Raw genomic sequence first — 57,671 nt, forward strand, 5'->3', positions numbered from 1 at the left:
AGCGACGTTGTGACTCGAAGGCCCGGTCGAGACGGTCCAGCATCTCGTCGAAGGTGTCCGCGAGCTCCTTGAGCTCGTCGTCCGGGCCGCCCAGCTCGATCCGCCGGTGCAGATCCGAGCCGGCCACTCGCTGCGCGGTCCGGGTGATCCGCCCCAGCGGCGACAGCACCCGCCCCGCCATCGCGTACCCGAAGGCGAACGCCACGATCGTCAGACCCATCAACGCCATCAGGGAACGGTTGAAAAGGGTGTGCAGGGACGCGGCGCGCTGCTGCTCGAAGCAGCCGTTCAAGGCGATGTTGATCTCGCGGAGGGAAGCAGCCGAGGACAGTGGGGGGCACCTGTCACTGCTGACCCTGATGTCCCCACCGGAGACTCCGATCGACGGGACACCGTCTTCGAAAGCGTCCGCAGCCAGCATGTAGATGATCGTGAGCAGCACGATGCCCGCCATCAGGAACATCCCGCCATACAGCAGCGTGAGCCGTATACGGATAGTCGGACGCAGCCAGAGAGCCGGCCGGCCCGACGGTTTGGGATCCCACGTAGGTTTCGCAGGCACAGTCAGCGGCGCGGAAGATTCGGAGCATGCAGCCATCGCCGGTCAGCCTCGGCAACCCGGAACGGGCCCAATATCCAAAACCGGGGAGACGCGTGAACGCACTACTGATCCTCTCTCATACGCCTTACAGCAGAACGGATTTGTTTGCCTCCATCCTGCTCAGACCAGCCATAAACCGACGGTAAGAAGTGTCGTCATCAAGACACCGGCTACCAATTCACGGTCACGGACGCTCCACAGGCACGCGCAGGGCCGAGCTGCCAGTTGCGCGCTGACGGCCGCGGCTCGGCAACGGGCACGGCGGAGAATTACGGCGCGGGCGCGAACTACACCGTCGCATCCGTACATCCGGCAGTGATCGCGCGCAGCGCCTTGTGTTCGGCACGGATGGCGGTCAGCCTCCACCGGAGTTTGGCTGTCCATTTAGCGGCGCCGGAATCCCAGGCTCGGCCAGCGGGACGATGCGGGATGCGGCGAATCTGGACCTCAGCGCGTCCACACAGCCGCCCTTGTCTTCGTCGATGCAGTTGGCCGGCTGACGGTGGCGCGCGACGATGGTGCCGCCCGGAGTCACGCCACCTCCGGTAGCTCTCGGAGCGCCCTGGAGACTTTGGCCGCAGTGCGGATGTACCACCGGGGGTCCCGTCAGCGCCGTTCCAAGGCCGATGCATGATGACGCTGCCGAGCAGGACCCTGACCGGCGTCAGAACCGAGGGTGGCTCGTGCCGACCACGCAGGAATGGCCCGAAAGACCGGCCGGGGCATGGGCTTTCGGCCCGTCCGAGCGACCGGGGAAGCGGCGCGTCGTCCGCGGCTGCGCCTGGGCGCTCGGCTGCGGATCGATACTCCTTCTCATTCCTGTGGCGCTGATCGCGTGGATCGCCCTGACGCGCCTCTGGGTTCCCGGCGCTCCGGGCGATCCCCTGGTGCTGACGAATGCGGAGTTGGCGGGAACGTGGAAGGACGACCAGGGCGGCAGTCGGAGGTCCGCCTCAAATTCGGCTCCTGACGAGGGAAGCCCTGCATCCCGCGGCTGGCCTACTTCTCGGCGGCGGGGATGAGGCCCGGGGCGAGCCGGTTGGAGATGGACTCCATCAGCGGCTTGCGCTTGGTGTTGTGGAAGGCGGCGATGCGCCACTTCCCGTCGGCCTGGCGGACCAGGGTGTAGGTCTGGATCTTGGTGAGCTTGTGCGGTCGCTTGCCCTTGTAGGTGTCGCCACGCCCGGTGGCGATGGCGGTGTCCGGCCCGTAGAAGCGGATGTCGAGGACCTCGTCCGCGAGCCTGGTGCCCTTGAGGAAGGACGTGAACAGAGTGCGGTGGCTGTCCACGATGTCCCGGCGCCCCTGGTAGAGGGTGCCGACATAGGTGATGTAGGTGGCGTCCTCCGTGAACAACTCCCCGTAGGCGTCGGCGTCGTGTCGCTCCCAAGCGGCGACGAGTTCGTTCAGTACGGACGTGACCGCGTCGGTGTCGTGGGCGATGGGCATGGCGGAGGACCCCCTCGGTGGTTAGACTGAGGCAGATTCTGAGTGTGAACAGTATCTGCATGTGTGCAGATAGATTAGGAGAGGGTTCCCGCGATGGCAATCCCCTTGGGTGACGCGGATGAGCATGTGATCTTCCGTCAGTACCTGGACGCGGTAGGGCTCCAGGGCCTGGCCAGTGCGGAGGCCGCAGGACTGCACACGTCGGAGTGGTACGCACTCAGCCTCATCGCGCAGGAGGGCAGTCTCACCTCAGGTGAGCTCGCCACCCGGACCGGGCTCACCACCGGTGCCACCACCCGCCTGATCGACCGACTTGAACGCGCTGGTTACGCGCGTCGCACCGCGGACCCCAACGACCGCAGACGTGTGATCGTCGAACCGATCCCGGATGCGCTCACCCGAATCGAGGAGGTCGTGGGCCCCGCCCGCCGCCACATCGCCGACGTCCTGGCGCGCTACACCCCAGAGCAGCGAGCCCTGCTCTTCGACTACTTCGCACACGCCGCGCCCGCGTATCGCGCGGCCACCGAGGAGATCCGCAAGGCAACGGCTCCTAGGCGCAGCAGGGCCGGCCGGTCCAAGAGCGGCGGCTGACCGCAGCCATGGTGGGGGGCACTGGTCGACCCCCACCGGCTACTACCTCGTGACCGCTTAGCAGTCAGGCCCCAACGGCCGGTGGCCCGACCCCAGTTCAGCGAATTCCAGGGGTCGGGCCACCGGCATGTCCGGTCGGTCGGTCGTCAGGCGCGGCAGCGCAGCATCACCAGCGGGGGGTTGGCGAGGAGGTCCGCCCAGTAGTCCGCACCGAACTCGCGCACGCCGGCCTCGGACACCTCCAGCGGGACCCAGGTCACCTCGCTGAAGCCGGCCGCCCGCAGACACTTCTCGTAGACCTCGCGGCGCGGGAAGATGCCGAAGATGGTGACCGGCGGTTCGAGCAGCGCCGTGGTCCGCACTCGCAGTCCGGCCTCGGTCTCCTCGCCGGTCAGCTCGGTGCGGAAGCCGTGCTTCTCCGGGGTCGGCCCGTCGAAGTCGTAGTCGGGCGACTGGTTGAGCAGGAAGAGCTCGGCGCCGGGCTTCAGGCTCCGGTGCACGTTGCGGCACATCCGCTCGATGGTGGCGATGTCCTCCGCGTAGTTGAGCAGCTGCACCGCCAGGCCGATGTCGAACCGCTGCTCGTCGAGCGGCCGGAGTTCGGCCGCGTCGCCCACCTCGTAGCGCACACCCAGCGGGTCGCGCTCCTCCAACGCCTGTGCCACGGCGACCATTTCACCGGAGATGTCGATGCCGAGCACGTCCGCGGCGCCGCGCCGCTTGAACTCCCTGCTGTAGAAGCCGGTGCCGGAGGCCAGGTCGAGGATCGACTTGCCGCGCACGTCCCCGACCAGGCCCAGGAAGCTGGGCACCACCACGTACTGCTCCAACGGCAGTGCCTTGAAGCCCTCGTAGGCCTCACCGATCTCGTCATACTGCTGCACGCTCACCGCGCTGTCCTCCCCGTGTCTGGTCATGTCCTCGGCCTCGGCCCCGCCCCGCGGGACACGCCTCGGCCGCTGACGGGCAGTCTTCCCGCACCCCGGCTGACGGTCGTACTGACAGAAGCCACAAAGATCCGGACGGCGTCCCGGCCTTTGTACGTGCGGACGTACGTGCGGACGTACGGGGCCGGACGTGCGGGGCCCGACGTGCGGGCCGGACGTACGGGGCGGAGGTAGGGGTTCGAGAGCGCAGCGGTGGGACCGGGGGCGCCATCAGCTGGGTTGCGCGGGGATTGCCCCGGTGTTGCCCCTGGAACAGAGGCGGATCACAGTATGAGTAGGGGGCATTGTCGCGGGATCGGCGAGTGTGCTCATCTCGGGAATCTCCTCGGCTCCAGCGGCGGCTCTACGCGATAGTTCCCCCAGGCAACCTGCGGTGACGGGCCCGCGGCGGCGACTGTCGTCGGGGCAGCCGGGGAAAACCGCCGCGGGTCCGCGCGATGTGCGAAGCGTTGCCACCACTTTCGAGGAGGTGGTCATGTGACCGCTCCCGTCAAACCGGGCAGCCCCCGCGCCCGTCAAGCAAGTGGTCGCGCCATGGCGCTCCGCCTCCCGGGACACGTCCAGGGGAGGCGCCTGAATATCGTCCGCCGACCGGGGGCCCCGGGGTCGCGGGCATGGGCGACCGTCGCGACACCGACCTCGGGCCCGAGCCGGGTGGCGGCAGCCAGGGCGGCACGTCGCGGCCTGGGTGACCGGGTGACCCGGTGGCTGGGCGACTGGGTGGCTCCTGAGCGGGCGTGGTTCTTGCCAGTGGTGACGTGCCACCCGGCCGCCGCTGCGCCAGGGGGTTCCACCGAGGCCGACCTTGAGACCCCTGGCGGCGACCGGACCCTCAGATGAGCTGCTATCGGATCGGGCGGGAGGAGAGGAATACCGTGACCAGAGTCCTTGGCGATGCCGAGATCGAAGACCGGATGTCCGGTGCAGAGATGAGGGGATGGCAACGCGAAGGCAGTACGTTGCGACGCACTGTCGAGGCGCACGACTTCCCCACGGTTGTCCGGATTCTCGAAAAGATCGTGGTCGATACCCAGAAGTTGAATCGCTGCCCTGATATCGATATCCGTGGCGGGCATGTTCTGCACCTCACGCTCCACGGCGATGTCGGGCTCACCGACGTCGAGGTTGAACTGGCGCAGCGGATCGAGTTGGCGGCCGGGTCGTTTGTGCGGGGGCATGCCTGACGTTCTGCGTCCGCACGCTCGGTGCCGGCAGCCGGCAGCCGGCAGCCGGCAGCCGGCAGGCTGTCCGCCCATCCGCCCATCCGCCCATCCGCCCATCCGCCCATCCGCCCATCCGTCCATCCGTCCATCCGCCCCCAGCACCTCATGCCCCGCCGCGTCGTGAGGCCCGCGACCTGTGACCTGCGCCCTTCTGCATGCACGATCTGATCGCGCTGCATGCATGATCTGCTCGCGGACCTCACGGATATGACTGACGCGCTGGACCGGATTTCGGTCAGAGGCGGCGCACCCGCGCAGCGATCCCATGGCCCAGCAGAAGGTAAATCACTGCGGGCAGGCCGTAATTGAGGAAAACCCGCAGACTCTCGACATCCATGGTGAAGACGTCCTGGGACCATCCGGCGAGCCAGCCGGCCACCCCGTGCACAAATCCGACGAAGACATTTCCCTGGTTGGCCTCCAGCAGGTACAGCAGGATCCACAGGACCAGAAAGCCTGCAGCGATGTCGGCGATCGTATGGATGACCAAGGCTGTCCGGTTTACTCCGGAGCCGTCCCGGCTACGCCTGTGAGCGTCCTGATTATGGCCATAGGGACTGTAGTTGTCGTTTACGGGCATGGGTTCATGGGGGCTGTTCATGCCCCCCTACTTGCCTCGCGCGAGTGCACGAAACTTCTTTCAAACCTGCGATTTGATATCGGTTTCCAGGCCTGGTCCGAACTCGTATATTGGATCTTTGTTGCGAACGCCGATGTCCAGGTTCCGGACGGAATTCCACACGGCTTTCACATGAGTTCCACACGGATTCCATGCGGGTTCCATGCGCATTCCATACGGGTTCCATGCGGTTCCATACGGATTACGGATTCCCTGTGGGTCGGCGTTCCGATCTCAGGGGCGGCTCGGCTCAGTGGCGGGTGGGGAGGCAGCGGGAAAGCCGGCGCAGCAGCTGTTCCGTCCGCGCATCACCGGCCCATCGGCCCTGTGACCGGGCTTCGGTGAGCCGCCGGCTCAGCTCGTGCACTCTGTCGGCGGCAATGCTCGCCTTGCCTTCACCGAGTTTGCCGGTGAGTTGGGCCGTGCGGTGTTGAACCTCGCGAGCCAGCTTCGGGTCCATGGTGGACACCTGGGTGCGGATCCTGCGCGTCAGGGCGGCCACCAGCGCGGACGGGCTGACCCGACGGGATGGGGGAGGAGGGGTGGGGGCGGCGGCTGGAGTTGTGCTTGCTGCCACCACCGCGGGCGTCGACGACGGGGAGGGAGCCCGAGACGACGGCGAAGGCGCGGCCGGCTTCGCGGAGGTGGAGGTGTCCGGTGCCGGTGATGAGGCACGGCTCGCCTGGCCGGTCGGCTCGATGGAGGAATCAGCCCAGGCGACTGCGAACGTAACGGCGAAGACAGCGGCGGCCAGGACTCCGAGAGCGGTCTGCAGCTGCCAGCGCTGTGGTGTTGGACCGGGAGGGGGGCTCGTCCCGGTCGCCGCCGGGGTCGGCCAGGTGCTGGTGATGTCGTCATCGGGGGGTGCGGACAGCAGAGCGGCCGTGCTGGTGGCGTCGGCGGGGCGCTCCGCCGGTGCCTTGGCCAGCAGGGCGTGTACGACTCTCTCCAGGGAGGGCGGAACGTCCGGGCGTATTCGGCGCAGCGACTCCGGTTGCCGGTAGACGTGCTGGAACAGCAGCTCCACGGCGTTGTCGGCCCGGAAGGGCGGCCGCCCGGCGCTTGCTTCGTACAACACGCAGCCGAGTGCGTAGAGATCGCAGGATGCTGTGCCCCTTTGGCCCATCGCTCGTTCCGGCGCGGTGTACGAGGCGGTCCCGACGACGTCTCCGGTCGTGGTCAGCGCGGTGGAGTTCCCGCCGGCCAGGACGGCGATGCCGAAGTCGGCGACCTTGACGGTGCCGTCGTGGCCGATGAGCAGGTTGGCGGGTTTGATGTCGCGATGGATCACGCCGCAGGCATGGGCGGCGGCCAGCGCGTGAGCCGCCTGGGCACCGACTGCCGCGACCCGCTCCGGTGACAACGGTCCGGCCTCGCGCAGTATCTGTGCGAGGCTGCGGCCTTCAACCAGCTCCATGACCAGGAAGAGTCGTCCGTCGGTGGTCTCGTCGACGTCGAATACCGCGACGATGCCCGGATGGGAGAGCCGCGCTGCCGCACGGGCTTCACACACGAGGCGCTCGCGCGTCGTCTCGTCCGCGGGCCGGGACACCACCTTGACGGCCACCGCGCGCCCAAGGACCTCATCGCGCGCCCGCCACACCTGCCCCATGCCTCCGCTGCCCAGCGGCGTCGCGAGCCGGTATCGGTCAGCCAGCAGTTCGCCGCGCACCTTTATTCACACCTTTCGCGGTCCTCGGACAGGCGAACGCCAATGCCGTTAGGGGCGTCGTGGAACGCGCCAGGGCGTCCAGAGGCCGAGTGGAATGGTAGTCGGCTTGCCCGGAAAGCAATTCTGATGAGCAAAGGGGGGAGTGGTCGAAGGAGACTAGCACTCGCAGATTCGCGATGATGTGAGGATTTCTTGTAGGCAGGCGCGGGTGCGGGCGCTTCATCTATCGGCAGACGTCGAACAAGTGGGGATAGGTGTGGTTCCTGGGCGGTGGGAACACGGGCAGAGGGCCCGTCTGCTTGCCGACGAACGGCTTGCCGGCGGACCCTCGCCGCAGTACGGCTATTGAGCAGTGGAGCAGTAGCTCTGGGTCTCTTCGGGCGTCATCTCCGATTCATCCGCCACCAGGGAAGGTGCGCGCTCCTGCATGACGGCGACGATGTGGTCGAGGAGGTAGTAGGTGTAGCCGACACCGCTGTCGTTGTACCGCTTCACGAACAGCGATCCTTCGACTGACTTCATGTGCTTGACGGCCTTGACGAATCCCGCTTTCCGGGGCTTGATCGTGGCGTTGAGCTCTTCCGTGGTGCTGGTCTCCCAGTTCCAGGACCGGGCTTCCTCGTACTTGGCCTGGATCGAGCCCTTGACCGCGACATCGAAGGGGCTGCCCCCTGCCTCGGCCCCCAGCGTGACACCCGTCGTCACGGTGTAACTTCCGCCGTATTTCCGGGAGACGGCGTACTTGGCGCCGAGATTCTCCGTCTGGGAGCAGTTGTACTTCTTCTCCGAGACGACCTCAGGTGCCGCGTCGAACGTCTGAGGCTCGTTCCCGTAGGGCGTGAACGTGCACTCGCTTGCGTTCTTCTGGCAGTAGTCGACCAGTTCGCCGGCCAGCTTCGGGTCCTTACCGGCGTCCTGGCCGTGGACCTCGTCCGCATGCGCGGCCGCCGGTGTGAGGAGCGTCAACGCCGCGAGAGGAGCCAGGATCACACTCACACGCTGTGCGATGCGCTTGGACCGTCGTTTGTCTCCGCTTCGTCGGTCTCGACGAGCTGAGGTGGTGCACTGTGTGGACACGCGAATCTCCTTGACTTGTCGGGAACTTGCTGGAACCGCGCGGGCGTCGACCGCTTGTCGGCCGCGCCGCTCTTCAGATGGCTTTCGGGGGCTGGTCAGGATGGGCTCGCGGCGCTACGGCTTCGCGAGCGGCACCCCGACGTGGTCCGGTGGGCGGGGTCGTCCCGCGGGGCAACCGCTCAGGTCGACTGGATCGACCGCAGCATGTTCAGACGGGCGGCTCGTCGGGCCGGCCAGATGGCGGCCAGGACGCCGATCATCAGGGCCAGGACCAGGAAGGTGCCCAGGCGCTCCCAGGGCAGGACGGTCTCGTACTCCTGCATCGAGGTCGTGGTCAGGCCGCCTGCGGACCAGGCCAGGAAGATGCCGGTGCCGATGCCGAGCACTGCGCCGAACAGGGAGATGACCACCGACTCCAGGCGGACCATCTGCCGGATGCCGGAGCGGTCGAGACCGATGGCGCGCAGCATCCCGATCTCCCGGGTGCGTTCGAAGACCGACATGGCCAGGGTGTTGACGACGCCGAGGATCGCGATGACGACGGCCATACCGAGCAGCCCGTACATCATGCTCAGGACCGTGGTGACCGACTCGTTGTTGTCCTTGATGAGTTGCTCCTGACTGCGGACCTTCAGCAGCGGGCTGTCACCGAGCGCGGCACGGATCTTCCGGTCCAGGCCCGCAGTCCTGCCGGGCTCGGCCTTGACCAGCACGTTGTCGAGCTGCTTCGTCACGGAGTGCGGGAGGACGTCGGTCAGGGTGCCCAGCGCCTCGTCGAGGGTGCGGGTTTTGGCGTAGATGCCGACGACCGTCAGCTTCTTCTGCTGGGCCGTGCCCTTCCTCCCGGTCGTGTGCTCCTTCTGAGCCGCGCCGGTGTCCATCCCGTCGCCCATCTTCGCGTCGAGGGTGGCGCCGATCTGGAGCCCGGCCCGCTTGGCGAACTCGTCGGAGACGGCGATCTTCCCGGGGCCGATGTCGTTCAGCGAGCCGGCGCGGAAGTCGAGCTGTGCGGCCTTGCCGAAGGCCTTGGGGTCGGTGCCGGTGATGACGGCGTACTGGCCCCGGGTGTCGAACTGCGCCGTGGTGAGGGGGGCGGCCGCGGCGACCCCGGGCACCCGGGCGATCTTGCCGGGCGCGTCCGCGTCGAGCCCGCGGGCGGTGCTGTAGTTGACCTTGTAGTCGGCGGTCAGGCCTTGGGTGGCTTCCTTGGCCATGGCGTGTTGCGCGGAGTGGGCGCCGACGGTCAGACCGGTGATCAGGGCGAGCCCGATCATCAGCGCGGATGCGGTGGCGGCGGTGCGGCGCGGGTTGCGCAGCGCGTTCTGTCGGGCGAGCTTGCCGCCCACGCCGAAGAAGCGGGTGGTGACCTTGCCGGCCAGGGTGATCAGCGGCCGGGAGAGCAGCGGGGCCAGCACGATCACGCCGCCGAGCGTCAGTGCGGCGCCGAACATCGCGGTCATAAGGTTCGACTCCTTGCTGGTCCTGAGCGTGGAGACGTAGAGCATCACCAGCACTCCGGCCCCGGTGAGGAGAGCACCGAGCACGTTGCGGACCCGCAGGGTGCGGGCGGGTGGGGCCTGGTCGATGCTGCTGAGCGCCGCCACGGGGGCGATCTTCGCGGCCTTGCGGGACGGCAGCCAGGCCGCCAGAACGGTGACGAGGACGCCGACCGCGAGCGAGGACAGCGGGGCCGCGGGGGTGATGACCAGTGGCCCGTCGGGCAGTGCGGCACCGGTCGTGTTGAGCAGCGGGCCCATGGCGGCGGCGATACCGAGGCCGAGCGCGAATCCGCCGACGGAGGACACCAGGCCGAGGAGGGCGGCCTCGATGAGGACGGAGCGTACGACCTGGCGGCGCGAGGCGCCCACGGCCCGCAGCAGCGCGATCTCGCGGCTGCGCTGGGCGATCAGCATGGTGAAGGTGTTGGCGATGAGGAACACACCGACGAACAGCGCGATGCCGGCGAAGACCAGCAGCGTCTTGGCCAGGTATCCGGTGTTCTCGGCGATCTGGGCGGACTGCTCGGCGGCCAGTTCGGCGCCGCTGGTGGCCCTGACACCCTCCTTGGGGAGCAGCGCCTGCACCCGGTCGGTCAGTGCGTACTCGTCGGTGCCGGGGGAGGCCGCGACCGCTATCTCGTCGAACTGGCCGGGATGGTGGAACAGTTGCTGTGCGGTCCGGGTGTCGAAGAGGGTGAGGGTGGCGCCGGCGGTGACCTGCGGGTCGTCGGTGGAGACGATGCCGACCAGCTTCTTGGTGAGGGCGGGCCCGTCGGTGGCGAGGCGGACCGTGTCGCCGATCCGGTAGCCGGCCTTCGCAGCGGTCTTCGCGTCCAGCGCCAACTCACCTGCGGCGGCCGGGCCGCGGCCTTCCTTCAACGGATAGTGGCTGTCCTTTCCGTGCCCGCTGTCCTTGCCGTCCTGGCCGCCCTTGCCGTGCTGGCCGGGCAGGTAGTTGGTGGCCAGGTTCTGCCCGTTGGTGTCGGCGTTGACCGGTCGGCCGTCCTTACCGGCCAGGGTGGCCTGCCCGTGGACGGTGGGGCGGACCGAGGCGACGCCGGGCAGTTGGCGGATCTTCTGCGCCAGCGCGGCATCGAGGGCGGTGCCGGACGCGCCGCCCTCGCCGCCTGCCGTATCGGGGGCAGCCGGGTCCATGCTGGTGGCCTGGTCGGCCCGCACGGAGACGGCCACCCCCTTGAGGCTCTGGGCGGAGGCGTCGCGGAAGGCGTTCGCGGTGGTTTCGGCGAAGACGAGGGTGCCGGAGACGAAGGCGACGCCGAGCAGGACCGCGAGTGCGGTCATGATCAATCGGGCTTTGTGCGCAAGGACGTTGCGCAGGGCGGTACGCAGCATGGTGATCGGTTCAGTCCTGGGTGGGAGGTGGCGGGTGCGGGGGACGAGGTGTGGTGAGCGGCGGTGGGCCGCGTCAGCTCGTCCGTCCCTTGGCGTCGAAATGCCGCATACGGTCCAGCACGGCCTCGGGTGTGGGGGCGGGCAGATCGTCGGTGACCCGCCCGTCGGCGAGGAAAACCACCCGGTCCGCGTAGGAGGCGGCCACCGGGTCATGGGTGACCATCACCACCGTCTGCCCCAACTCCCGTACGGATTCCCGGAGAAAGCCCAGGACTTCCGCGCCGGAACGGGAGTCGAGGTTGCCGGTCGGCTCGTCCGCGAAGACGATCTCCGGCCGGGCGGCCAGCGCGCGGGCCACGGCCACCCGTTGCTGCTGACCACCGGACAGCTGCGACGGACGGTGCCGCAGCCGCTGGGACAGACCGACCGTCCCCACAATCAGCTCCAGCCACTCCTGATCGGGCTTACTGCTGGCGATATCCATCGGCAGTGTGATGTTCTCCAGCGCATCCAGCGTGGGCAGCAGGTTGAACGCCTGGAAGACGAAACCGATCTTTTCCCGGCGGAGTCTGGTGAGCTGACGGTCATTCAGGCCGGACAGTTCCGTGTCGCCGATCCGGGCCGAGCCCTCGGAGATGGCGTCGAGCCCCGCCATGCAGTGCATCAGCGTCGACTTACCGGAACCGGACGGCCCCATGATCGCGGTGAACCGGCCACGTCCGAACTCCACCGTCACCGAGTCGAGTGCGACGACCCGGGTCTCACCCTCGCCGTATACCTTGGTCAGCCCCGTCGCGCAGGCGGCAACACCAGCGGGGGACTTGAGGCCGAGCGTCAGGGTTGCGTTCTGCGACATGGAAACTCCTGAAGAGGGGTGCGAAACTCCCCACAATCGTGGCCGCGCCACACCCCCGAATCCGTCGCCCTGAGGTCGCGAATGCGGCCCCTGCCGATCGGCAGACCCACCGCGAACCGCGTCCCCCTCACGGACCACAGTCCCTCTACCAACAGACAGAGGGCAGCGGTGGGCCGGGCCGCGGGCCCCGCTGGTCGGCCGCAGGCGACCTCACCGGCTCCGTACGGTGCGTCGGTCCAAGGGCCGGCACCCGCTCGCCGGGGCGGCGTCGGGCTTCGCGCCCATGACCTGGATAGGGCCCCTGCCGGTCTCGACGGACGAGTCGACCTTGTAGACGAGTGCCCCGGTCGCACACAGCCCCGTGTCCGCGCCGGCGCGCCGCCGGGATTCGACCACATACGCCGTCGTCGGCCCGGTGCGGACCACGGCCATCTTCGTACCGCTGCCGTACTCGACCGCGGTGAGCTGGACGGTGTCGCTGCCGGCCGAGGTTCGGCAGACGACCTGACTGTCGTCGGTCCAGCCGAGCTTCCAGGAGTGCCATGAGAAGTACTGCGGTCCGGCCCCGCCGACCAGGCCCATCACGTCCCAGCCACCTGCGAAGCGATGTTCGTCGTCGCCCTTGTCGAAGGCGTACAGGTCGGGCAGCCCGAAGGTGTGCGCGGTCTCATGGTCGACCAGTTTGGGTCCCCAGTGCCACATGTCCTGGCCGAAGGTGACCGCCCATTTGATGCGTTTGCCGTCGGCGACGACGCCGTCCGTGCCCGGCTGGTGCACATAGGTGGGTGTGAAGGATATGGCCGAGGCGTTCTTCGTCGGCACGAGGTACACCATGTCGTACGCGGAGAAGTCGACGTCCGCATCTGCTGCGGCCACGGTGTCCTTGATGTACGCCTCGTGTGTGTCATGGCTGAAGCCGCGGTCGAAGTGGTAGTCCATGGAGTTGTGGGGCATCCGCACTCAGCGCTGGTGCTGGGTGATGGCAAGCCACGCCTTGCCGTACGACGCCTGCCACACCCATTCCGCACTCGGCGTGATCTGGTCTGCGTCGTCGGCGGGGGACTCGGTGGCGGGCGTCCGGGACGTCCACGAAGATCATGCCGACCTTGTGCACGAAGATCATGCCGACCTTGTGAGGGAAGCCTGTGCGTACGGCATCCCGACAAGAACCAGTAACACGCTGGCGAGCAGCGACGACAGCAGCAGCACACGCCGCTCGCGGGCAGTACGCGTTCTCATGGCGCGGGAACCTCCACATGGACAGGGCGCGATACTTCGGATGAGACTGAGGGGCGCGAGCTCATTCGGGCCGGCCCCGAACCGTTCAGCGGATGCCGCGGATCCGGAACCCGCCCACCAGCGCGGTGATGCTCACTACCGAGACGGCCAGCAGGTAGTAGCTCGGTGAGATCTGCGAGCCGGTTGCCGTGACCAGGGCCGTGGCGATGGTGGGGGTGAAGCCGCCGAAGAGGGCGACCGTCGTGTTGTAGCTGAACGCCAGCCCGGTCGCGCGGGCTCCTGTCGGGAAGGCGTCGGACATCACCGACGGCAGTGCACCGAAGTAGGCGGCCTTCAACAGTCCGAGGACGGTCATACACAGCGCCAGAGTCAGGAAGGACGGCGCTCGAGTGAGCCAGATGAACAGCGGGACGGCGCTGAGACCGATCAGGGCCGCCGCGGGAATCATGATCCTCAACCGTCCGAACCGGTCGGCGAGAAGGCCCACCACCGGGGTTCCGAGGGTCAGGATGACGCCCGTGATGAGCAGCGCGGTGAAGGACAGCGACTCATCCAGGCCGAGCTCCTTGATCCCGAAGGTGGGCAGGTACTGCAGGGAGTAATTGAGCGCGGTGGAGACCACCAGCGCCCCGCCGGCGATCAGTACGCCGCCCCAGTGGTGGCGGAACACCGAACGGATCGGGGAGGACTTCTCCGCGTCTTGGTCTGTCCCGAAGCCGGAGGCGACCGTCGGCTCCTGGGCCGCCGTCTCCTCGGCCATCGCGGGTGACTCCTCGACATAGCGGCGTATGAGGTATCCGACGGGCCCGACGAGCAGGCCGAAGACGAAGGGGACCCGCCAGCCCCAGGCCGTCATCTGGGCGTCGGACAGCGTCGCGGTCAGAGCCGTGGCGAACGCGGAGGCCGTCAGGGTGGCGAGCCCCTGGCTGGCGAACTGGAAACTGCCGTAGAAGCCCTTGCGCCGGTTGTTCTGCTCGACCAGGAAGGACGTCGCGGCGCCGAACTCGCCACCGGCCGCGAACCCCTGGATCAGCCGCGCGAGCACGATTCCCAGTGGTGCGACGGGGCCGAGCGTCGCATAGCCGGGCATGGCCGCCATCAGCAGGGTGCCGAGGACCATCAGCCGGATCGACAGCATCAGCGCGTTCTTGCGCCCCCGCCGGTCCGCGTACGAGCCGAGCAGCAGGCCGCCGATAGGACGCACCAGGTAGGTGATCCCGAACACCGCGAAGGTCTGGATCAGTTGGACGCCCGGGTCGTCGTCGGGGAAGAAGGTCTTGCCGATGTATGCCGCCATCAGCGCGTACAGGGCGAGGTCGAAGAACTCGAGGGCGTTGCCGATGGTGGCCGCCGCTATCGCGCGGGTGGCGGAGGCCCGTCTGGGCGTCGTCGTCGGGGAGTTCTCCGGTGGGGGCGGCTGGGTCGGCTGGGCGGAGACGTCGGTCATCGGGGGTCCTTCCGGCAGGCGCTGGCCGACGGTCGTCAGGCCGAGCGGGGGACGGGGAGCGGGGGGTGGACCTGGGCGCGTGCGGGGAGCGGGTGGTCGGCCGAGGGGTGGCCGAGGGCGTGGAAGAGCGCGGCCGCCAGCACGATGCCCTGGCGGGCGATGGTGCCGAGCAGGTGCTCGTCGGGTGCGTGCTGGAGGCAGCCGGGGTACGAGTGCGGCAGCCACAAGGTGGGCAGGCCGAGGATGTCGGTGAAGACGTGGTGGGGCAGGGAGCCGCCGATGTTGGGCAGGACGGCGACGGGCTCGCCCGTGACCTGTTCCAGCGTCGTCCTGGCCCAGCGAACCCACGGGTCGTCGAGGGGCGTGCGGCTGGCGGGGAAACTGCGCAGGACGGTGACGTCGACCATCGGGTAGCCGTGCGCGGCGAGGTGCCCGGCGACCGCCTCCGGCACCCGGTCCACGTCGGTACCCGCTACGTACCGCAGCTGCAGCACGGCTCGGGCCCGGCCGGGGATCGCGTTCACCGGGTGGTCGATGTCGGCCGACCCGAGCGCCAGGACCTCAAGGGTGTTCCAGCCGTAGAGCCGCTCGGCGGCGGTCAGCCCACTCTCCCCCCACCCCTCGTCCGGGGCCGGATCACCGGGGCTGCCGGCGACCGTGACGCCGGCCAGCGCCGCACGCACCGAATCCGGGAGCTCGGGCGGCAGCAGCGCGGGGACCTGGATGCGGCCGTGCCCGTCGACCAGGCTGGCGATGGCACCGGCCAGGGTGGTGGCGGGATTGCGCAGGACGCCGCCCCAGTTGCCGGAGTGGTAAGAGTCCGGGCGCAGATCGACGTCGAGCCGGAGCCTGACGCCCCCGCGCGCCCCCAGGAACAGCGTCGGCGCGGCCGCGTCCAGGCGCGGCCCGTCCGAGGCGATCAGGACGTCGGCCCGCAGCAGGTCGCGGTGTGCGGCGGCGAAGGCGGCCAGCCCCGGCGAGCCGATTTCCTCACCGGTCTCGAACAGAAAGGTCAGGTTGAAGCCGAGCGCTCCCTGTTCGTCCAGCAGCAGCCGCAGCGCCGCGAGGTTGACCAGGTGCTGCCCCTTGTTGTCGGCCGACCCGCGGCCGTACCACCGGTCACCGTCGGCCGTCAGGACCCACGGGTCACGGCCGTCGCTCCACTGCCCGGCATGGCCGTCGACCACATCGGCGTGGCCGTAGCAGAGCAACGTCGGGAGTTCCGGGGACTCCATGCGGGTGCCGACGAGAAACGGCCCGCCGGAGGAATCCGGATTGGCGTACTCGGCGACGGAGCAACCGAGTTGGGTCAGCGCGGGGACGAGGACCTCATCCAGGTATGCCTTAACGGCAACGTAACCTTCGGGGCGGGAACTCTCGGTGGGGTAGCCGACCATGGTGCTCAGCTCGGCGAAGAAGGCGCCCGAGTCGATGTACTCCTCGGCCCGTCGAATCAGGTTTGCGGGAATCACTAGGGCTGCTCCCGGGTGTGGCGCAGATACGGGTCCACGTGCATATGCCGTGTTGGCTCAGCAGCGTAAGGGCGCTTCCCGGGCCTGACTATTGCCGTTTATGCTCGTCCGGATTCTCATTTCGGGAAACCGGCGCAGGCTTCAGGCGCGACACCACCGGCAGGCGCCCCGACCCATGGAGGTCCGATGGAGGTCCCCTGCACCTCATGGTGGGAGGTCCCATGCAGCTCATGCCGGTGAGCCTCGCCTACTTCCTCGAAGTGGCCCGGACGGGGGCGGTGACCGAGGCCGCCCAGAATCTGCGGGTCGCCCCCTCGGCGGTCAGCAGACAGATCGCCAAGCTCGAATCCGGGATCGGTGTCGCGCTGTTCGCCCGGCATCCGCGCGGGATGACCCTGACCGACGCCGGATCACGGCTGATGGCCCATGCCCGCCGTACCGAGGCCGAGTCCTCCGCGCTGGTCACCGAGCTGCGGACCGGCAGCGGCGCCGATGTCCGCAACGTCACCGTGGCCTGCTCGGAAGGCTTCGCACGCCGTCTCGTCCCGCATGCGATGGCGGTCTTCCGGCAGGACCACCCGGACGTCACGTTCCGCCTCGACCGCGTACCCCACCAGGAGGCGACCCGCCGGGTGGCCGAGGGCATCGCCGACATCGCGGTCACCTACGCCATGGATCGACAGCACGACGTGCGGGTGGAATGCTCCGTCGTCGTGCCGATGGCGGCCATCGTCCCGCCCGGACATCAACTGGCCGGCCGCGAACGCGCCGGCCTGGCAGAACTGTGCGAGTACCCCCTCGCCCTGCCCCCGACCGGCACCACCCACCGCGACCTCTTCGACATCGGGGTCCACATGGAGGGCCTGACCGCCCGCCCGGCGCTGGTCTGCGACGCCCTGGCCCCGAAGTACGAATTCGTCCGCTCCGGCGGCGGCATCGCGCTCGTCGGCGACTTGGGCGACCCACATCCGGACCCCTCCACCGAAGGGTTCGCCTCCGTACCTCTCGACCACCCGGTCTTCCGCCGCCGCGAAGCCCAGGTCCAGACGATGCTCGGCCGACGACTGCCTTGGGCGGCCACACAATTCACCACGCTGCTGGTGTCGCTGCTGCGCCCGCGGGCGACGAATCTCTGACCTGCACGGTGCGGAGGGAAGAGCCCGCAGCCTCCGGGCGCCGCAGAACCTGTCCGAGACCTGGTCCCGAGCAGAGCGACGGAAAACCCGATGGACGCGATAACCGTGGACGTTCTCACTTCACGCAGGTCACGATCATCCACACGTGCAACCATCCGCGAGAGCAGCCACCGTATTCACAACCCGTTCACCAGCGACAAGCTGGCCGCTTTGGGGAGGGCACTCAGCCTGGCGCCGGTGCGGCAGGCACGATAGACCTGCTGGAACGTAGCCTGCGACCAGGCGGGACGATGCTGATCGGCGAGCCGTACTGGCGCCATGAACCCCCGGACCAGGACACCGTCGAAGCCTGCCACGCCCGCGACAAAGACGACTTCCTGCCGCTACCGACGCTGATCGAGCGGTTCGGCGAACTCGGCTACGACCTGGTGGAAATGGTGCTCGCCGATCAGGACAGCTGGGACCGGTACAGGGCGGCGCAGTGGCTGAACATCCGCCGCTGGCTCGACCGCAATCCCGACGACGAACTGGCCGCCGAGATGCGAGCCCAACTCTCCACGGACCCCGCCCGCTACGTCAGGTACGAGCGCGAATACCTCGGCTGGGGAGTCTTCGCGCTGATGAGACGCTGACCTTACCCATCAGGGTGGGTCCCGCAGCCCGGCTGAAGGACCCACCGCTTGCTCGGCGGATCGCTGCATGGGGCCGAGGCGCGCGTAATCACGCTGCTCAGTGCACCACCTAGGACACCCCTCCTTGTCACGACGGACCGTCCCGCAGAGCTGGGGCCGCACCAAGGCTGCATCGGCCAGTCACGCGAGCGACGGCCACCGATCGGCGGCCCACTCCAGCCATCCCGACCACCCCGGAGGCGGATCCGCCACCCCACATTCATCCATTTCCGCGGCGTCGGGCTCCTCGAACAGCGTCCTCCAGTGCAAGAGGTCCGCTTCGCTCATCGGGAAGGTCTGATCCGGGGTGGTCGACTGGCGATGGGCGATCCGAGTTCGTTGGGTCTCATGGCCCACCGGCACGTAGACAAGGCGGCAGGACGCCCCGGCAGACTCCACCAACCAGCGGACCGCGGACCTCTCGTCGCGAGACCAGCATCCGAAATCCAGGACCACACTGGTGCCAAGTCTCAGCGCCTCCAGACCAAGCCAGAGCAGCCGTCCTTCCAGCACGTCGCGCTTTCCCTCCGCGTCCGGCTCGCCGAACAGCGGAATCATCCACTCGTCCGGCGTCAGCCGCAGCGCGCTGTGCTCCTTGGCCGGGGCGGGCTGCTACGCGGCGGGGCAGTGTGATGACGTCCGCTGCCTGACCGGGCACGGTACTCGTGAAGGTGCGGCCGGAGGACATGCCCTCCGGCCGCACCTTCACCTCCACCGGGCCCCGGCAGTAGCGGGACACCCGACAACAGTTACGACAACTCAGCTACCGATCGGCTTCGAGCCCGCGAGGTCATACCAGGTGCCGCCGCGGCCGTCGTCCTCGATGTCGATGTAGATGCGGCCGTCACCGGTCAAGTGGGGGTCCCGACCCAGGGCGTACGGGCTGGCGCAGTTGGCGTTCGTGTCGCCGGCGTTGACCGCCTTGGTGTAGTCGCAGCGCCTGCTGGTGATGACGTGGTCATCCCTCTCAAGCCGGGTCTCGATGATGAAGGCGTCGACCTTGCGCCAGCCTCCACCGTCCATGACGCGGCCATAGCCCCGCGCCCGGTACTTCCCGTTGCTCCCGCCGCTCCCATTGACGCAGAACTCATACTCGACGTCGATGTTCTCGCCGGGTGTGTCGAACTCCCGCATCCAGTGGTGCCCGCTGCAACGCTCTTCGGCCTGGGCCTGGGGCCCGGCGGTTACGGCTCCCCCTACAGCCAGGCAAAGGGTCGCCCCTATGGTCGTGAAGCGCCTGAGCTGACGTGACAAGTCCTACCCCCATGGTCGTTGTGGGCCTCATTGCTCCGGTTCGAGCAGTAAGGCGTACGAGGCTAGTGGATCATGAGAAAGCACATTCAAGGTCTTAGCTTTCCGGTCTGGCAGTGCGGGCCGGCAACGGCGCAATCCGCGCCAAGTGAGTGCCTGCCGGCCCCAGTCCCAGACTCAGTCCCAGCCCCAGCGCCGCTCCGAGCGCGCTGGCCGCCGGGCACCGATTTCCTCTGCAATATCCGGAGACCGCTGACGCTGCGGCCGGCCACGGGGAGACGGGCGACAGCTGCGATACGACTATTCGCGGCCGGGGGTGACGCCTGCACTCACCTCGCATACCTGCGGCAAGGCGGGGGAGGGAGCGCGTGCACTATCCAACCAGCCTGCCTGGAGGTCGAGTTGAGGCGCTCCGCCCTCGTCGTGTCCGGCGTACTCGCGGTGCTCGCGCTGACCGCAGCGCCCCCGCTCACCACCCCGGCCTCGGCCCTGCCCGGCAAGGTCTGTTTCTGGTCCGAACCAGGAGAGATGGGTGCGGGAGGCGCATGGTGCTACGACCCCGCGGCCGGCGGGTTCGCCGTGCCCGCGGACCACGTGCACCGGCACGCCAAGTCGTTCAGCTCGCAGGTCAATAGCACCGTCTACGCCCTCCACTTCCCCAGCCAGGGGCCCTGCCTCCAGCGCAGGATCTACGGCGGCGACTACTCCGAGAACTGGGAGTGGTGGGACAAGCTCGACGCTGTCGACACCCGTCAGCACCCCGATTGCGAGCCAGGGTGAGCAGCACCGCAGGGCGCCCGCGCGCCGCCGTGTTCAAGCGACCCAACCGGTGCGCATCTGGCAGCGATTTCGGCGTTGCCACAGGAACCAGTGGGCGCGCAGCCCCGGCCCTTACATTCCGCCCGCCGGGCAGGAGCTGATCAAGCCCGGACGGTCGGTCGATGGCTGGCGAACTCTTGGGCCCACACCCACACCGTCAGGCGACGATGACGATCGGGAGTTGTGGGTGGCTTGGTGCGCGTGGCGCCGGCGCCAGGTGGCAACGCGGCCTCGTTCGGAGGCTGTGCAACGGGCTCGCATGGAAGCCAAGGTGCGGTCGGACTCTGCCTGCTTGGGGAAGTGGATCAGCTGCGCTCCTGGGGGCGCGGTGTCCCAACATCTGGGCCGCCGCCCGCGGTTGACACTTTTCGAACTGGAGTTACTGACCATTAAACATATCCGGAGTGTGGCATTAGTCACACTCAAGAGATGTCTTTGCAGGTCAGGGAACTGTCAGCAACTGATCGATCACTTTCTGCTGATTGTGTGTGTGCGGCGATTAACGCCGGGCGGTGCTCTCGTCGGTGAGAGGGGCAAGAACGCAAGCTCTGCCCCACCCGCAAAGAAGCGGGCGGGAGCACCCATCACGAAGGGAGAGCCCGTGAGGCATTCATGGCCCCGGTACGCGCTGGCACTGCTCGGCGTCTACCGGTTGACCGCCGCCGGACTCGACGCCTTTGCATGGCGCGTGGTCCGCACAGCCTCGCAGGCCGGCGCGGAGTTCCGCTCCGCCATCCGCATCACCGCGGTGCCTGTTCAGCGAGACTCTCACAGCAGCACGCCCGATCGCCGCATCCGGCCAAGGACTGGCGGCCTGCCCAGGCCGCACCCTCCAGGAGCGCGCGGCTGCGGGGAGGCCTGGTGAACGAGCATTCCCCGGACGTGGTGAGCCCAACGGACCTGCCCGTGGCCTTCGAAGTCTTCTTCCACCGCGAGCAGAAAGCTTTCCTGGCCACCGCCACCTCCCGGCTCAGGGACCGCAGGGACGCGGAGGAAGCCGTCCTCGAAGCCGGACGGCGTATGTACAACAAATGGGAGCGCATCCTCGCCCACGCCAACCCGAAGGCCATGACCCACGCCATCCTCAACGGCGTGGTCATCGACTTCTACCGCCGTGAGGTCCGCAACAGGCACGTCCAGCCGTTCGCGGAACCGCCGGACACCGCCTACCTGGAGGAGCTGCGTGAACATGAGGCACTCGATTTGGCGTTGGACGAATTGGAGTCCGTGGCTCCCCTCCAGGCGAATTCGGTACGCCTGCGGCACCTCGTGGGACTGTCCTACGACCAAATTGCCGAGACCCTCGATACCACTCCGGGCGCCGTCAAAGTCAGCACCTGCCTTGGCCTGCAACGACTCAAAGAAATTATGACAGCCTCTCAGCAAGGCGAAGGGGACACGTGATGCTCGAAGACCTCTTGCGGCACCAGGCCGAAGCGCTGGCCCGTGAACTCGCCGACCATGACCCGGAAGCCTTCACCCGCCGCCTGGCCCTGCGGATCGCCGAGGGGACCGGGCGCGAACCCCAACGCGTGACCCGCGGACCGGTAAACGGCATCCGGCCCACCCCCGTCCGCCCTGCCCTCCAGCGCGGCCGCCGACGCCGCCGCCCCACCCCCATCGTCGAGCCCACGGTAGCGTCCGCCTCCGTCCTGGCGGAGGCCCAGAGACTGTGCAACGTCGTCCTGCGCTCCGAGGACATCAAGACCCTGGGAGCCTTCGCCGCGGACTACGACGCGGCCGGCGCCCGCACCTTCGCCTGCCTGCTCTACACCCTCAAAAGGACCGACGGCGCCCTGTACTGGTGGCGCTTCGCCGCCGGCGCCGGCGACGAACTCGCCGCGCATCTACTGGCCGTGCACCATGCCGCGGTCGGTCGTAGGACCGATGCGCGGGTGTGGCGGGCCATCGCGCGAATGATGGGCTTCGCCGCGGAGCGCCATCTGCCTTCCCCCGTCCGGGAATCCGCGCAACTCGCACAGGGCTTCACACGCTCGTGGGGGGTGAACCTGCAGACGTTCCTTCAGCAGAGCCAACTGCCCCGCGAGCTCGTCGCCCACTGACAACCAGTCCGGTGTCCGGGGAGCGCCATCGCGCACCGGACACCGGAAGGACGCCCCGCGCCCCGCCTCCTGGGCTCGTTTCCCGGCGTGGCTGCCGCACTCGCCCGTTCTTTGAACTGGCGGGTGTCGGAATCAGATGCCCGCCACCTCGATCCCCTTGGAGAACGAGAGATGACAGGGCATCCCGTACATACACAAATAACGAGGTGAACCATGACCGCAGGTGCTCAGTCGCCTCTGCCCGAAGGCAACAAGCCCAGGGCCGTGCGCATTCAAATCGGTAGGCACCTGGACCTCCACATCCACGTCCGGATTTCCCCGACCGCTCTGAGCGTGCTTACGGCGGCCTGCGCGGCAGCCGGCGGCGGCGCGTGGGGATTCCTGCAGCACTGAGAGTCGTCATCTCATGGGGATGGCTGGTGCCGGAGGCGCCGTCGCGGCAGTAGGGCGGTGGCCGCCGCCGGTACGACGATCGGGAAGTGCTGGCGGCGCTTCACCAGCGTCGCCCGCACCCTCATCTGCCGATGTCCGCCGTGAGCGTAGTGCGCGGCACGCTGACCACTGCGTCGTAGGCGTCCAGGGCGGGAATGGGCAGGAAGCCGTCGTCCATGCGGATGCAGGCGGGTTCCGGCAGGGCGTGGTGTTTTGCGTGCGCGCGCAGTGTGCGGATGTCCACCAGCGCTGGTGCCTCCGGCACTCCGGAGAACAGTGCCTCTACGCTGTCGGGCGCCGCCTCCGGGGCGTCGACTGCGGACTGGCGCATCCCGGCGGGGTGTGCCGGATCGGGCATGTTCCGGACGGTCCGGCCGCCGCCGCTGGTCAGTGCCACGGACACATAGTCGGTTCCGAGTTCCTGGGCGACGGCGTGCCCCATGGGGATACGGGGAAGCGGACTCCCCTCGGGGCCTGCGGTGCGCTGAATGTGAGCGTTGTGCGCGGCCACCACTATCCGGGTGCCGGGTCCGGACCGATCGAGCAGTTCCAGCAGACTATCGGCCAGATAGCGGTCGCGGGCGGCCAGATCGGCGGCATCCGGCGCGCCACTGAGCAGTTCGGACATCGCGCGCTGCATCTGGTCAGTACGCCAGGCTGCCCAGACGTCCGAAAGGGCGCGTTCGTAGGCTTGGCGTCCGCTGCGTTGGACGTAGATCTCGCGCATGGCCGTGACGCGGTTGAGCAGCCGGCCCAGCGTTGCCGAGAGCCGGTCCTGAGGCCCGGGGCCGAGGGTGAGACGGGTGTGGGCCGAGGCGAGGCCCGAGCCTCCCGCAAGCGGCTCTGCCAGATCCAGAGCGGCACGGGCATAGCGCACCGCGCCAGGATCGACTTCGGCCAGATAGGCGGCGACCGGTTCCAGCGCGGGCTCCAGCGAGCCGCCGGCCGCCGGGACGTCGAGTCCGGCGAAGCGGACCGGGTGCGGTGCCGTGGCGTTGTGGGAACGCAGCCACCGTAAGGCATCGCGACCTTCCGCGGACTGGCCCGGATAGCCGTCTGCGCGGGGCATGAACAACGTGTCGAGGTCGCCGTCGCCACCCTGCACCCAGGCATCGACGGTCCGACCGGATGCGGCCCCGAACTCCACGGCATAGACCGTGAATCCGCACTCCCGGACCAGGAAGCGCAGCACCCGTTCGCGCAGCAGCCCGAACTCACGTATCTGGTGGGAGTTCTCACCCAGAGCAACCACTCGTGCATCGCCAACGAGGCTGCGCAGTAACGCCAGTTCGTCGGAGGTGGCATCGAGACCGGGGGCAGCTAGACGGATGGAGTTACGGGTCGTCCATTCAACGAGCGTGAGCGGATGACTGGTACCCATGATCGCGACCCTAGCAGTCGGCACCCATGCCGGCTCTTCGCAGTTGAGGGTGCAGTCGGGGGTGCAGTCGGGGTGTTGGCGGGTAGGCGTCGAGGTCTTCCAGGTTGGAAGTTCCTACACTGCCCATCCGAAAGACCTCGACATGCTCCACGCTGCTCGAGTGCCGGCACCCAGCCGCGTTCACCGATCAGCGGCCAGTACTGCCGCGAGGCCCTCTTGCAGGTCCTTGACGAAAAACTCGGGGACCTCCAGCGACGGGAAGTGTCCCCCGTTTTGGGGCGAACCCCATCGGACGATCTGCCGGTAGCGCTCCTGTGCCCAGGGGCGCGGGCACTTCTCGACGTCGCGGGGATACATGGTGATTGCTGACGGGACGTCGACCCGAAGTTCGGGGTCCAGCGAGTTGTGGCTTTCGTAGTAGATGCGGGCCGATGATGCGCCGGTCCGTGTCAGCCAATAGAGAGTGACGTCGTCGAGAACCCGGTCTCTGGAAATCGTCTCGAACGGGCTGTCTTCGGTATCTGACCACTCGGCGAACTTGTCGAGGATCCAGGCAAGAAGCCCCACCGGTGAGTCGACGAGCGAGTAGCCGATGGTCTGCGGTCGGGTCGCCTGCTGCTTCGCGTACGCCGCGCGGTGGCGCCAGAAATCGCGGGTCTCCTCGGTCCACCTGCACTCGTCCGCCGTCAGCCCGTCCGTTGTCAACCCGGGCGGTCCCTCCGCGAACGTTGTGTGGATGCCGAGAACGTGCGCCGGGAACCTGCCGCCGAGGACCGTGGTGATATTGCCTCCCCAGTCGCCGCCGTGGGCTGCGAACGTGCTGTAGCCGAGCCTTTCCATCAGCTCCACCCATGCAGCCGCGACCTTTTCGGTTCCCCACCCGGTGATGGTCGGCTTGTCGCTGTAACCAAAGCCCGGTAGCGACGGGACCACGACGTGGAACGCCGGCGCGTCCGCATCTTTCGGATCTGCCAGCTCGTCCACTACATCGATGAACCGAGCAATGCTGTCTGGCCACCCGTGCGTCAAGATCAGAGGAGTGGCATCTGCGCGCGCGGATCGGCGGTGCAGGAAGTGGATTCCCAGATCATCAATGGTCGTGCGGAACTGGCCGATCCGGTTGAGGCGCTCTTCGAACGACCGCCAGTTGTACCCGGTGCGCCAGTAGTTCACGACATCGACGAGGTCGGCGAGAGGTACGCCCTGTTCCCATCGGCGAGGGCCGGGCGCGGCGCGATGGACCGTCTCGGCCTCCGGTAGTCGCGCCGCGGCCAGTCGCGCGCGCAGATCGTCGAGGTCAGCGTCAGTTGCGTGGGCTTCAAATGCTTGCACGTCGCTGGTTGGACGGGGCATGAGACCTCCTGACCATCGTGGAACCGGCTACGACCTATCGCGAACCGGCTAAGACGGTTCTAGCAGTCCTCCGAACCACGCCGCAACCGGCTAAGGTGGTTCCATGCGTGCTGGATTTCCTGACTTCCGCCTCGGCAACGTGCTGGCTACCAGCTTCACGGGGACTCTGTCGGAGCGTCATGGCAGCGCTGTGGAGCGCATTCCCACGCCGCTCCGACTCATGGACTGGCTGGCAGTGAACGGCCTCGCCGTGGACTCCTGCACCCCTGCCCAGCTCGACCTCGCTCGGGAACTGAGGGAGTCGATTCACGCCGTCGCGACAGCGGCCGCGACCCAGGACGCTCTCCCCGCGTCTGCTGTCCAAGTCATCAATGACTGCAGCGCTCAGGGTCGGGCCGCGGCGATCCTGACGCCCGAGGGTAAGCGGCGATGGCGGCTCAGCTCGGCTTCCTGCGTGGAAGATGCCCTCAGCGTGATTGCCGCCGACGCGATCAGCATCATCGCAGGCGAACGAGACGGAAAATTGGCCTTGTGTGCCTCACCCACCTGCCAAGCCGCCTTCTTCGACACCAGCCAAAGCCGCACTCGCAAATGGTGCGACATGAACACGTGCGGGAATCGTCAGAAGAAGGCGCGCTTCAATGCCAACCAGCGCAAAAATCCCAGATCGGCGGATTGATCGATACTGATCGGCGACGTTCATCGGCTCTTCGCAGTCGGGGTTGTCGGCGGGTAGGCGTGATAGCGAAACGGGAGGCGCCGCCCTGTCCGGATGGGGATCCGAAATTGTGAGACGGGCTTCAGTCGTCCGGTTCTTTCCTGAAGCAGCCAGACCTGTGCGGCAGTGCGGTGAGCCGCCGTGCCGCGGTCACCGGACAGTGGGGTGGGTGGTAAGGCCGCGTACTCCAGCAGCCCTCCAAGCTAGACCGACTCGAATGTGCCGGCGTGCGCCGTGGTCCGGTCGTCTTCCGCCGTTCGGGGCGCGGTGGGTGTTTGTGAGGGGGAGCGCTGAGCGTGGCTGTGACGGTGACTGTGGCTGCGGGGCGGTGTGGCGTGTCGGCGGACGTCGTCGATGCCTCGTCGCATGGTGGTGCGGAGCCACTTTCCGACGGGGCGTTCGATGAAGCGGTGGATGAGCCAGGCGGTGGCCAGCATGAGAGCGGTGACCGAGGCCACCAGGACCGGGGCGGGGATCTGGTCCCGGTAGTGGTCGATGAAGGTCATGCCGATGTTCAGGTGGATGAGGTAGAGCGGGTAGGTGAGCGCTCCCGCAGTGGTGAGCCACTTCCACTGGATCCGGTCGCCGGCGCCGAGCGCGATCGCGCCGATGAGGGCGAAGGCGGCGATGATGATGAAGCGGGCGGGCCAGGTCGGCAGCGCGTCCCCGGCGGCCTCGCCGAGGTTGGTGGCCAGACGGTAGTCGATGTAGCGCTGAGCGAGCAGCAGCTGCAGGATCACGATCGCCCATAGGACCGCGTTGGGCCGGTGACGACGCATCAGGTAGAAGGCGATACCCGCGATGAAGAACGGCGCGTATTGCGGCATCGCGAACTCGGTGACCAGGGGAGTCTTCAGTACCGGCGCGAGGGCGGCGGCCGCCGTCCATACCCCGCACAGGATCAGGCAGTTGCGGTAGGTGACGCCGAACAGCATGACCACAGCCATGATCAGGTAGAACTTGACCTCCACGAAGAGCGTCCAGTACACCGGATCGACGTCGGGGGTGTTGTTGCCGCCCTGCAACATGGTCAGGTTGGTGATCACCGTGCCCCAGCCGCGTGGGGAAGCCACCTCTGGCCACGCCCACGTCTTCACCACCACCGCGGTGAGCAGGATGCCGGCCCAGTAGGCGGGCAACAGGCGTGTGAGGCGGGAGACGGCGAACTCGCCCACCGTGCGGCCCCACACGCTCATACAGATCACGAAGCCGCTGATCAGAAAGAAGAACTCCACCCCGAGCCACCCGTACTGAGCCGCCTTGTGGGCGGTCGGGAAGATCGTGCCGGTGGTATGCCCCCACGGTCGGGCGAGGGCGACGTAGTGATAGAAGACCACCATCAGCGCGGCCAGCAGCCGCAGTCCGTCGAGTGCGGCCAGCCTGTTCCCCGAGCGGTGCTCGGCCATAGTGCAACCCCCAAGCGCCCTGGTCAGAAGCGCTCCGTGTCTGGAGAGGCTCACAGGCCGCAAAGAACCCGTGAGTGAGTCGTACGCCATCCGTGCTATCACCCGCAGATGAATGGCAAGCCTTATTGCCGCGCGTTGCGGTACCCCGCAGTCGGATCACGAGCGGACATCGGCATGTCGGTCCGCGCCCTCCTGGTTTTCGCGCTCTGCGTATGCCTGCCGGGCCCCGGCCTTGGCACGGGGCCCGGCAGGAGTCCATCCGCCTGGCGGGTTGGTCAGGCGAACTGCAGCCTGGTCTTCCAGGCGCTTCCACCGTAGGGGATGGGGCGGCGGTGTTTGATGATGGCCGTTCCGTTGCGCTCGGGGGAGGGGAGAATTTCGTAGGCCCAGATGGTCATCAGGTCGGCGGAGTGGTGGGGGCCGGGACGGGGGAGATCCGCGGGTGAAGGACGGGCCACGTAACGCTGCTGACCTGCGAAGCCTTGCGGCTTCCTTGAGCTGGACGCGGTGACGGCGGTTGACGTCGCACTTCCGGTTCTGCGGGGGTTGGCGCCGGCCAGCTCAAGTGTGTGGTGCTCCGTAATAGCTGGCGAGCTGTCGGTGATATTCGTCGTCCTCGATATTTATCTCCTTTTCCAGCTCCGGTGCGTCTTTGATTTCTTCTTTGGTTCGGGCCACGAAGACGATGCTGTTTTCGTGGTCGATCGAGGAGATGACTCCGGCCGGCAGGAGGACGCGCTTGCCGAGGATCCATGGCCCCGCATCGACGACCAGGAACGAGGCGCCGAATTCCTCGGAGTGCTTGTCGACCTTGCCCACCTTGCCGTCGATGGCTTCGACCTCGAAGCCGGTCAGGTCGACACCGGGGCGGTGCCCTGTGCTCTGCTGATATTCCCAGATGCTGTGGGTCATGGAAGGCCTCCTGATGCGGCGCCCGTAGCTGCGTCTGTCATTGTCTGCTGCCGGTGTGCACAGCAGAACGTGTGCGGCCCCGTATCTCCAGGCTGCGGCGCACATGGATGATCTGCATCCCAGATGGCGGTGATCCCAGTTGGCGGTGATCCCAGTTGGCGGTGCGCGCATTGGCATGGCGCTCCGTAATCGCATTCGTTGGAGGTCGGAATTGCCATTGTGGGGAGAAAGTTCGACGAATCTGCCGCAGCCTGAGGCACGCAAGGGCGGCGGCTGTGGGTGCGGCGTACCGGAAGAGCAGCATCCCGACCGCCCGTAAGAGCAGCGCCTCGACCACTCGTAAGCGGCAGTTGCTTACGTGTCTCTGCTACTCACCAATCTCGGCCAAATCTCATATCGTCAGTTGTCAATAGAGTCGCTGGACGGGCCATTGCGTATCGTGCCGGCCGTGTCGCAGTAGCGCCACCGGCCCCAGCGCCACCGCCCCCAGGCCGCCGCAGCCAGGCACGAGCGTCCGGCCGCCGCTCTGCTCGACAATCGCTCCGGCAATCAGCCCCGGCCGGCCGGCGTTGCGTACTGCTCGCTCGTGTAATCGTCTCGTGACGGTGCAGACGGAGGTGCCGAGAGCGTCGAGGACGGGGCCGCGTCTGTGAGCGGTGCGGCTCATCGTCAGTGCTGGGAGCCGGACTGGTCCTCCCGGTGTTTTCCGCCGGGGAGGAACTCCTGGACCTTCGCCTTGAACCCTTGTCGGATCATGCCGGTGCGGTCGGTGTCGCCTTTGATGATGGCGGCGGCCGCGGCTTCGATCTGGTCGAGAGTGGCGTGTGGCGGGATCGGCGGGACGGCGGGGTCGGTGAGGAAATCGAGGACGAACGGCCGGTCGGCGTCCAGCGCCTTGGACCAGGCCTCTTCCACCTCGCCGGGCTTCTCCACCCGGATGCCGTCGAGCCCGATGGAGCGGGCGAAGTCGGCGTACCGCACGTCGGGGAGGGCCTGGGAGGCGAGGAATTGCGGAGCGCCTGCCATGGCGCGCAATTCCCAGGTGACCTGGTTGAGGTCCTGGTTGTTGAGTACCGCCACGATCAGTCGTGGGTCCTGCCACTCGTGCCAGTACTTGGCCGCGGTGATGAGTTCGGCCATGCCGTTCATCTGCATGGCACCGTCGCCGACGATTGCGATGGCGGGCCGACCGGGGTGGGCGAACTTGGCGCCGATGACGTAGGGGACACCGGGGCCCATCGTGGCGAGGGTCCCGGAGAGGGAACCGCGCATCGTGCCACGCATGCGCAGATGCCGGGCGTACCAGTTCGCGGCGGAGCCGGAGTCGGCGGTCAGGATGACGTCGTCCGGCAGGTGTGCGTCGAGGGTGTGAACGACGTACTCGGGGTTGACCGGGTCGGCTGCCACCTCGGCGCGCCGTTGCATCACCTTCCACCAGCGCGCGGTGTCCTTCTCGATCTTCTTGCGCCAGTTCCCGTGCTTCTTGCTCTTGAGCCGCGGCAGCAGCCGCTGGAGCGTCGCGCCGGCGTCGCCGACGAGGTTGACCTCGAAGGGGTAGCGCATACCGACCATGTGTGGGTCGATGTCGATCTGCACGGCGCGGGCCTGGTCGAGGTCCGGCATGAACTGGGTGTAGGGGAAGCTGGATCCGATGACAAGCAGGGTGTCGCAGTCCCGCATCAGCTCGTAGGAGGGGCGGGTGCCCAACAGGCCGATCGCCCCGGTGACGTACGGCAGGTCGTCGGGCAGAGCGTCCTTGCCGAGAAGGGCTTTGGCGACGCCGGCACCGAGAACATTGGCGAGCTCCTCAACCTCGGCACGGGCGCCACGAGCCCCCTGCCCGATAAGGACCGCGACTTTCTCTCCCGCGTTCAGGATCTCGGCCGCGTGGTCGAGGTCGCCCTCCGCGGGGACGGGGGCGTGGGAGGCGATGCCCAGGCTGGAAGGCACCATTTTGAATGCGTAGGGGACCGTCACCATCTCGCAGAAGTCGGAGGCGACGTCTTTGTAGAGGCTCTGCAGATCGACCTCCTGCTGGTACGAGCCGCCCATGGCACTGCGGTTGGTCTGCCCGACGATGGCCACGACAGGTACGTGGTCGAGCTTTGCGTCGTAGAGGCCGTTGAGCAGATGGATCGCGCCGGGGCCTGATGTCGCCGCGCAGACACCGACCCGGCCCGAGAACTTGGCGTAGCCGACGGCCTGGAAGGCGGACATCTCCTCGTGACGCGCCTGAATGAACTGAGGCTTGTTGTCGGCGCGTTCCCAGGCGGCGAGCAGGCCGTTGATGCCGTCGCCCGGGTAGCCGAAGACATGCTCGACGCCCCAGTCGCACAGCCGCTGGAGAATGTGGTCAGAGACCTTGAACGACATCTTGGATTCCTCATTTCCTTTCGGTCGTGCACGGGGCAGCGGAACAGGGGAACAGGGGAACAGTGGGAGAGCGGAACAGCGGAACAGCGGAAAAGTGGCAGAGCGGGATGCTTGGGCGTCGGATGCGTCTGTCTGCACCGTCGGAAGAGTGCTGTGTGTCGAGCCTTCAGGCGCGAACTGGAGCTTGCTGCAGGGCAGTTGCTGACGTCGAGGTCGACTCGCCTGGCCGGGTGAGCGGCTAATTGTCGCAGGCGCAGGGCGATTCGCAGTCTCGTCCACGTCTCGCACGCCCACGGGCATGCTCCTGTTCGCCGATGCGGGGGATGTGGTGCAGAGGCGGTCTGAGTGGGAGCGATTTTCTTGCCATGCGGGCCCATTCACCCATTCATCTACCTAGGCAGTCGGTCGGTCACCCTGGAAATCGGACACCATGGACGGGTTCCCACACCTGTCACCGTCTAACGCGCGCGGGGCCATTAATGCGCCAGATGCCTGCGCCAGATGCCTCATCGGTCCAGGTCGCGTGGCCTGTGCCGCGATGAGAAAGGCGCCATCCCAAAACATCATCGAGTAAGAGGCATGCGAGTGCGGTGTGGCGCGCCACACCTGTTCCGGAACTCACTCGGCGCGCCTACCCACAGTAAGAAGAATTAGACGAAGATGTTATGCGGGAAGTCACCCCTCGTTTTGCCCTGGTGGACGCGAACGAGAAGCATTATTGATCGATATGCGAACTTCTTGTGGACGTGCGACACTTAATTGATAGACGCTCCACGATCTCCCGTTAGGGATGAGCATCATGAGTAGGAAGTCCGAGGCGCAAGAGGCCCGCGAGCAGGCCGAGGCGAAGTTGCGCGAGGAGAGGGAAAAGGCAGCACAGCGCTCCAGCCGCACTGCCCGTGCCGACGAGGAATGGAAGGAGAAGTTGCGCCAGCAGCAGGAAGAGCAGGACCGGCGTGACATCTTCGACGAGAATTACGACGTTTGACGTCAATAACGGCGTCAGGCGTTTGAGGCTGTGATAGCTGCGATTGCTGCGAGTGCTCACCGAGAGGACTCAGCGCGGCTGGCCCGTCGGCCCGCCGCGCTGATCCGGCGAGCAGGCGGCTTTATTCGGCGAGCAGGCGGTGGAAGAAGGACCTGTAGTGACGCAAGGCCATACGAAGGCCTTCGGTATCCACCTGCTCGCCGCGACTCCACTGGTCTTCCAGCGCCTGCTTGTGGTCGGCGAATGTCGTGGCAAGCGTCTGCATTACCTCCGCGACCAATGCGTCGGCGCTCTGCACCGCTTCGCGCGGGTCGTCCACGAACCTGTTCTGGATCTCCTGCCAGCGGTTACGGAATCCGTCGGCATCCTCCGCCGAAAGAACCTGCGGCGCCTCCTCCTCAACTGCGCCCGCGTCCTCGGGCGCGGACCGTGCGGTTTCCGCTTGTGTGGATGTGGATTCACCTTGTATGGACGTGGACTCACCGGGGAAGATTGGAGCTTCAGCGCGTGCGGTCAGGCGGGGACGTGCCGTGTCTGACCGCCGTCGGAGAGCAGTTCGTCGAACAGGGTCCGGTAGTGCACCATCGCTCCGCGCAGCTGCTCAGTGGTGGCCTTGTGCTGCGTTCCGAGAGTGTCGACCTCGTGGGCGGCGCGGTAGTGCTCGAGTGTGCGGCTGTGCTCGACGGAAAGGTCCCTGAGCTGCTGCTCAAAGCCTTCGGTCGGATAGCCCCTCTCATGCATCAGCGACGTCACCAGACGGTCCGCGTCATGCACGGCTTCTTCCGGGCGGTCGACGAACTCGTCCTGCACTCCGGCCCAGTCGTGGCTGTAGCGTTCACGGCTGCTGCTCGGCAAGGGCTTGATGTCCAGCGAGTCATGGCGCCTTTCGCGTGCTCTCAGCTCACGCTCGCCGGCCATACGACTGTCGGCGTCCTCCACTGTGCGTTCGTACTCAGGCCCGAAGCGTTCACGCAGACGGCGACGTCGGCCCATGAATAGCGGAGTCGTGACGGCGAGCAGAGCACCTCATTAAAAAGGCTCCGCTCTCAGTCTAGAACTCCGTCCCCGAGGCCGACCTGGCCGTGGGGTCAGGAGAACAGGCAGGTCACAGCGCCGACACCGCTTCAGCACCGGGGGCTACAGGCCGAGGCTGTCGTGCAGGTTGGCGCCGGAGATGCTCAGCGACACGGGCAGTCCGTTCCGGCGGTCAAGACTTCGCGACGGCGGTCTTCTTGGGTTGGCTGGGCACGGTCTTGGCCTTGTCGAGGTGCCCGTACACCGTCGGCCGCGGCACTCCGTACGTCACGCGACGCCGATGACGTACGGTGCCGACCACCGCCCGGTCACCGGAGCGGCTGAGAATGCCTCTACGATCCGGTTGATCACCGAACCGGGGAGGGGACATGACCGAGGGCCGGGGAACGGACGCGGTCGCCGAGAGACCCGTGGAGCTGGCCTACCGGCCGACCATCGACGACTTGGCGTCCGCGCTGCGTGCACGCGCGAGGAGCACCGGCGTGGGACGCTTTCAGCGCCGGGCGCTGGTCTGGACGGTGGCGGTCACGGCCGTCGGTGCCCTGCTGTCGGCGGCCGGCTCCGGTCGCCATGACACACCGTGGCAGCTGTATGCGGGGGTGGTGGTCTTCGCCGCCTTCATCACTGCACTGCCGTGGTTGCAGGCGCGCCACATCCACCGGCTCGCCGAACGGCAGGGGGACATCCGCGGGACGGTCGACGACACCGGGGTCCGGCTCACCACCGCGCACAGTTCGACCAGCCTCGACTGGCACCTCTACCCGCGTTATGCCGAGACCCCGGAGCTGTTCGTGCTTCTCAGCGCCGACAAGTCCGCCGTCGGCCTCGTCGTCCTGCCCAAGCGGGCCGTGGCGGACCCGGAGGAGGTGGACCGGCTGCGGGCGGTCCTCGACCGGCGGCTCGTGCGCGCGGACGCCGTCGAGGCGCCCGGAACACCACGGAGCCGGGGTCGGGCCGTCGGCCGAGGGGCCGGCTCCGTCGGACTGTTGCTGCTCGGGCTGCTGCTGTTCTTCTTCGCCTTCGCCGCCGTCCACCGGGCCGCGCAGCCGGACCGTTTTCCCGGAATCCAGAACAACACCGCCCCGCTATCGGCCGTCATGCTGGGGCTGGGGGCGCTTGCGGTCGCCGGGGCTTGGTGGCTCGTACGGCGGATGACTGCCATGCGGACCGTGACCGCGGTGCTCGCCGTCCTTGTCCTGCTGGCCGGTGGCGCCGCCCTGTACCGCGTTGGGCCGATGCTCCACTGCTGGGGCTCGGACCGGATCGCCCGCGGGCCCGAGGGCGCCTACGTCTGCTACGACTTCTGAGCGGGACACGGGTCTCCGAGGGGGCCCGGGGATCATCTGTCCGCGTGGCCCTCGTTTGCGGCTGGTGACCCCGTTGCCGCGATGCGCAAGCGCCGCCTGCCGCCTGGGAGGCGAATCGGCGGAGGAGAAGCGCGGGCGCCAGTACGTGTACATCAGGAAGAGTTCGTGCACGTCAAGAAGAGCGTCGGCCGCTCGTCCAGCGTAGCCGCTTGCGTCTCCATGACCTGCGGGTTCACAGGAGATGAGCAGGCGTCAGGCGGCGAATGGGGCGTCTTCAGAAACCAGTTCCACCGCGGTGGAGGGCGATGCCGTGCGCGCTTCACAGCTCGGTGGGGAGGGTGAGGGTGGCGACGGCGCCACCGTCGGGGGCGTTGGAGAAGTGCAGGGTGGCGCCGAGAAGGTGGGTCTGGCCGGCTGCGATGGTCAGGCCCAGGCCGTGTCCGGTCCGCTTGCCGCCGCTGGTGCCGGACTGGGTTCTGAATCGTTGGGGGCCCTGGTCCAGAAGGTAGGTGGGGTACCCGTCGCCGTGGTCCCGTACGGTGATCACCGGGCCGTCGACGGTCACGACCACCGGCGGACTGCCGTGCTTGTGGGCGTTGGCGACGAGGTTGCCCAGCACGCGCTCAAGCCTGCGCCGGTCGGTCTCCACGCTTGCGTCCCGTACGACGCGGACCTCGGTCGTCGTCCCGGTGGCCCGCACCGCGCGTTCGGCCAGCGGCCCCAGCTGCTGGACGTCCAGATCGGCCTGTTCGACCTGCGCGTCGAGCCGGGAGATCTCCAGCAGGTCCTCGGTCAGCCGGCGCATGGTCTGCACGCGGTCGCGCACCATGTCGGTGGGCCGTCCTGGCGGCAGGAGCTCGGCCGCGGCGTGGAGTCCGGCGAGCGGGGTGCGCAGCTCGTGGGAGACGTCGGCGGTGAAGCGCTGTTCGCTGTGGAGCTTGCCTTGCAGGGTGGCGGCCATCGCGTCGAGGGCGGCCGCCACGGCGGCGGGCTCGTCCTGGGCGTGGCCGGGGCGCTCGGCGCGCGGGTCGTGCACGCGGGCGTCGAGATCCCCGGTGCTGATACGGCGGGCCACCTGGGCGGTGCGGTGCAGGCGACGGGTGACACGGGAGACGGCGATCAGCCCGACGACAAGGGTGGCGCCGATCGCGGCGGCCGAGGAGCCGATGATGGCCCGGTCCAGCCCGCGGAGGCCGGCGGCCCGGCCGCTGTAGTCCAGGCGTACGGCCAGCACTCTGCCCCCGTCCACGGGGGCGGTGGCCCACATCGTCGGGCGGCCGTCGTGGTCGGCGAGCGCGGTACCGCGCTCCTGGCGCCGCACGGCCATCGCGCGGAGCGGGGCGGGGAGGTCCGGCGGATCCACCGCGGCGTCGGGGCCGAGAGGTTCCCCGGCGACGTACGAGGTCACCACCCTGTCCAGTTCGTCCAGGGCCATGTTCCGGGCCCGGTCCGCGCTCTGCCTGCCGACCAGGGCGTGCACGAGGATGCCGAGCAGCGCCGCGAGCAGGCAGCACATGACGGTGATGAAGACGGCGGACTTCCCGTAGAGCGTCCTTGTCCAGGCGGGCAGCCGCAGCGGCGCCCGCAGCCGTCGGGTGTTCCGCAGGCCGCTCACCGCGTACGCTCCGGCTTCGGGGAACGCGTACGCTCCACCTGCGGTGAGCGCGTACGCTCCGGCTTCGGGGCGGCGGAGGGCGATGTCCGCCGGTCGAACTCCGTCGTCCGGACCACCATGATCTTGTACCTCGCGTCCCACGAGTGCACCGTGCGGATCTCGTACCCGGGTGAGTCGGTGGGCTCCCGCATGATCAGGTCACCGTTCGCCACCTCGACCGCCGTCGGCGTCCCGGCGGTGTCCAGGATCCGGTTCACCACACCGTCTCTGAGCATGTAGACCCACACGGCCAGGATGTGTTCCTCGCCCTCGACGCCGACGATCAGCTCTTCCTTCCCATCGCCCGTCAGATCGTGGTACTCGGGGGCGTGTACGGGGCAGGACCCCGGATCGGCGTCGCACCGGGCGATCTTGTTCTCGGTCTTCTCGTCGAAGGCCGGCGCGTCGTGGCGGGCGTCCTCGGCGTTCTGCGCGCGGACGACGTCGAGCGCGGACAGCTTGCGGACATCCCCGGACGGCACCCGCGGCAGCGCCGGGAGGGGCGTCGGCCCCGCATCGCCGCCCGGGTCCGGTGAGGGTGGCGGCGCGGGCGAGCGTTTGGGCCACAGCCGTGCCGGAGCGGAGGCGACAGGAGTGTGACCAGCGCTCTTGGGGGCTCCGGGCGCTGTGCACCCGCCCAGCAGGGCCGCCGTGCCCACCGCTACGACTGCCAGGGCCGTCGTCCGCGCTGGACCGGAGGCGGGCAGGGAACGGAGGAGCGGCACGGATATTCCAGACGGCGGGAGGGGGCTGCGGGAGCGGCGGGGCGGCGGAACATACAGGACCGATCATGGTCGCTGCCCCGCGTTGCGGCAATCCGGGGGGTGTGTGTCAGTGGCTCATCCGCTTGCCGGGGCCGGGGCCGGGGCCGGGGCTGGGGCCGGGGCCGGGGCTGGGGGGCCGGGGAAGTGGCGGGTTGCGGGGGCGGAGCGAGGGGCGAGTCGTGTTCGGCCGAGTCGTGTTCGGGGAGCGCAGGTACATCCGTGGCAGGGCTCATGTGCATCCGTGTCGGGGCGCACGGGCACCTGTGTCGGGGTGCACGCGCGTCCGTGTCGGGGTGCACGCGCGCGTCCGTGGCAAGCGCCCGTCCGGGAGACGCACCCTCGCCGGACGGGCGTCGGCGCTCGTCCCCACCAATGTTCTCCGTCCTCGCCCCCGCCGAGGTTCTCCGTCCTCGTCCCTGCCGAGTTCCTCAGCCCTCGTCCCGCCCGAGTTCCTCAGTCGTAGAAGAACAGCTCCAGATCCTCAATGGACCCTGGCCCGGTCAGAAAGCCCTCGGCCTTGGCGATCTCGCCTTCAGGCGGCACCACGCCCGCCGGGAGCTGCTTCATCCACACCTCGCCCTGCTCGCCGACCGCGTAGATGCCCGACAGCAACTCGGCCATGCCCGCCGGGTGCGGGGGGCGGTGTCCGACGACGGGCTGGAGTTCCCATCCGCCTGCACGCGCGGCCAACCTCAACACCCCGGCCCAGTTGGCGATCCGCCCGATCCGCACATGCCACGAGTCGTCGGTGAACGGGGCCATCCGTCCGCCATGCAGGGCGTTGGTAGCGGCTCGGATGTCCTTCATCACCTGCCGTTCCACGGCATCACGGACCCAGCGCCCTTCCTGAGACTCCTCGATGGCGGCGGACCACCACTCCCACGCGGCGTTGAGCCGGTCTGCGAAAGCGTCCATCCCGACAGGTTTTCATGCACGGCGCCATCGGCCGTCAGAGGGAGGTCGATCGAGCGCCCTGACCAGCCGACCAAGAGAGATGCGCGCTGCCAGAGCCGCACTCATTCGACCATTGGATGCCGGCCGCGCGAAGGCCCCGCTCGCGTGGATGCGAGGGGGGCCTTCGGGCGGATGAGGGACGACCGGCGGGCGGGCTCGGCGCCGGCCTACTCGGTGCTGATGACCACCGTGCGCATGACCTTGTCCGCGAAGGTCTGGCCCTTCGCGTCCCATGCCGGCCACAGGTAGCCGATGCTGCATGCCGCACTGTCCAGCCCGTGGCAGATCCGGCGCAGCAGGGCCATACCGAAGCCGAGCGGCTGGCCGTTGACCTCGCGGACGAGTCGGATCTTCATGGCCTTCTTGCCCGGTGACGCGCCCTTGCCCTCCTTGACGAGGATGACGATGTTGGCGGCGATGGCCCATACGACGGCGATCACCAGCAGGGCGATGATGATGGGGACTCTTTCCTTCTCCCTGGCCGCCTGGCACGCAGAGTCGCCCAGGCAGCCCCTCAACGAGCTCTCCAGGATGACCGCGGTGATGACCGCAATGAGCGGCACCAGACCGGCGACCAGGAAGTCGATCAGGAAGGCACCGAAACGGCTGCCCCAACTCGCGTACACCCCGGGCCCGATGGGCATTGCGGGCTGCGGAGGCTGGCCGTAGCCCGGCGCGGTCTGTTGGGGGTAACCGTACGGAGCCGGCTGCTGCTGCGGAGGGGCCGGCTGCTGTGGAGCCCCGTAATACTGTGCCTGCGGCGATTGTTGGCCATGGGGGGTGTTCGGGTTGCCGAAGCTCATTCTGTGGGTTTCCTCCGATGTGTCAGCTGGACGACGCGGCTTGACTCGGAGGTAAAACAGGTTTTCCCTGGCCCGCCCCCCCGACGATGCCTGCGGTACTCCCGGCAATCCTTCTAGGTGTGTCTTGGCTCTGTCCAGTCAAGACACACCTGGAAGGCGCAGTACGGCGTGCAGATACTCAGACCACCTTGCGGCTACTCAGACCACCTTGCGGATCCCTTCTCCCGCTTCTTCGTCAGGACGGTGAGGTGATGGGGGCCGCGACGAAGCGGGCGAGCTCCTCGGCGGCGCCGCGAGGCAGGTCGGCGACCGCTGTCTCCGGCAGTGCCGTGATCACGGTGCGCAGGCGCGCGCGGAGGTCCGGTAGCAGGGCCCAGGCGGAGGCCGGGGTATCGACGGTGGCCAGCAGCAGGTCTCCTTCGTAGAAGTAGGCGTCCAACAGTGGCTCCTCGAGCAGTAGGGCCACTGCGAGGGGAAGGACGTACGGCAGGGCCACCTGCTGCGAGATGAGTGTGCGCAGATCCGCCGGACCGAGTTCGCTCAGCGGAACGCGCCGCAACCCATGTACCTTGCGGACCAGTTGGGTCGCGTCGGCGGCACGTGTCGGCCAGCGCGGCGGGTCCAGGTCGTCGAGCGTGCGGTCGAGATGCGGTGGCGGTGTCATCAACCCACCATGGAGAAGAGGTCGTTGACGGCCTGGATCACCGCGTCCGCGCGTTCCTCGTGTAGCCATCCATGCCCTGCGTCGTCGAGTATCCGCTGCTCGCCGCGAGAGGACTCCGCGGCCACCTCGGCGTGCAGGGCACGCTTGCCCTCGTTGATCTCGCGCAGCAGCTCCGCGGGCCACAGATGGGCCTGGGTGGCATCGTGTCCCATGGCCGTCAGCACGATCAGCGGCACGTCAGGGGTGGCCGGGGCGGACCGGAACTCGGCGGCGACTTTGTCGTAGAGGTTCTGGTTCTCGCGCGAGGCGGCCCGCCAGGTGGCGAGATGACGCTCCACCAGGGGCTCGCGCACCGGCTCCGGCCAGGCGGCGAAGTGCTGGACCAACTGGGCGCGGGACTGCTCCATCTGCTCCGGCGTGGGCTCGGCCAACTCCTGCTTCCCCATCTGATCCAGCATCTCGTCCAGCCTCTCCCGCGCCTGCCGGGGAACGCGGGCGGCCATGTCCTCGTGGAAGGGGTCGAGCAGGAGCAGGCCGGCCACCTCGTCGGGGAAACGCCTTGCGTAGTGGCGCGCGTAGGCCCCGCCCAGGGAGTGGCCGATCAACAGGTAAGGGCCGGGAACACCAGCCGTGTGAAGCAGTTCGCGCAGTTCGTCGGTGACTTCGGCTGCGGTGCGGGGCAGCTCGACGGAGTAGCTCCAGCCATTGCCTCCACGGTCGTAAAGGACGCTCGTGGTCAGCTCCGCGACGCGGTTGTGGATGTTGAGGTAGTCCAGGCTCATCAATCCAACTCCTGCCAGAAACACGACGGTCGGGCCTTCGGCACCGGAGTGGTTCGGCCCTTCGGCACCGGAGTGGTGCAGCATCAGGCGGCGACCGCCGCCGATGTCGTGCAGACGTCCCAGGGGAGGTGGCGTGTGAGTCATGGCTGCTCCTATGCGGTGCCGGTGAGTGTGACGGGTCTGTGCCCACTCTATTCTCAAGTTTGAGAAAGGTATCACTCGTGAGATCGTACGCCTGTGGAACTCATGAGATCGTGCACCTATGGATAAGGTCGACCTGCTCCTGCATCCCGTGCGGCTGCGCATTGTGCACGCCATGTCCGGTGGCCGGACGCTGACCACCTCGCAGTTGAGCTCGCTGCTGCCCGACGTGTCGAAGGCCACCGTCTACCGGCATGTCGGACTTCTGGCCGACGGTGGCCTGCTGGAGATCGAAGGCGAGCAACGGGTGCGCGGCGCCGTGGAGCGCCGCTACCGGTTGTCGCGTGAGCGGGCGATGATCGACGCCGACACCGCCGCCGCTGTTTCGAATGAGGACCACCGGCGGGTGTTCGCCGTGGCGATGGCAACTCTGCTGGCCGAGTTCAATGCCTACCTCGACCGGCCTGGTGCCGCCCCGGCTGCCGACTTGGTGGGCTACCGCCAGCACGCGATGTGGCTCAGCCGGGACGAACTGAGCTCGCTGATCGACGAAATGCGCGACGTGCTGGTGCGCCGGATCGCCAACGACCCCTCTCCCGAGCGCACCCGCTACCTGATCAGCCCCATTCTGTTCCCCGCCGAGGAACCGGCCGCAGTCGGCGGCGAGAACTAGGGTCCGAGAACCAGGGTCTGAGAAATAGGGCCCGAGAATTAGGGTCTGAGAAATAGGGGCTGCTTCTTCGGTCGTGGCGAGCGGAGCCAGGCGCAGGTCATCGGCGCGACGCTCCGGGAGTGCTGACGGAGACGGGAGTGCCACCGCCGGCTGCCGTGGTGGATCGCATGCCGTCATGGCCGTCGATAGGGGCTCCTGGCCTCGTCCTTCCGATGGGCGGGGTGTGCATGCGGTATCAGCCAGGCGGGAGAAGTTCCCCGCTCGTTCATTTGGTGCGCGCGTGATCGTTTCTGCGCGAAACCTACTCACCGGTCGGCCAGGAAGAGTTCGCCTACGGGAGCCTGATCGGCCAGTCACGGCGGCCGTAGGTTCTCCCCGGTGACCAGTCGGCAAGGCGCTCAACTCCTCATTTTTCGCTCTCCCTTGACGAAGGAGTAGATGTGGAACGTCGTACCTTCCTGCGCGGAGCCGTCATCGGCACCTCGGCCGCCGCCTTCGGCGGCACCCTCATGCACGGTGCCGCCTACGCGGCCCCTGCCCAGAACGGCCCCGGCCCGTACGGCGCGCTGGGCGCCGCCGACGCCAACGGCATCCAGCTCCCCAGCGGCTTCACCAGCCGGGTCATTGCCCGCTCCGGCCAGGTCGTCTCCGGCACCTCCTACACCTGGCACAACGCCCCCGACGGCGGTGCCTGCTTCGCCGACGGCAGCGGCTGGATCTACGTGTCCAACTCGGAGGTCAACCCCGGCGGCAAGGTCAGCGCCGTCAAGCTCAACTCCGCGGGCACCGTCACCGCCGCCTACCAGATCCTGTCCAACACCCGGCAGAACTGTGCGGGTGGCGCCACCCCATGGAACACCTGGCTCTCCTGCGAAGAGGTCTCCCTCGGCTCCGTCTACGAGACCGACCCGTGGGGTGTGGACGCCGCCATACGGCGCGACGCCCTGGGCAAGTTCAAGCACGAGGCGGCCGCCGCCGACCCCGGGCGCCAGGTGATCTACCTGACCGAGGACGAAACCGACGGCTGCTTCTACCGGTTCATTCCGACGACCTGGGGAAATCTGTCCTCCGGCACCCTCCAGGCGCTGGTGGCCGGCACCGGCACCTCCGGCTCCTTCAGCTGGGCGACCGTGCCCGACCCGGACGGCTCGCCCACCACGACCCGTAACCAGGTCTCGGGCGCGAAGCGGTTCAACGGCGGTGAGGGCTGCCACTACGCCAGCGACACCGTCTGGTTCACCACCAAGGGCGACAACCGCGTCTGGCAGCTCAACCTGACGAACAGCACCTACGAGCTGGCCTACGACGACAACCTGGTCAACCCCGGCCCCGCCCCGCTCACCGGTGTCGACAACGTCACCGGGTCCTCCTCCGGAGACCTGTTCATCGCCGAGGACGGCGGCAACATGGAGATCTGCATCATCACCCCGGACGACATCGTCGCGCCGTTCTTGCGCATCACCGGTCAGTCCAGCTCCGAGATCACCGGACCGGCCTTCTCACCCAACGGATCGCGCCTGTACTTCTCCAGCCAGCGCGGCACGTCCGGCAGCTCCACGGGCGGTATCACCTACGAGGTCACCGGCCCCTTCCGCAGCTAGACGTGAGCAACAGCAACAGCTAGCCGCGGGCAACAGCTCGCCGTGAACAACCCGAAGGCCGCCTGACCAGGCAGAAAGCCGCCTCCGGCCCGGCTCATGCGCCGGGGCCGGAGGCGGAGTCCTCACCCCACCCGTGCCTCAAGCCCTGTGCCCCGTGCCCATGCCCCGCGCCCAAGGAGGATCTGTGTTCCGTCCCCGCGCCCTGTCCCGCCGCCACTGGTTCGGCCCGGCCGCTGCGACGCTGGCCGCCTTCGCCCTGTCGACGACGACACTGACCACCCCGGCCTACGCCACCCCGCCCAACATCCCCGGCAAGACAACCGCCCAGTCCGAACTCAACGCGCTGACGGTGGCCACCGAAGGCAGCATGACCGGCTACTCACGCGACCTGTTCCCGCACTGGATCACCATCTCCGGCACCTGCAACACACGGGAAGAAGTACTCAAACGCGATGGGACGAACGTAGTGGTCGGCAGCGACTGCTACCCCGACTCCGGCAGCTGGTACAGCCCGTATGACGGCATCACCGAACACGCGGCATCCGACATCGACATCGACCACGTGGTGCCCCTCGCCGAAGCCTGGCGCTCCGGCGCCAGCTCGTGGACGACCAGCAAGCGCGAGGACTTCGCCAACGACCTCACTTACCCCCAACTGATCGCGGTCACCGACAACGTCAACCAGTCCAAGAGCGACCAGGACCCGACCACTTGGACGCCACCGCTGTCCTCCTACCACTGCACCTACTCCAAGATGTGGATACGGTCCAAGTACCACTGGGGCCTGACCCTCCAGTCCGGCGAGAAGACAGCGCTGCAGAGCATGCTCAACACCTGCTCGTCATGACCGAACCGCCGGGGGTGGTGGCCGACCGGCCCGGGGAATTCCCCGTAACCCTGGGACCATCGCCGGCGGAAGTCAGGGACTGTCGGGTCGGGCCAGCCCCGTCTGGTACGCGATGACCACGAGCTGGGCCCGGTCCCGGGCGCCCAGCTTGGTCATCGCGCGGTTGGCATGGGTCTTGGCGGTGACCGGCGTGACGAAGAGGCGTTCGGCGATCTCGTCGTTGGACAGGCCGGCTGCGACCAGGGTGACCACCTCGCGCTCCCGCGGAGTGAGGGGGGCAACCGGTTGTGGTGGTGCGGCCCGGCAGGGCGGTTCGGGCTGGGCCAGGAACCGGGCGATCAGGGCTTTGGTCGCTGTGGGTGAGAGCAGGGAGTCGCCGGCGGCGACCACACGGATGGCTTCGAGGAGTTCGTCGGGGTTGATGCCCTTGCCGAGAAAGCCGCTGGCCCCCGCGCGTAGCGCCTCCGCGACGTACTCCTCGTTCTCGAAGGTGGTCAGCACCAGGACCTTCACACCCGCGAGATCCTCGTCCTCGCTGATCAGCCTGGTCGCGGCGAGGCCGTCGAGGTCGGGCATCCGGATGTCCATCAGCACCAGGTCGGCACGGTGGCTACGGGCCAGTGCGATGGCTTCGCGTCCCGTCGCGGCCTCCGCGACGACCTCCATGTCGGGCACGGAGTCGATGAGCATCCGGAAGGTGCCGCGCAGCAGCGCCTGGTCGTCGGCGAGCAGCACACGAATGGTCATGGTCAGCCCTTTCGGCCGGCGCGCAGCGGCAGTTCGGCGTCGATGCGGAAGCCCCCACCGGGGCGCGGTCCGGCGGCGAGGGTGCCGCCGGCGGCCTTGGCCCGCTCCCGCATCCCGATCACGCCGTGGCCGTTGTGGATGACGGTGGCATGGGTTGGTCCGTCGATGCTTACGTTTGCGGCGGTGCTGCGGCCGTCGTCCTCGACGGCTATCCGCAGGACATCGGTACGGAAGTCCAGGCGGACCCGAGCCGACGCCGGCCCGGCATGCTTGCGCGTATTGGTCAGCGCCTCCTGGATGATCCGAAAGGCCGTCAGATCGCTGATCGGTGACAGCTCGCGCGGATTCCCGGTGCGTGCCAGCGTGACGTCGAGACCGGAGTGCCGGAAGGAGTCCAGCAGACCGTCGAGACCGGCCAGTCCGGGCTCGGGTTCGCGGGGCGCAACCGGGTCTTCGCCATGCCGGAGCAGTCCTACGGTGGCACGTAGATCGTCCAGCGCCGCCCGGCTGGTGTCCCGAATGCGTTCGAGTGCCTGGTAGGCGTGCTCGGGGTCGGTGCGCATGAGGTGATGGGCGACGCCCGCCTGGGCGTTGACCAGGGTGATGTGGTGGGCCACGACATCGTGCAGCTCCCGGGCGATCCGGATGCGTTCCGCGGTGACCCGGCGGCAGGCTTCGTCCTCCTTGGTGCGCTCGGCCCGTTCGGCTCGCTCCACGGCGGCGGCGAGCACTTCGCGGCGGCTGCGGACGGCGTCGCCCACGGCCACCGCCAGCAGCGTCCAGGCGATCAGAGCGATGGCCTGCGGGAGCTTCTCCACGTCAGGGCGGAGAACCAACGACGCGGTGATGAAGGCGACGGCTGCGCACACGCCGACGCGCCAGGCACGACGTCGGTCGGTGCGGATCGCCAACGTACAGAGCGCGACGGCCGTGGCGGCGGGCATCGGCCGGGGGAGTGGGAACAGGGCGAACTGGACCAGGTGGAGGGCCGCCGTCATGACGACAGCGGTCAGCGGCAGGCGGCTGCGGGCGATCAGCGGCACACAGGAGATGGCGAGGGCGATGACGGACCACGGGACCGGAGTGTGCTCGGCATAGGCGAAGACGACGGCCAGTGGGGTGGCCAGCACGAAGCAGGTCACCGCAACGACCAGATCGCCGAGGGGCTGCCGGGCCGCCCGCTGCCACTCCATGAGCCGGTTGACCATCTGCACTCCCACACCGTACGCAGCCGCGGTCATGGGTGGCTCCCTGATGTGACCCAAGACGGGCACTACTCCGCCACCACCTCGATCGCCAGCGCGGGGCAGCGGGCGGCGGCCTCCTCGACCTGGGACTGTGACTCCTGCGGGGGAAGGGCGTCGAGCAGTACGACGACGCCGTCCTCGTCCCGCTGGTCGAAGACGTCGGCGGCGGCCAGCACGCACTGGCCCGCCCCCACGCACCTGTCCTGATCAATGACGATCTTCATCGAGCTTCTCCGAGTGAGGTCTAGGCGATGGGTGAGTGAAGTGATATGTGGACCTACCAGGTCACCGGCAGCTCGCGGACGCCGTAGACGAGCATGTTGTCGCGCATCGGCACCTGCTCCACCGGCACTGCCAGCCGCAGTGTCGGGAACCGGTCCAGCAGCGCGGACAGGGCGGCCTTCATCTCCACCCGGGCCAACTGCTGCCCGAGGCACTGGTGGATACCGTGGCCGAAGGCCAGATGCGGGCCGTACGGCCGGTGGACGTCCAACTGCTCCGGGTCGCCGGTGAAGTGTGCCGCATCCCGGTTCCCGGCGGTGAGGGAGGCGACCACGGTGCTGCCTGCCTTGATCTTGTGGCCGTTCAGGTCGACGTCCTCCAGCGCGGTGCGACGCAGGCCGAACTGAACGATCGTCAGGTAGCGCAGCAGTTGCTCCACCGCGCCGCCCATCAGTGCCGGATCGGCGCGCAGCGCCGCCAGCTGATCCGGGTTGCGCAGCAGGCACATGGTGCCCAGAGCGATCATGTTCGCGGTCGTCTCATGCCCGGCGAGCAGCAACAACGCGCCCACACCGGCCAGTTCGTCGTCGGTCAGCTCGCCGGTCCGCACCAGGTCGCTGAGGATGTCGTCGGTGGGGTTGGCACGCTTGGCGATCGCCAGTCGACGGATGTACCCGTGCAGCGCTTGCTGTGCTGCCTGGGCCTCCTCGAAACTCGCGTCGAGCCGGAGGAGTGTGGCCGAGTTCCACTGGAACTCCTCACGGTCGGCGTACGGCACACCGAGCAGTTCACAGATCACCAGCGAGGGAACGGGCAGGGCGAAGGCCTGGACGAGGTCGACCGGGCCCTCGGCTTCGGCCATCGCGTCCAGCTGCTCGGTGACGATCTGCTCCACCGCGGGGGTCAACTGCTTCATACGGCGCACGGTGAACTGTCCGGTGAGCAGCCGCCGGAAGCGGGTGTGCTCCGGCGGGTCCATGACGATGAACGACCCGGGAGGGGGCGGCGGTGCCGGTGCGTCGTCCGCCGTGGGGTCGCCGGTCCGCGCGAAACGGCGCTTCGCGCTGAACCGCGGGTCGGTGAGGATCTTCCGCACGTCTTCGTACCGGGTGACCAGCCAGCCGGCCGTACCTTCCGGAAGGGTCACCGGTGTGATCGGCTCCTGCTCGCGCAGCGTCCGGTACTCCTCCGGCGGGTCGAAGGGGCAGGTCCGCACCATGGGCTGCGTCCTGGTGGGTTGTGTCCCGGTGGGTTGTGTCGCTGTGGGCTGCGTCCCGGTGGGTTGGGTCGATGTCACGGGAGGATCCTTTCCAGGCTTGGGGATGTCTCGGTGCTCATGCGGTCGTTCACGCAGTCGTTCGTGAGGTCGTTCAGGTGGTCTTCGATGTGGCCGTTGGTGCGGTGGTTGTCGGTGCCGCAGTGGTGCTCAGCGACGGCACGCCGGTAGACGCGCCAGCCGAGCAGCACATCGAGTGCGAGGACGAGCGGCGCGATGCTGTCGACGAAGCCCAGCCCGACGGCCTGGCCGGACAGGAACAGCGGCAGTTGGATCGCCAGCATCACCAGGCTCCCGGTGAGGATGACCAGGGTGCCCTTGGCGTACGCCCGGCGCCGCACCCTGCACCGGCGCCAACCGGTGCCCTCCTTCGTGATCAGCCCGATCACCACGCCCATCAGCGGTCGGCCGAGCAACAGCATCACGGCGTTCGCCGTGGCCGTCACGCAGTGGACCATCAAGGTCGGCAGGAAGAAGTTGGTGGCGTCCCCGGTCTGTGCGGCCAGAAGACTCTGGACACACACAAGGCCGAGAACCGCGAGTGCGCGCCACACCGGTTCCCTGCGCACGATCCGGTAGACGCTGACCCCGGCCCCGGCCGCGAAGGCCAGCACCAGCGCGACGGCAAGGTGGTGGGTAAGGCCGAAGCTCACGGTGAATCCGAAGACGGGCGCGACATCGACTACCGCCGCACGCAGTCGGTCGCGTGCGGCGGCCCGTACAGTGTCCGCACCGTCTTCCACATGATGTGCTTCGGGGGCCACGGCTGCTTCGGGGTCCACGGCTGCTCCAGGCTGCTCGACAGGCAGTGCGCGTTTCGCCGCCTGCGGCACTGTCCCGCTCGCGACAACGTCCACCGTGCCGTCCCGCCCCCGAGGCTGTCGTCGCCCGTCCGCAGACTCTTGGCCTGCCGCAAACGCAGTACGAGGCCGGCAGCGCGTACCACGAACGCAGACGACGACCGCAGACGACGAGCGCGGACATCGAACGCTCACCACCGGCCTCCGCTGACACACTGATGGGCATGGCGCTCTTGGACGGACACCCGGCAGACCCCGACGCACTGCGTACGCTCGCGCTCACCAACTACGGTCACTTCACCTCGATGCGCGTCGACGACCAGCACGTTCGCGGTCTGACCCGGCATCTGGAACGACTCGTGAGCGACTGCCGCACGGTTTTCGGCGCCGATCTCGACCCCGACCAGGTACGCCGTTACGTACGCGAGGCCGTTGGCGACAAGCCCGGGGCATTCGTCGTACGGGTCACCATCCTCGATCCCGGCCTGGACATCGGGAATCCAGCCGCCGCCAACGACCCCCATGTGCTGGTGACCCACCGTCCAGCGGGAGCGTTGCCCCTGCCTCCGCTGCGTGTGAAGACCATCCGCTACCAGCGGGATGTGGCGCAGGTGAAGCACACCGGCCTGTTCGGTGTCCTTCACCACCGGCGTGCCGCGCAGCTGGCCGGCTTCGACGACGCCCTGTTCGTCGACCCCGACGGACGTGTATCCGAAGGCGGCACCTGGAACGTCGGCTTCATCGACGCGAACGGCCATGTGGTGTGGCCCGAGGCCGACGTACTGCCCGGCGTCACCATGGCCCTGCTTCAGGACCTCCATGCCCACACCGTCGCACCGGTCGCGATCGACGAACTCCCGTACATGCAGGCCGCGTTCGCCACCAACACCACCATCGGCGTGCGGGCGATCAGCGCCGTCGACGACAACGAGCTGACCGCCGAACACCCCGTAATCGTCGAGTTGCGCGAATCCTTCCTCACCCTGCGCGGCGAGCAGCTCTAGATCTGGGGCGCGTGACTGTGCGTGCAGCGCGTTACTGTGCGTGCGGGGCACGACTATGCGTGCGGTGCGAGACAGCGGCCTCCCGGCCCGTCGGGCGTCCCTTGGGGTGCTCTGACCAGGCAAAAGTCGCCGAATGGCGGAACACCCATCCCGCTCCTAGCCTGAAACGCGGGGGATCACGGTAGCTCGAACGCGGTAAGGAGATGAACCATGTCGGAAACTCTGAGGCTGTTCAGCGACCCCGGAATGTCGGGCAAGGAAAACGACGTGCAAGCCACTACGGGCGACCACAAACTCCAGCCCGGATTCACAGCGCGGAGCGCGAGCAACGACAGTCACTTTTTCGCCGAGCTCTACAGCGACCGTGACCCCAGCGCCCCTGTGGCAGAGATCCCGCCGCACGACACCAGTCCGATGCTCGACGATGTCCCCATCGACTCGGTGAGGTTCATCGGCTAGTACCGCAAAGCGAGCTTGAGGTGACGAGCGGACAGTCGGCTCGTCACCTCAGGCACGGTGAGTAGCCGGAGACGACCTGATCCGGGCGCCCTGGCCCGGGGCGGTGGCCTACCCGCCCGGTGATTTCGCGGCTCTGCCGCTGTGGCACACGTTTGACCAGGTCAGGGCGTCGACGGCCGTGCCGTTTGACATGGCGCGGACGCAAGAGTAAGGCTTGACTTATAAGACTCTGGGCAGCTGCCCGAGCATCACACGGCGGGCAGATGTCCTTACATCCTGTGTACGGGATCAAAGGGCCGGTGCACCTTCCCCGCGGCGTCCGCGTTCGACGCTGACTCGTCGGCGGGTGGTGCATACATTGCCGATTCCGCAAGAAGCGCTGATACAACGTCGGGGTTTTTGGTGATGCGCTATCAGGTCGTGTTCGTGGCTTCCTGGGCTACCAAATGTCCTGCGGTGATGATGGTTTGCGCTTCGAACCACAACCCGGAGCCCCACCGCGTGGGGTGCGGCTGATGGGTGCCCGAACGGCGGTGAACCCCGGTCGACAAGAGAAGTCGAGGACGACAAGGGGGTCGTCTCATGAGTCTCCGCAAGATCGTCCGGGTCTGGGAGGACCCGGAGTACCGCAACAGCCTGAGCGCCGCAGAGCTGGCCGAACTGCCGGAGAACCCGGCGGGCAGCATTGAGCTCACCGACGCCGAGCTGGGCCAGGTTATGGGTGGCGACCAGAGTGGGAAGAGCCACGGCTGTAACACCAAGACCTGTGTCTCGACCCGCGGTAACTCCGCAACGCCCCGCCCCTGCAACTGCTGACTGCGGGATGTGTGGGCATACGCACACGACCCGTAGTGCACAGGAACACGTGGGCTGATGTGCAGAGCGGGCCCGGCCGCAGCTCCGCAGCTGAGCATGTATGCCGACAGGGCGCGAAGCCCTGATGCTGGCGGTCAGGGCCAAATGAACGTGGCGGGGGCTGTTGGACGCTGTCCAGCAGCCCCCGCTGGCGTGCCGGGCTGAGCAGAGGGTGAACGTGGAGGGGAGCGGCTGGGTTATGAGAGCGGACGAAGTGTGGCAGGCCCCCGAGTGGTATCGGGCGATTTCCCTCCCTGAACGTCGTGGCGCACAGGGCCCCCGCGCCACGGGGAGGGCTCTCGCTTCGGACCTCCACCTCAAGGGAGCGCTGGGTCGTTTGCATGCCTGGAAGAGCCAGAAGCCCTTCGAGCAGGAGCCGCTGTTCGCACAGCGGCTGGCTCTCGACTCACTGTCGGAACGTGATCTGCTGGCTCTGCTGGCGGAGCCTGCGGAGAGTCTGAAGGCCCACATTCAGGAACCCCCGGACTGGCTGGTCGTTCTCCGGCAGGCATTCTCGCACCCGGATTCCGCCAGGAAGCCGGCGCCGCTGCCCGTCGAGGAGATTGAGGCCGATCATCCGCTCGCCGGATGTCTGCCGGCGATCAGCCCTCTTCTCCGGCACTCTCTTGACCGTCTCCAGGAAAGGGCGCGCGGGCTGCGCGGAGATTTCGAGTCCGTCCCCTTCGAAATGAACGTGCTTCCCAGGGTGTTCCTGGCGAATATCGCGCCCCAAATCCTCTTCCAGCTCAGCAAACCGCTCCTGCTCGAGTTGCATGTCGCCCGCCTGGAAGGACACTTGAGAGGCGAGACACCGGAGGAACGCTTCGAGGACTTCATCCGGCGGCTTGGCCAGGAAGCCTCGACAGGCTCGGTCGTGAGGCTCCTCGCCAAGTACCCGGTACTTGCACGTCAACTGGTGCTCACGTCGGAACAGTGGGCCGATTACCTGAGCGAGTTCCTGACGCGACTGTGCGCGGACTGGCAGTCCATCCGCACGACCTTCGCCCAGGGCGGCGATCCCGGGCCGCTGGTCGACGTGGAGGCCGACAAGGGCGACCGGCATCGTCGGGGCCGCAGTGTGCTCTTGCTGCGGTTCGGATCGGGGCTGAAGTTGCTGTACAAGCCGAGGTCGCTGGGTGTCGACGTGCACTTCCAGGAGTTGCTGTCCTGGTTGAACGACCGGGGCGCCAAGCCCAGCCTGCGGCCGCTGAAGCTCGTCGACCGCGGAAACCATGGCTGGTCGGAGTTCATCGAGGCGGCCTCCTGCACATGTGAGGAGGAGGTCGTGCGCTTCTACGAGCGTCAGGGAAGCTACCTGGCGCTGTTGTACGCCCTGGACGCCTCCGACCTGCACAACGAGAACCTGCTCGCTGCGGGTGAGCATCCGATGCCCGTGGACCTGGAAGCCCTGTTCCATCCTCAGGTCCGCGCCAGGGGACCGACTCAGCAGAACCTTGCGGCGGGAGCGCTGGATCGTTCCGTGTGGCAGGTCGGATTGCTACCGCGGCGCGACTGGTCCGACCAGGATTCCATCGGCGTGGACATCAGCGGCCTGGGCGGTCAATCGGGGCAGCTGAACCCGCATCCGACCGTCAGCTGGGAAAAGCCGGGGACGGATGAAATGCGGGTGGGCCGAAGGCGTGCCGAGCTACCCGTGAGCGAGAACCGGCCTCGTCTGGACGACCAGGACGTCGAGGTCTGGCGGTACAAGGACGCCGTGCTCGCAGGCTTCACCCGCATGTACCGTCTGCTCTGCGAGAACAGGGCGGCTCTGCTGGCGGAGCAGCTCCCGCGCTTCGCCCACGACGAGACACGTGCTGTCCTCCGCTCGACGAATGTCTACGGCCTCCTCTGGTACGAGAGCTTCCATCCGGATCTGCTGCGTGACGCGCTCGCACGTGATCGCTTCTACGATCACCTGTGGGCTCAAGCGGCGCAGCGTCCCTATCTCGTTCCCCTCATCCCCGCGGAACAGCGGGACCTGTGGCACGGTGACATCCCGCTGTTCCACACCTGCCCAGGCAGCCGGGCGCTGCTCACCGCAGAAGGGGAACGCTTCGAGGACTTCTTCGACGCGCCCAGCCTCGATCTGGTCCAGCAGAGAGTGGCACAACTCGGTGATGACGACCTGGCCAAGCAACGCTGGATCATCGAGGCGTCGATGGCCACGCTGCTCATGGATCGTGAGGACAGGATCGGCCGACCTGCACATGTTCCGTCGGTGAACCAGCTTTCCCCGGTGACGAGGCAGGTGGAGCGAGAACATCTGCTGACACTGGCGAGTTCCGTCGGGAGGCGTCTCGGCGAGCTCTCTCTGCAGAACGAAGACGGCGCGCACTGGCTCGGCGTGGGCCCCCTGGACGACTCCGCCTGGGGCCTCTTCCCTTCGGGAAGTGACCTCTATTCCGGGGCCAGCGGAATCGCACTTTCCCTGGGCTACCTGGGGGCGATTACCGGCGAGCCCGCCGTCACCCTCCTCGCACATCGGGCACTGAAATCGGTACGAGTTCAAGTACGGGAGTGGCTCAAGCTCCGGGAGCAGCCGGACGAGAGCGGACCTCCTCCGGCGGTTGGCGGGTTCGACGGCCTGGCCTCGGTCATCTACGTCCTCACCAACCTGGGCGTACTGTGGGCCGAACAGGACCTCCTCGACGACGCGGCCGAACTGGTCGAGGGACTGCCGTCGGCCATCTCCAGGGACCGTTCCCTGGATATCGTCTACGGCTCAGCCGGGTGCATCCTCTCACTGCTCAGCCTGCACGCGGTCCGTCCCTCACCACGGACCTTGGATGCGGCGATCCGCTGCGGCGAGCGGCTCTTGGCCACGGCACAGCCCGCGCATCGAGGGATCGCCTGGGCGACCCTGGAGGATCAACCGCCGCTGGGCGGATTTTCACACGGCACCACCGGCATCGCGTTGAGCCTTCTGCAGCTGGCTGCCCAGAGCAGCGAGCACCGATTCCGGCGAGCTGCTCTCAGCGCTCTCGGCTACGACCGCAGCCTCTTCATTCCCGAGCTGAACAACTGGGCAGACCTGCGCGTCTTCGAGCCCCGGACAAACCCGACCGACCCCGCTCCGCCGGCCGGCGAGCCACCTCGAAAGAGCATGGTGGCCTGGTGCCACGGTGCCGCAGGCATCGGTCTGGCACGCCTCGCCGCCTTGGATCAACTGGCCGACGCGACGACACGAGACGACATCGACATCGCCCTGAGCGCCACGAAACAGTACGGCTTCGCCATGAACCACTCGCTCTGCCACGGTGCGCTGGGGAACCTCGAACTTCTCCTGATGGCGGCGAGGTTGCTCAACAGACCTGAAGATCATGACGCTCTGGAACGAGCGACGAGGTCGGTCGTCGCGAGCATGGAGGCCAATGGCTTCGTGGCGGGAGTGCCCCTCGGGGTGGAGACGCCCGGGTTCATGACCGGACTGGCGGGGATCGGGTACGAGCTGCTGCGGCTGGCCGAGCCCGACAAGGTGCCGTCGGTTCTTCTCCTGGCTCCTCCCCGGTGGCAAGCGCAGGGCTGAGAGAAAGGAACATGGTCGTGGCCGACCGTGTGATCTTCCGGGAGAGAGCCATCCAGGCCTACCGGCAAGGTACGGAGAAGGACTTCGTACCTCGCCTCACCTTGCGGCCGGTCATCGTCTGCCTCTGGCTGCTGCTGGCCGTGCTGATCGTCACCACGGCACTGGCTTGGTTCATACGGGTGCCGACCTACGTCGGCGCCCAGGGCACGATTCTCCAGAACGATGCCCGGTCCGGACGTAGCGGCGGAACGACGGCAGCCGCCCTGTTCCTGCCGGCGGACCAACCGGCGCACCTGCGCGTCGGGCAGGCGGTCCACGCCCGGATCGGCTCTTCGGGACCGTCCGCTTCGGGTGCTGTCGTCCGGGTCGAGCCGGGCGTGATCAGCCCTGACGCGGCGCGAGCCAAGTACCGATACGAGCCCGGGGCCGACACCGTTCGGCAGCCCTGGACTGTCGCGATAGTGCGGCTCAGACAGTCGCTGCCACCGGCCACCTACGGCGGGAGCATCCTGACCGCCCGGGTGGAGACCGGGTCGCAGCGACTCGTGACCCTCTTCACCGGACTGGGCAATCCCGTCGGCGGTGCCTCGTGACGAACCCGTTCGCCTGGTTCAGCAGTCGCCGACCACGCCGGCGAGCGGCACAGGGCGCGGCGTCAGAGGAATCGGAGCAGCGCACCCGACGCACACCGCTCCGGCCCTTCTCCACCGTGACCGGAAGGACCCGCTGGGCGCACCGCAGGAGAGTTCCCGAGGTCAGACAGATGAGCGAGGTGGAATGCGGCCTCGCCTGCCTGACAATGATGCTCAACTACTACGGCTGCGGGACCTCCTTGTCGGAACTGCGGACGCGCTGCGGCGTAGGCCGCGACGGCCTCTCCGCGCTGGAGATCGTCAGGACCGCGCGCGACAATGGAATGCGGGTGAGAACGGTCTCGCTGCCGCGGAGTGACCTCCGGTTCGTTGCCCTCCCCGCCATCGTCCACTGGGAGTTCACCCACTTCCTCGTCGTCGAACGATGGTCGCGCAAGCACGTCGACGTGGTGGATCCCGCCAGAGGACGCTGCCGGCTGACGGAGGACGAGTTCGACGCCGGGTTCACGGGGGTGGTCATGCTCCTCGAACCAGGCGCAGCCTTCGACCGTCGTGCGCCCGCACCCCGCACGCCTTTCCGGGCGTACGCGCTCCGGTACCTGCGACAGGCACCCGGGGTAGCTGTTCAACTGCTCGGGGTCTCCCTGCTGCTGATCCTGCTCGGGCTCGTCCTGCCGATCCTGACCAAGGTGGTGGTGGACCAGGTCCTCCCCTTCCAGATGCACAACGTCATGCCTGTCCTGGCGATCGGCATTGTCGTGATCTTTCTCGCCCAGACCGTCGCGACGCTGCTACGGGAATGGCTGCTCGTATACCTTCGGGCGCGGATCGACGTCGGTATGATGCTCGGCTTCGTCGAGCACCTTCTCGCACTGCCCTACAAATACTTCCAGCAGCGGTCGACCGGCGACATGCTCTCCCGGGTGGCCAGCAACGCCATGCTGCGCGAACTGTTGAGCAATCAACTCCTGTCCACCGTCATGGACAGCGGGCTGGTGATGTTCTACCTGCTCCTCCTTCTCTGGCAGTCCCCGCCGTTCGGCCTGCTCACGCTCGGCATCGGCCTGCTGGGGGCGATAGTCCTCATGCTCAGCAACGGCACCATCAGCAGGTTGGCGGGCCGAGAGCTGGCCGCTTTCGGAAAGTCCCAGGGATACCTGGGCGAAGCGATGGTCGGCATCGGAACACTGAAAGCCGCCGGCGCCGAAGAACAGGCCTTCGGCCGCTGGTCGAACCTGTTCTTCGACCACCTCAACATCTCGCTTCGCCAGAACTACGTTTCCGGCACCGTGGCCTCGATACTGGGGTCCCTTCCCCTGTTCGGACAGCTCGCGTTGCTGTGGGTGGGTGCCACGCAGGTCCTCAATGGATCGATCAGCGTGGGCACGATGGTGGCACTCCTGGCTCTGGCCGCCGCGTTCTTCGCGCCGCTCACCACTCTCGTGGACAGTGCCCAGCAGTTCCAGCTCGTCAGCGCCAACCTCGACCGCATACGTGACGTGACCGAGGCGGAACCGGAGCAATCGCCAAACGTGTCACTATCGGCCCCACGGCTGTCGGGGCACCTGCGGATGGAAGGCGTCGGTTTCCGCTATTCGCAGTCAGGACCCCAGGTGCTGCATGACGTCGACCTGACCGTATGGCCCGGGGACAGGATCGCGATTGTCGGGCTGTCCGGTTCAGGTAAGAGCACACTGGGGGAGCTGATGCTCGGGCTCTATGTCCCCACACAGGGGGACATCTTTTACGACGACGTCTCGCTGCGGGATGTCAACCGGCAAGAGGTGAGACGCCAGTTCGGCGTCGTGCTGCAGGACGGCGCCCTGTTCAGCGGGTCGATCCTGTCCAACATCGGCCTCAGCAACCCCATGCTCAAGCGCGAGCGAGTGGTCACCGCTGCCGAGTTGGCTGTCATACACGACGACATCATGGCCATGCCGATGCAGTACGACACCTTCATCTCCGAGGGCGGGAGTGCCCTGTCCGGCGGTCAGCGACAGCGGCTGGCCATAGCACGAGCAATCGCGCACAGACCGGCGATCATCCTGCTCGACGAGGCCACCAGTCATCTGGACGTCGAGACCGAGCGGAAAGTCGCGGACAACCTGCGCACCCTGGCCTGTACCCAAATCATCATCGCGCACCGCTTGAGCACGATCCGCGATGCCGACACGATCCTGGTGCTCGACCAGGGAACCATCGTGGAGCGGGGACGCCACCGTGACCTGCTCCGGCGAGGCGGCCACTACGCGAGACTCGTACGCCAGCAGATCGAGTCCGGCGCGGATGCACGGCCGAGCCCTGGCGCCGCTGACCTGCTATGAACTGCTGTCCTTAGTGGCCTCAGCGGCCTTGGCAGCCTCACTGAGCCTTGCCGTCCCAGCGTGTCTTCGGGTAGGCCCTCTACCTTTGGACAGAGGCGGCTCACCCTCAGGTAGCAGGGAAACCAGGTGCCCGGCCCCCAATAATCATCGTTATGCCGTCCAGCGCCCCACCTGCCAGTGAGAACCCCTCGCCCCCAAGCTCGGCCCGAAGCCTCTTCGCCAGGTGCGGGGAGCGAGGGCGGTGGTGGTGCCGGGCGGCGGGGGAGGCGGTCCTGGCCGGGGCGCTGGTGCTGCTCGTCTACGTGGGCGAGTCGGAGATCGACCGTAGGCTGGCGGTGGGCTGGGCGGCGGTGCTGGCCCTGGGGCTCGTCGGCGTCGGGCTGGTGGTGGTGCGGCGCCGGTTCCCGGTGGCCAGTGTGGTCGGGCTGGCCGTGCTGATGGGGATGGTGCCCGCCGTGGCGCCGCTGACGGCGGTGGCCGCCTACACCGCGACCCGGCAGATGGAGACGCCGCGACGGCGGGCCGCGCTGCTGCTCGGGTCGGCTGCCCTGACGATGGTGAGCGGCGCCGTCTGCACGCCGGTGCTGGTGCCCGGGCTGGGCAGCTGGTCGTTCGGGCTGGCACTGGGGGCGGTACTCGCTGCGACCACGGTCATCGTGCCGGGGCTGGTCGGTGTCTCCGCCGGGCAGCAGGACCGGCTGTGGCGGGCCTTGCGGGAACGTACCGCCGCCGCCGAGGAGGCGCGGCGGCTGGCGGACAGCGAGTCGCGGGTGCGGGAGCGGTCGCGTATCGCCGCGGAGATGCACGACCTGGTCGGGCATCGGCTGAGCCTGGTCTCACTGCATGCGGGCGGCCTGGAGCTGGCGCTCGGCAGGGAGGCGCCGGGACTGCGGGACGAGGCCGCTGTAGTGGGCCGTGCCGCCCGTGACGCGATGCAGGAGCTGCGGGAGGTGCTGGGCGTCCTGGTCCCGTTGGGACGGGACACCGGCACCGATGCGCTGACCGACGCGACGGGTACGCGCGCGGACATCGAGGCACTGGTCGAGGAGACCCGCGGCGTCGGCATCCCCGTCGAGTTCTCCTGGAAGGGGCCGGATCTCGACGCGCGGCCGGCCCGGGTACGACGGGCCGTCCACCGGGTGGTGCGCGAGTCGCTCACCAACATCCACCGGTACGCGCCCGGGGCACATGTGACCATCATCGTCCGCCACACGGGGGAACGGGTGGAAGTGCGGGTACGCAACGGTGTGCCGCCCGTGCCGCCGGCCGCCGCAACCGGGCTCGGCACCGGGCGCGGGCTTGTCGGGCTGCGGGAGCGGGTGGCGCTGCTCGGCGGTGACCTGGAGGCCGACCGGACGCCCGGCGGTGGCTTCGCCGTGGCTGCCGACATCCCAGCCGACCCCGGACCCGGCGCGGAGCCGTCGGACGTGCTGCCGTACGAGAGGGGGCCGAGCGCCGGTGCCGACGAGCCGAGCAGAGGACTCGACGTCTTCCAGCGGCGGCTCGCCGCTGCCATCACCGGGCTGCTGGGGCTGGCCGGGGTGGGCTTGATGATGCTGTTCGGAGTCGTACTGGTGGTCAACGCGCAGGGTCCCGCGTACCGGAACCCCGAGCCGCCCCGAGTGGGGATGTCGCGGGACCAGGTGCAGCGCAACGTGGCCGGCGACGACTCCATCACGCGCGCTGCCGCCGCCGGGCACGAGCCGCCGCGGCCCCGCTCCGCCACCGACTGCCTGTATCCGTACACCGACCGGACGGTCATCGGTGGCCGGGTGCAGATCGCCCGCTACTGCTTCCGCTCCGATACGTTGATCGCGATCGACCGCTTCACCGTCCCCA

General features: G+C 67.8%; 50 protein-coding genes and 2 pseudogenes (1 of these 52 running past the window's edge). 20 read left to right on the forward strand and 32 right to left on the reverse strand.

All coding sequences use genetic code 11. The features are described 5' to 3' along the window. Nucleotides 1-598: sensor histidine kinase (locus FCH28_RS04345; protein ID WP_136738377.1), on the reverse strand; the 598-nt coding region annotated here is incomplete at its 3' end. A 1,002-nt stretch (nt 599-1,600) separates the two neighbouring features. Beyond that, nucleotides 1,601-2,050, reverse strand: a complete 450-nt coding sequence (locus tag FCH28_RS04350) for an SgcJ/EcaC family oxidoreductase (protein ID WP_136738378.1) — start codon at nt 2,048-2,050, stop codon at nt 1,601-1,603. Nucleotides 2,051-2,143: 93 nt separating this feature from the next. On the opposite strand from FCH28_RS04350, the gene FCH28_RS04355 reads away from it, so the two are divergent. Then, complete coding sequence (locus FCH28_RS04355; RefSeq protein WP_136738380.1) at nt 2,144-2,644, forward strand: MarR family winged helix-turn-helix transcriptional regulator; 501 nt, start codon at nt 2,144-2,146, stop codon at nt 2,642-2,644. A 146-nt stretch (nt 2,645-2,790) separates the two neighbouring features. Here the strand turns inward: FCH28_RS04355 and FCH28_RS04360 are convergent, their stop codons facing one another. Continuing rightward, the gene (locus FCH28_RS04360) at nt 2,791-3,534 is read right to left on the reverse strand and encodes a class I SAM-dependent methyltransferase (RefSeq protein ID WP_136739075.1); all 744 of its coding nucleotides are present in this window, start codon (nt 3,532-3,534) and stop codon (nt 2,791-2,793) included. 932 nt (nt 3,535-4,466) lie between these two features. On the opposite strand from FCH28_RS04360, the gene FCH28_RS04365 reads away from it, so the two are divergent. Then, complete coding sequence (locus tag FCH28_RS04365) at nt 4,467-4,775, forward strand: 4a-hydroxytetrahydrobiopterin dehydratase (protein ID WP_136738381.1); 309 nt, start codon at nt 4,467-4,469, stop codon at nt 4,773-4,775. A gap of 274 nt (nt 4,776-5,049) precedes the next feature. Here FCH28_RS04365 and FCH28_RS04375 read toward each other — a convergent pair whose 3' ends face one another. The 8 genes from FCH28_RS04375 to FCH28_RS04410 form a co-directional block, all read right to left on the reverse strand. Next, nucleotides 5,050-5,394, reverse strand: coding sequence for a hypothetical protein (locus tag FCH28_RS04375; RefSeq protein ID WP_136739076.1), 345 nt, complete (start codon nt 5,392-5,394; stop codon nt 5,050-5,052). A gap of 289 nt (nt 5,395-5,683) precedes the next feature. After that, entirely contained in the window at nt 5,684-7,105 is a 1,422-nt protein-coding gene (locus FCH28_RS39660) for a serine/threonine-protein kinase (protein ID WP_136738384.1), read from the reverse strand. Between the two features lie 342 nt (nt 7,106-7,447). Beyond that, complete coding sequence (locus tag FCH28_RS04385; RefSeq protein ID WP_136738386.1) at nt 7,448-8,095, reverse strand: hypothetical protein; 648 nt, start codon at nt 8,093-8,095, stop codon at nt 7,448-7,450. Nucleotides 8,096-8,361: 266 nt separating this feature from the next. Further along, nucleotides 8,362-11,034, reverse strand: a complete 2,673-nt coding sequence (locus FCH28_RS04390; RefSeq protein ID WP_136738387.1) for an ABC transporter permease — start codon at nt 11,032-11,034, stop codon at nt 8,362-8,364. Nucleotides 11,035-11,107: 73 nt separating this feature from the next. After that, nucleotides 11,108-11,890 (reverse strand): ABC transporter ATP-binding protein, encoded by a 783-nt coding sequence (locus FCH28_RS04395; protein WP_136738388.1) that lies wholly within the window; start codon nt 11,888-11,890, stop codon nt 11,108-11,110. 210 nt (nt 11,891-12,100) lie between these two features. Then, nucleotides 12,101-12,844 carry a metallopeptidase domain-containing protein gene (locus tag FCH28_RS04400; RefSeq protein ID WP_246102385.1) on the reverse strand — a complete coding sequence of 248 codons (744 nt, stop codon included), beginning with the start codon at nt 12,842-12,844 and terminating at the stop codon, nt 12,101-12,103. A gap of 370 nt (nt 12,845-13,214) precedes the next feature. After that, the gene (locus FCH28_RS04405) at nt 13,215-14,576 is read right to left on the reverse strand and encodes an MFS transporter (RefSeq protein ID WP_136738389.1); all 1,362 of its coding nucleotides are present in this window, start codon (nt 14,574-14,576) and stop codon (nt 13,215-13,217) included. A 35-nt stretch (nt 14,577-14,611) separates the two neighbouring features. Continuing rightward, entirely contained in the window at nt 14,612-16,048 is a 1,437-nt protein-coding gene (locus tag FCH28_RS04410) for a M20 family metallopeptidase (RefSeq protein WP_136738390.1), read from the reverse strand. Nucleotides 16,049-16,269: 221 nt separating this feature from the next. On the opposite strand from FCH28_RS04410, the gene FCH28_RS04415 reads away from it, so the two are divergent. Then, nucleotides 16,270-17,184 carry a LysR family transcriptional regulator gene (locus FCH28_RS04415; protein ID WP_136738392.1) on the forward strand — a complete coding sequence of 305 codons (915 nt, stop codon included), beginning with the start codon at nt 16,270-16,272 and terminating at the stop codon, nt 17,182-17,184. Between the two features lie 230 nt (nt 17,185-17,414). After that, nucleotides 17,415-17,816: pseudogene (locus tag FCH28_RS04420) on the forward strand (SAM-dependent methyltransferase); the annotation flags it as partial. 180 nt (nt 17,817-17,996) lie between these two features. On the opposite strand, the pseudogene FCH28_RS04425 reads toward FCH28_RS04420, so the two are convergent. Continuing rightward, a pseudogene (locus FCH28_RS04425) lies at nt 17,997-18,455 on the reverse strand (P-loop nucleotide/nucleoside kinase family protein); the annotation flags it as partial. Between the two features lie 159 nt (nt 18,456-18,614). Then, nucleotides 18,615-18,989, reverse strand: a complete 375-nt coding sequence (locus FCH28_RS04430) for a hypothetical protein (protein ID WP_136738394.1) — start codon at nt 18,987-18,989, stop codon at nt 18,615-18,617. 519 nt (nt 18,990-19,508) lie between these two features. On the opposite strand from FCH28_RS04430, the gene FCH28_RS04435 reads away from it, so the two are divergent. The 3 genes from FCH28_RS04435 (at nt 19,509) to FCH28_RS04445 (ending at nt 21,988) form a co-directional block, all read left to right on the forward strand. Beyond that, nucleotides 19,509-19,886, forward strand: coding sequence for a hypothetical protein (locus FCH28_RS04435; RefSeq protein ID WP_136738395.1), 378 nt, complete (start codon nt 19,509-19,511; stop codon nt 19,884-19,886). Nucleotides 19,887-20,786: 900 nt separating this feature from the next. Continuing rightward, the gene (locus tag FCH28_RS04440; protein WP_169314050.1) at nt 20,787-21,329 is read left to right on the forward strand and encodes an RNA polymerase sigma factor; all 543 of its coding nucleotides are present in this window, start codon (nt 20,787-20,789) and stop codon (nt 21,327-21,329) included. Further along, nucleotides 21,329-21,988 carry a hypothetical protein gene (locus tag FCH28_RS04445; RefSeq protein ID WP_246102386.1) on the forward strand — a complete coding sequence of 220 codons (660 nt, stop codon included), beginning with the start codon at nt 21,329-21,331 and terminating at the stop codon, nt 21,986-21,988. The genes FCH28_RS04440 and FCH28_RS04445 overlap by 1 nt, the downstream gene beginning before the upstream one ends. A 514-nt stretch (nt 21,989-22,502) precedes the next feature. Here FCH28_RS04445 and FCH28_RS04450 read toward each other — a convergent pair. Together FCH28_RS04450 and FCH28_RS04455 are read right to left on the reverse strand one after the other, a co-directional pair. Further along, nucleotides 22,503-23,801 carry an erythromycin esterase family protein gene (locus FCH28_RS04450; RefSeq protein WP_136738398.1) on the reverse strand — a complete coding sequence of 433 codons (1,299 nt, stop codon included), beginning with the start codon at nt 23,799-23,801 and terminating at the stop codon, nt 22,503-22,505. Between the two features lie 180 nt (nt 23,802-23,981). Then, complete coding sequence (locus FCH28_RS04455; protein ID WP_136738400.1) at nt 23,982-25,154, reverse strand: epoxide hydrolase family protein; 1,173 nt, start codon at nt 25,152-25,154, stop codon at nt 23,982-23,984. A 103-nt stretch (nt 25,155-25,257) separates the two neighbouring features. On the opposite strand from FCH28_RS04455, the gene FCH28_RS04460 reads away from it, so the two are divergent. Then, the gene (locus FCH28_RS04460; protein ID WP_136738402.1) at nt 25,258-25,833 is read left to right on the forward strand and encodes a CGNR zinc finger domain-containing protein; all 576 of its coding nucleotides are present in this window, start codon (nt 25,258-25,260) and stop codon (nt 25,831-25,833) included. A gap of 242 nt (nt 25,834-26,075) precedes the next feature. Here FCH28_RS04460 and FCH28_RS04465 read toward each other — a convergent pair whose 3' ends face one another. The 4 genes from FCH28_RS04465 to FCH28_RS04480 all read right to left on the reverse strand — a co-directional run bounded on the left by FCH28_RS04465 (nt 26,076) and on the right by FCH28_RS04480 (nt 30,563). Further along, the gene (locus FCH28_RS04465) at nt 26,076-27,278 is read right to left on the reverse strand and encodes an acyltransferase family protein (protein WP_136738403.1); all 1,203 of its coding nucleotides are present in this window, start codon (nt 27,276-27,278) and stop codon (nt 26,076-26,078) included. Nucleotides 27,279-27,553: 275 nt separating this feature from the next. After that, nucleotides 27,554-27,736, reverse strand: coding sequence for a hypothetical protein (locus tag FCH28_RS04470; protein WP_136738404.1), 183 nt, complete (start codon nt 27,734-27,736; stop codon nt 27,554-27,556). A 103-nt stretch (nt 27,737-27,839) separates the two neighbouring features. After that, entirely contained in the window at nt 27,840-28,190 is a 351-nt protein-coding gene (locus FCH28_RS04475) for a PRC-barrel domain containing protein (RefSeq protein ID WP_136738406.1), read from the reverse strand. Nucleotides 28,191-28,859: 669 nt separating this feature from the next. Then, nucleotides 28,860-30,563: a pyruvate oxidase gene (locus tag FCH28_RS04480; protein WP_136738407.1), complete on the reverse strand. Its 1,704-nt coding sequence runs from the start codon at nt 30,561-30,563 to the stop codon at nt 28,860-28,862. Nucleotides 30,564-31,362: 799 nt separating this feature from the next. Here FCH28_RS04480 and FCH28_RS04485 point away from each other — a divergent pair. Further along, nucleotides 31,363-31,551, forward strand: a complete 189-nt coding sequence (locus FCH28_RS04485) for a hypothetical protein (RefSeq protein WP_136738408.1) — start codon at nt 31,363-31,365, stop codon at nt 31,549-31,551. Nucleotides 31,552-31,672: 121 nt separating this feature from the next. On the opposite strand, the gene FCH28_RS04490 is transcribed toward FCH28_RS04485, so the two are convergent. Next, the gene (locus FCH28_RS04490; protein WP_246102388.1) at nt 31,673-31,870 is read right to left on the reverse strand and encodes a hypothetical protein; all 198 of its coding nucleotides are present in this window, start codon (nt 31,868-31,870) and stop codon (nt 31,673-31,675) included. Between the two features lie 194 nt (nt 31,871-32,064). Beyond that, the gene (locus FCH28_RS04495) at nt 32,065-32,544 is read right to left on the reverse strand and encodes a hypothetical protein (RefSeq protein WP_425471876.1); all 480 of its coding nucleotides are present in this window, start codon (nt 32,542-32,544) and stop codon (nt 32,065-32,067) included. A 410-nt stretch (nt 32,545-32,954) separates the two neighbouring features. Here FCH28_RS04495 and FCH28_RS04505 point away from each other — a divergent pair, with 410 nt between their 5' ends. Next, complete coding sequence (locus FCH28_RS04505; RefSeq protein ID WP_136738411.1) at nt 32,955-33,893, forward strand: YcxB family protein; 939 nt, start codon at nt 32,955-32,957, stop codon at nt 33,891-33,893. 319 nt (nt 33,894-34,212) lie between these two features. Here the strand turns inward: FCH28_RS04505 and FCH28_RS04510 are convergent, their stop codons facing one another. From FCH28_RS04510 to FCH28_RS04540, 6 genes are all read right to left on the reverse strand, one after another. Continuing rightward, on the reverse strand, nt 34,213-35,508 hold the full coding sequence (locus FCH28_RS04510) for a sensor histidine kinase (RefSeq protein WP_425471877.1): 1,296 nt from the start codon (nt 35,506-35,508) through the stop codon (nt 34,213-34,215). Continuing rightward, a complete protein-coding gene (locus tag FCH28_RS04515; RefSeq protein WP_246102390.1) occupies nt 35,505-36,029 on the reverse strand; it encodes a hypothetical protein in 525 nt (174 codons plus the stop codon). The genes FCH28_RS04510 and FCH28_RS04515 overlap by 4 nt, the downstream gene beginning before the upstream one ends. 735 nt (nt 36,030-36,764) lie before the next feature. Continuing rightward, on the reverse strand, nt 36,765-37,226 hold the full coding sequence (locus FCH28_RS04525; RefSeq protein WP_136738413.1) for a hypothetical protein: 462 nt from the start codon (nt 37,224-37,226) through the stop codon (nt 36,765-36,767). A 206-nt stretch (nt 37,227-37,432) separates the two neighbouring features. Then, entirely contained in the window at nt 37,433-37,909 is a 477-nt protein-coding gene (locus tag FCH28_RS04530; protein ID WP_342781573.1) for an RDD family protein, read from the reverse strand. Nucleotides 37,910-38,303: 394 nt separating this feature from the next. After that, entirely contained in the window at nt 38,304-38,732 is a 429-nt protein-coding gene (locus tag FCH28_RS04535; protein ID WP_136738416.1) for a contact-dependent growth inhibition system immunity protein, read from the reverse strand. Further along, complete coding sequence (locus FCH28_RS04540; RefSeq protein ID WP_136738418.1) at nt 38,732-39,658, reverse strand: alpha/beta fold hydrolase; 927 nt, start codon at nt 39,656-39,658, stop codon at nt 38,732-38,734. Before FCH28_RS04540 ends, FCH28_RS04535 begins: the two co-directional genes overlap by 1 nt. Nucleotides 39,659-39,776: 118 nt before the next feature. On the opposite strand from FCH28_RS04540, the gene FCH28_RS04545 reads away from it, so the two are divergent. The 3 genes from FCH28_RS04545 (at nt 39,777) to FCH28_RS04555 (ending at nt 42,776) form a co-directional block, all read left to right on the forward strand. Next, a complete protein-coding gene (locus FCH28_RS04545) occupies nt 39,777-40,328 on the forward strand; it encodes a helix-turn-helix domain-containing protein (protein WP_136738420.1) in 552 nt (183 codons plus the stop codon). A gap of 440 nt (nt 40,329-40,768) precedes the next feature. After that, the gene (locus FCH28_RS04550) at nt 40,769-41,929 is read left to right on the forward strand and encodes an alkaline phosphatase PhoX (RefSeq protein ID WP_136738421.1); all 1,161 of its coding nucleotides are present in this window, start codon (nt 40,769-40,771) and stop codon (nt 41,927-41,929) included. Between the two features lie 160 nt (nt 41,930-42,089). Then, nucleotides 42,090-42,776 carry an HNH endonuclease family protein gene (locus FCH28_RS04555; RefSeq protein WP_136739080.1) on the forward strand — a complete coding sequence of 229 codons (687 nt, stop codon included), beginning with the start codon at nt 42,090-42,092 and terminating at the stop codon, nt 42,774-42,776. 72 nt (nt 42,777-42,848) lie between these two features. Here FCH28_RS04555 and FCH28_RS04560 read toward each other — a convergent pair whose 3' ends face one another. From FCH28_RS04560 to FCH28_RS04580, 5 genes are all read right to left on the reverse strand, one after another. After that, nucleotides 42,849-43,523 carry a response regulator gene (locus FCH28_RS04560; protein WP_136738423.1) on the reverse strand — a complete coding sequence of 225 codons (675 nt, stop codon included), beginning with the start codon at nt 43,521-43,523 and terminating at the stop codon, nt 42,849-42,851. A gap of 2 nt (nt 43,524-43,525) precedes the next feature. Beyond that, entirely contained in the window at nt 43,526-44,764 is a 1,239-nt protein-coding gene (locus tag FCH28_RS04565; RefSeq protein WP_246102392.1) for a sensor histidine kinase, read from the reverse strand. A 32-nt stretch (nt 44,765-44,796) separates the two neighbouring features. Beyond that, on the reverse strand, nt 44,797-44,994 hold the full coding sequence (locus tag FCH28_RS04570) for a ferredoxin (protein ID WP_136738424.1): 198 nt from the start codon (nt 44,992-44,994) through the stop codon (nt 44,797-44,799). A gap of 53 nt (nt 44,995-45,047) precedes the next feature. Beyond that, complete coding sequence (locus tag FCH28_RS04575) at nt 45,048-46,211, reverse strand: cytochrome P450 (RefSeq protein WP_136738425.1); 1,164 nt, start codon at nt 46,209-46,211, stop codon at nt 45,048-45,050. A gap of 74 nt (nt 46,212-46,285) precedes the next feature. Further along, nucleotides 46,286-47,050: a DUF3159 domain-containing protein gene (locus FCH28_RS04580; protein ID WP_246102394.1), complete on the reverse strand. Its 765-nt coding sequence runs from the start codon at nt 47,048-47,050 to the stop codon at nt 46,286-46,288. Nucleotides 47,051-47,292: 242 nt separating this feature from the next. Here FCH28_RS04580 and FCH28_RS04585 point away from each other — a divergent pair, with 242 nt between their 5' ends. The 7 genes from FCH28_RS04585 to FCH28_RS04615 all read left to right on the forward strand — a co-directional run. Continuing rightward, nucleotides 47,293-48,072, forward strand: coding sequence for an aminotransferase class IV family protein (locus FCH28_RS04585; protein ID WP_136738426.1), 780 nt, complete (start codon nt 47,293-47,295; stop codon nt 48,070-48,072). 210 nt (nt 48,073-48,282) lie between these two features. Then, on the forward strand, nt 48,283-48,531 hold the full coding sequence (locus FCH28_RS04590; RefSeq protein ID WP_136738427.1) for a hypothetical protein: 249 nt from the start codon (nt 48,283-48,285) through the stop codon (nt 48,529-48,531). 582 nt (nt 48,532-49,113) lie between these two features. Further along, complete coding sequence (locus FCH28_RS04595) at nt 49,114-49,347, forward strand: mersacidin/lichenicidin family type 2 lantibiotic (protein WP_136738428.1); 234 nt, start codon at nt 49,114-49,116, stop codon at nt 49,345-49,347. A 376-nt stretch (nt 49,348-49,723) separates the two neighbouring features. Beyond that, nucleotides 49,724-52,915, forward strand: coding sequence for a type 2 lanthipeptide synthetase LanM family protein (locus FCH28_RS04600; RefSeq protein WP_169314051.1), 3,192 nt, complete (start codon nt 49,724-49,726; stop codon nt 52,913-52,915). Between the two features lie 17 nt (nt 52,916-52,932). Continuing rightward, on the forward strand, nt 52,933-53,508 hold the full coding sequence (locus tag FCH28_RS04605) for a hypothetical protein (protein ID WP_136738430.1): 576 nt from the start codon (nt 52,933-52,935) through the stop codon (nt 53,506-53,508). Between the two features lie 116 nt (nt 53,509-53,624). Then, nucleotides 53,625-55,832, forward strand: coding sequence for a peptidase domain-containing ABC transporter (locus FCH28_RS04610; RefSeq protein ID WP_281289675.1), 2,208 nt, complete (start codon nt 53,625-53,627; stop codon nt 55,830-55,832). Between the two features lie 152 nt (nt 55,833-55,984). Further along, nucleotides 55,985-57,671 carry the 5' portion of a sensor histidine kinase gene (locus FCH28_RS04615; protein WP_136738432.1) on the forward strand. It continues 53 nt past the right edge of the window, so 1,687 of the gene's 1,740 nt are visible here — the first part of the coding sequence; its start codon is at nt 55,985-55,987; its stop codon lies beyond the right edge, outside the window.

Origin of the sequence: Streptomyces piniterrae, from assembly GCF_005048155.1 — a bacterium.
GTDB lineage: Bacteria > Actinomycetota > Actinomycetes > Streptomycetales > Streptomycetaceae > Streptomyces > Streptomyces piniterrae.

Bases quoted from the DNA above. Each gene is read 5' to 3' on its own strand.
- FCH28_RS04485 (WP_136738408.1), top strand. From the start codon at position 31,363: ATGAGTAGGAAGTCCGAGGCGCAAGAGGCCCGCGAGCAGGCCGAGGCG.
- FCH28_RS04395 (WP_136738388.1), bottom strand. From the start codon at position 11,890: ATGTCGCAGAACGCAACCCTGACGCTCGGCCTCAAGTCCCCCGCTGGT.
- FCH28_RS04465 (WP_136738403.1), bottom strand. From the start codon at position 27,278: ATGGCCGAGCACCGCTCGGGGAACAGGCTGGCCGCACTCGACGGACTG.
- FCH28_RS04375 (WP_136739076.1), bottom strand. From the start codon at position 5,394: ATGCCCGTAAACGACAACTACAGTCCCTATGGCCATAATCAGGACGCT.
- FCH28_RS04570 (WP_136738424.1), bottom strand. From the start codon at position 44,994: ATGAAGATCGTCATTGATCAGGACAGGTGCGTGGGGGCGGGCCAGTGC.
- FCH28_RS04415 (WP_136738392.1), top strand. From the start codon at position 16,270: ATGCAGCTCATGCCGGTGAGCCTCGCCTACTTCCTCGAAGTGGCCCGG.
- FCH28_RS04495 (WP_425471876.1), bottom strand. From the start codon at position 32,544: ATGGGCCGACGTCGCCGTCTGCGTGAACGCTTCGGGCCTGAGTACGAA.
- FCH28_RS04590 (WP_136738427.1), top strand. From the start codon at position 48,283: ATGTCGGAAACTCTGAGGCTGTTCAGCGACCCCGGAATGTCGGGCAAG.
- FCH28_RS04445 (WP_246102386.1), top strand. From the start codon at position 21,329: ATGCTCGAAGACCTCTTGCGGCACCAGGCCGAAGCGCTGGCCCGTGAA.
- FCH28_RS04555 (WP_136739080.1), top strand. From the start codon at position 42,090: ATGCCCCGCGCCCAAGGAGGATCTGTGTTCCGTCCCCGCGCCCTGTCC.
- FCH28_RS04565 (WP_246102392.1), bottom strand. From the start codon at position 44,764: ATGACCGCGGCTGCGTACGGTGTGGGAGTGCAGATGGTCAACCGGCTC.
- FCH28_RS04595 (WP_136738428.1), top strand. From the start codon at position 49,114: ATGAGTCTCCGCAAGATCGTCCGGGTCTGGGAGGACCCGGAGTACCGC.
- FCH28_RS04475 (WP_136738406.1), bottom strand. From the start codon at position 28,190: ATGACCCACAGCATCTGGGAATATCAGCAGAGCACAGGGCACCGCCCC.
- FCH28_RS04560 (WP_136738423.1), bottom strand. From the start codon at position 43,523: ATGACCATTCGTGTGCTGCTCGCCGACGACCAGGCGCTGCTGCGCGGC.
- FCH28_RS04430 (WP_136738394.1), bottom strand. From the start codon at position 18,989: ATGCGGGAGTTCGACACACCCGGCGAGAACATCGACGTCGAGTATGAG.
- FCH28_RS04535 (WP_136738416.1), bottom strand. From the start codon at position 38,732: ATGACACCGCCACCGCATCTCGACCGCACGCTCGACGACCTGGACCCG.
- FCH28_RS04355 (WP_136738380.1), top strand. From the start codon at position 2,144: ATGGCAATCCCCTTGGGTGACGCGGATGAGCATGTGATCTTCCGTCAG.
- FCH28_RS04505 (WP_136738411.1), top strand. From the start codon at position 32,955: ATGACCGAGGGCCGGGGAACGGACGCGGTCGCCGAGAGACCCGTGGAG.
- FCH28_RS04350 (WP_136738378.1), bottom strand. From the start codon at position 2,050: ATGCCCATCGCCCACGACACCGACGCGGTCACGTCCGTACTGAACGAA.
- FCH28_RS04575 (WP_136738425.1), bottom strand. From the start codon at position 46,211: ATGGTGCGGACCTGCCCCTTCGACCCGCCGGAGGAGTACCGGACGCTG.
- FCH28_RS04525 (WP_136738413.1), bottom strand. From the start codon at position 37,226: ATGGACGCTTTCGCAGACCGGCTCAACGCCGCGTGGGAGTGGTGGTCC.
- FCH28_RS04390 (WP_136738387.1), bottom strand. From the start codon at position 11,034: ATGCTGCGTACCGCCCTGCGCAACGTCCTTGCGCACAAAGCCCGATTG.
- FCH28_RS04400 (WP_246102385.1), bottom strand. From the start codon at position 12,844: ATGCCCCACAACTCCATGGACTACCACTTCGACCGCGGCTTCAGCCAT.
- FCH28_RS04530 (WP_342781573.1), bottom strand. From the start codon at position 37,909: ATGCCCATCGGGCCCGGGGTGTACGCGAGTTGGGGCAGCCGTTTCGGT.
- FCH28_RS04405 (WP_136738389.1), bottom strand. From the start codon at position 14,576: ATGACCGACGTCTCCGCCCAGCCGACCCAGCCGCCCCCACCGGAGAAC.
- FCH28_RS04450 (WP_136738398.1), bottom strand. From the start codon at position 23,801: ATGGGTACCAGTCATCCGCTCACGCTCGTTGAATGGACGACCCGTAAC.
- FCH28_RS04585 (WP_136738426.1), top strand. From the start codon at position 47,293: ATGGCGCTCTTGGACGGACACCCGGCAGACCCCGACGCACTGCGTACG.
- FCH28_RS04545 (WP_136738420.1), top strand. From the start codon at position 39,777: ATGGATAAGGTCGACCTGCTCCTGCATCCCGTGCGGCTGCGCATTGTG.
- FCH28_RS04480 (WP_136738407.1), bottom strand. From the start codon at position 30,563: ATGTCGTTCAAGGTCTCTGACCACATTCTCCAGCGGCTGTGCGACTGG.
- FCH28_RS04455 (WP_136738400.1), bottom strand. From the start codon at position 25,154: ATGCCCCGTCCAACCAGCGACGTGCAAGCATTTGAAGCCCACGCAACT.
- FCH28_RS04540 (WP_136738418.1), bottom strand. From the start codon at position 39,658: ATGACTCACACGCCACCTCCCCTGGGACGTCTGCACGACATCGGCGGC.
- FCH28_RS04460 (WP_136738402.1), top strand. From the start codon at position 25,258: ATGCGTGCTGGATTTCCTGACTTCCGCCTCGGCAACGTGCTGGCTACC.